45 protein-coding genes and 5 pseudogenes (1 of these 50 only partly in view) are annotated in these 57671 nt (G+C 58.8%); 14 read left to right on the forward strand and 36 right to left on the reverse strand.

The window, feature by feature from the left end; all coding sequences use genetic code 11:
• Positions 1–1172, reverse strand: partial view of a zinc metallochaperone GTPase ZigA gene (gene zigA, locus PSH57_RS28830; RefSeq protein WP_305386991.1) — the 5' portion only. The gene continues 37 nt to the left of window position 1, outside the view; the window shows 1172 of its 1209 coding nt (coding positions 1–1172); its start codon is at positions 1170–1172; the stop codon falls past the left edge of the window.
• Between the two features lie 163 nt (positions 1173–1335).
• On the opposite strand from zigA, the gene PSH57_RS28835 reads away from it, so the two are divergent.
• From PSH57_RS28835 to PSH57_RS28855, 5 genes are all read left to right on the forward strand, one after another.
• Positions 1336–1728 (forward strand): glutamine synthetase, encoded by a 393-nt coding sequence (locus PSH57_RS28835; RefSeq protein WP_305386993.1) that lies wholly within the window; start codon positions 1336–1338, stop codon positions 1726–1728.
• A 124-nt stretch (positions 1729–1852) separates the two neighbouring features.
• Complete coding sequence (gene folE2 / locus PSH57_RS28840; protein ID WP_305386995.1) at positions 1853–2749, forward strand: GTP cyclohydrolase FolE2; 897 nt, start codon at positions 1853–1855, stop codon at positions 2747–2749.
• The gene (locus PSH57_RS28845; protein ID WP_305386997.1) at positions 2746–3414 is read left to right on the forward strand and encodes a metal ABC transporter ATP-binding protein; all 669 of its coding nucleotides are present in this window, start codon (positions 2746–2748) and stop codon (positions 3412–3414) included. Before folE2 ends, PSH57_RS28845 begins: the two co-directional genes overlap by 4 nt.
• Positions 3414–4280: a metal ABC transporter permease gene (locus PSH57_RS28850; RefSeq protein ID WP_305416251.1), complete on the forward strand. Its 867-nt coding sequence runs from the start codon at positions 3414–3416 to the stop codon at positions 4278–4280. Before PSH57_RS28845 ends, PSH57_RS28850 begins: the two co-directional genes overlap by 1 nt.
• Before the next feature lie 11 nt (positions 4281–4291).
• The gene (locus PSH57_RS28855; protein WP_305386999.1) at positions 4292–5167 is read left to right on the forward strand and encodes a metal ABC transporter substrate-binding protein; all 876 of its coding nucleotides are present in this window, start codon (positions 4292–4294) and stop codon (positions 5165–5167) included.
• A 105-nt stretch (positions 5168–5272) separates the two neighbouring features.
• Here PSH57_RS28855 and PSH57_RS28860 read toward each other — a convergent pair whose 3' ends face one another.
• The gene (locus PSH57_RS28860; RefSeq protein WP_305387000.1) at positions 5273–5794 is read right to left on the reverse strand and encodes a DUF3617 domain-containing protein; all 522 of its coding nucleotides are present in this window, start codon (positions 5792–5794) and stop codon (positions 5273–5275) included.
• A gap of 141 nt (positions 5795–5935) precedes the next feature.
• Between PSH57_RS28860 and cls the strand changes: the two genes are divergently transcribed.
• Entirely contained in the window at positions 5936–7375 is a 1440-nt protein-coding gene (gene cls / locus PSH57_RS28865; RefSeq protein WP_305416253.1) for a cardiolipin synthase, read from the forward strand.
• Between the two features lie 15 nt (positions 7376–7390).
• Here the strand turns inward: cls and cfaB are convergent, their stop codons facing one another.
• Positions 7391–8578 carry a C17 cyclopropane fatty acid synthase CfaB gene (cfaB, locus tag PSH57_RS28870; RefSeq protein ID WP_305387004.1) on the reverse strand — a complete coding sequence of 396 codons (1188 nt, stop codon included), beginning with the start codon at positions 8576–8578 and terminating at the stop codon, positions 7391–7393.
• 318 nt (positions 8579–8896) lie between these two features.
• On the opposite strand from cfaB, the pseudogene lpdA reads away from it, so the two are divergent.
• Positions 8897–10299: pseudogene (lpdA, locus tag PSH57_RS28875) on the forward strand (dihydrolipoyl dehydrogenase).
• Positions 10300–10369: 70 nt separating this feature from the next.
• Here lpdA and PSH57_RS28880 read toward each other — a convergent pair.
• The 7 genes from PSH57_RS28880 to PSH57_RS28910 form a co-directional block, all read right to left on the reverse strand.
• A complete protein-coding gene (locus PSH57_RS28880; RefSeq protein WP_305416255.1) occupies positions 10370–12520 on the reverse strand; it encodes a hypothetical protein in 2151 nt (716 codons plus the stop codon).
• Positions 12507–13700: a DUF3142 domain-containing protein gene (locus PSH57_RS28885; RefSeq protein ID WP_305387007.1), complete on the reverse strand. Its 1194-nt coding sequence runs from the start codon at positions 13698–13700 to the stop codon at positions 12507–12509. Before PSH57_RS28885 ends, PSH57_RS28880 begins: the two co-directional genes overlap by 14 nt.
• 80 nt (positions 13701–13780) lie before the next feature.
• Complete coding sequence (locus tag PSH57_RS28890; RefSeq protein WP_305387008.1) at positions 13781–14596, reverse strand: class I SAM-dependent methyltransferase; 816 nt, start codon at positions 14594–14596, stop codon at positions 13781–13783.
• Complete coding sequence (locus PSH57_RS28895; RefSeq protein ID WP_305387009.1) at positions 14590–15744, reverse strand: acyltransferase family protein; 1155 nt, start codon at positions 15742–15744, stop codon at positions 14590–14592. The genes PSH57_RS28890 and PSH57_RS28895 overlap by 7 nt, the downstream gene beginning before the upstream one ends.
• Positions 15741–16616 (reverse strand): class I SAM-dependent methyltransferase, encoded by an 876-nt coding sequence (locus PSH57_RS28900; RefSeq protein ID WP_305387010.1) that lies wholly within the window; start codon positions 16614–16616, stop codon positions 15741–15743. The genes PSH57_RS28895 and PSH57_RS28900 overlap by 4 nt, the downstream gene beginning before the upstream one ends.
• Entirely contained in the window at positions 16613–17905 is a 1293-nt protein-coding gene (locus tag PSH57_RS28905) for a glycosyltransferase (protein ID WP_305387011.1), read from the reverse strand. Before PSH57_RS28905 ends, PSH57_RS28900 begins: the two co-directional genes overlap by 4 nt.
• Positions 17899–19491 carry a glycosyltransferase gene (locus PSH57_RS28910; RefSeq protein ID WP_305387012.1) on the reverse strand — a complete coding sequence of 531 codons (1593 nt, stop codon included), beginning with the start codon at positions 19489–19491 and terminating at the stop codon, positions 17899–17901. Before PSH57_RS28910 ends, PSH57_RS28905 begins: the two co-directional genes overlap by 7 nt.
• Before the next feature lie 425 nt (positions 19492–19916).
• Here PSH57_RS28910 and PSH57_RS28915 point away from each other — a divergent pair, with 425 nt between their 5' ends.
• The 6 genes and pseudogenes from PSH57_RS28915 (at position 19917) to PSH57_RS28940 (ending at position 26396) form a co-directional block, all read left to right on the forward strand.
• Positions 19917–20831: a GDP-mannose 4,6-dehydratase gene (locus PSH57_RS28915; protein WP_305387014.1), complete on the forward strand. Its 915-nt coding sequence runs from the start codon at positions 19917–19919 to the stop codon at positions 20829–20831.
• Positions 20828–21796, forward strand: a complete 969-nt coding sequence (gene gmd, locus PSH57_RS28920) for a GDP-mannose 4,6-dehydratase (protein WP_305387016.1) — start codon at positions 20828–20830, stop codon at positions 21794–21796. The genes PSH57_RS28915 and gmd overlap by 4 nt, the downstream gene beginning before the upstream one ends.
• A gap of 3 nt (positions 21797–21799) precedes the next feature.
• Positions 21800–23243 (forward strand): annotated as a pseudogene (locus tag PSH57_RS28925) (mannose-1-phosphate guanylyltransferase/mannose-6-phosphate isomerase).
• The gene (locus tag PSH57_RS28930; protein ID WP_305387019.1) at positions 23243–24040 is read left to right on the forward strand and encodes an ABC transporter permease; all 798 of its coding nucleotides are present in this window, start codon (positions 23243–23245) and stop codon (positions 24038–24040) included. Before PSH57_RS28925 ends, PSH57_RS28930 begins: the two are co-directional and overlap by 1 nt.
• A complete protein-coding gene (locus PSH57_RS28935) occupies positions 24040–25305 on the forward strand; it encodes an ABC transporter ATP-binding protein (RefSeq protein WP_305387020.1) in 1266 nt (421 codons plus the stop codon). Before PSH57_RS28930 ends, PSH57_RS28935 begins: the two co-directional genes overlap by 1 nt.
• A complete protein-coding gene (locus PSH57_RS28940) occupies positions 25302–26396 on the forward strand; it encodes a glycosyltransferase (RefSeq protein ID WP_305387021.1) in 1095 nt (364 codons plus the stop codon). Before PSH57_RS28935 ends, PSH57_RS28940 begins: the two co-directional genes overlap by 4 nt.
• A gap of 58 nt (positions 26397–26454) precedes the next feature.
• Here the strand turns inward: PSH57_RS28940 and PSH57_RS28945 are convergent, their stop codons facing one another.
• Both PSH57_RS28945 and PSH57_RS28950 read right to left on the reverse strand, forming a co-directional pair.
• Positions 26455–27081, reverse strand: a complete 627-nt coding sequence (locus tag PSH57_RS28945; protein WP_305387023.1) for a glutathione S-transferase family protein — start codon at positions 27079–27081, stop codon at positions 26455–26457.
• Positions 27082–27206: 125 nt separating this feature from the next.
• Positions 27207–28109, reverse strand: coding sequence for a LysR family transcriptional regulator (locus PSH57_RS28950; RefSeq protein WP_305387025.1), 903 nt, complete (start codon positions 28107–28109; stop codon positions 27207–27209).
• A 334-nt stretch (positions 28110–28443) separates the two neighbouring features.
• On the opposite strand from PSH57_RS28950, the pseudogene PSH57_RS28955 reads away from it, so the two are divergent.
• Positions 28444–30658: pseudogene (locus PSH57_RS28955) on the forward strand (LTA synthase family protein).
• Positions 30659–30726: 68 nt separating this feature from the next.
• Here PSH57_RS28955 and nudK read toward each other — a convergent pair.
• The 24 genes and pseudogenes from nudK to PSH57_RS29075 form a co-directional block, all read right to left on the reverse strand.
• Positions 30727–31320 (reverse strand): GDP-mannose pyrophosphatase NudK, encoded by a 594-nt coding sequence (nudK, locus tag PSH57_RS28960; RefSeq protein WP_305387028.1) that lies wholly within the window; start codon positions 31318–31320, stop codon positions 30727–30729.
• A gap of 95 nt (positions 31321–31415) precedes the next feature.
• Positions 31416–32845: pseudogene (locus PSH57_RS28965) on the reverse strand (FAD-binding oxidoreductase).
• A 122-nt stretch (positions 32846–32967) separates the two neighbouring features.
• On the reverse strand, positions 32968–34488 hold the full coding sequence (locus PSH57_RS28970; RefSeq protein WP_305387030.1) for a tripartite tricarboxylate transporter permease: 1521 nt from the start codon (positions 34486–34488) through the stop codon (positions 32968–32970).
• 9 nt (positions 34489–34497) lie between these two features.
• Entirely contained in the window at positions 34498–34980 is a 483-nt protein-coding gene (locus PSH57_RS28975; protein ID WP_305387031.1) for a tripartite tricarboxylate transporter TctB family protein, read from the reverse strand.
• 80 nt (positions 34981–35060) lie between these two features.
• Entirely contained in the window at positions 35061–36032 is a 972-nt protein-coding gene (locus PSH57_RS28980; protein WP_256229584.1) for a tripartite tricarboxylate transporter substrate binding protein, read from the reverse strand.
• 662 nt (positions 36033–36694) lie between these two features.
• Positions 36695–37777 (reverse strand): aminotransferase class V-fold PLP-dependent enzyme, encoded by a 1083-nt coding sequence (locus PSH57_RS28985; RefSeq protein ID WP_305387033.1) that lies wholly within the window; start codon positions 37775–37777, stop codon positions 36695–36697.
• 40 nt (positions 37778–37817) lie between these two features.
• Positions 37818–39020, reverse strand: coding sequence for an MFS transporter (locus PSH57_RS28990; protein WP_305387034.1), 1203 nt, complete (start codon positions 39018–39020; stop codon positions 37818–37820).
• Positions 39021–40271, reverse strand: a complete 1251-nt coding sequence (locus PSH57_RS28995; protein WP_305387035.1) for an ATP-grasp domain-containing protein — start codon at positions 40269–40271, stop codon at positions 39021–39023.
• 13 nt (positions 40272–40284) lie between these two features.
• A complete protein-coding gene (locus tag PSH57_RS29000; protein WP_092457880.1) occupies positions 40285–41256 on the reverse strand; it encodes a proline dehydrogenase family protein in 972 nt (323 codons plus the stop codon).
• Positions 41257–41260: 4 nt separating this feature from the next.
• On the reverse strand, positions 41261–42325 hold the full coding sequence (locus PSH57_RS29005) for a fatty acid desaturase family protein (RefSeq protein WP_305387037.1): 1065 nt from the start codon (positions 42323–42325) through the stop codon (positions 41261–41263).
• Positions 42326–42571: 246 nt separating this feature from the next.
• Entirely contained in the window at positions 42572–43252 is a 681-nt protein-coding gene (locus tag PSH57_RS29010) for a helix-turn-helix transcriptional regulator (protein WP_305387039.1), read from the reverse strand.
• 1376 nt (positions 43253–44628) lie between these two features.
• A pseudogene (locus tag PSH57_RS29015) lies at positions 44629–45628 on the reverse strand (IS256 family transposase).
• A gap of 583 nt (positions 45629–46211) precedes the next feature.
• Positions 46212–48044, reverse strand: coding sequence for a glutamine--fructose-6-phosphate transaminase (isomerizing) (gene glmS, locus PSH57_RS29020; RefSeq protein ID WP_305387040.1), 1833 nt, complete (start codon positions 48042–48044; stop codon positions 46212–46214).
• Between the two features lies 1 nt (position 48045).
• Complete coding sequence (locus PSH57_RS29025) at positions 48046–48822, reverse strand: DeoR/GlpR family DNA-binding transcription regulator (RefSeq protein ID WP_256229586.1); 777 nt, start codon at positions 48820–48822, stop codon at positions 48046–48048.
• A gap of 223 nt (positions 48823–49045) precedes the next feature.
• Positions 49046–50413 carry a bifunctional UDP-N-acetylglucosamine diphosphorylase/glucosamine-1-phosphate N-acetyltransferase GlmU gene (glmU, locus tag PSH57_RS29030; RefSeq protein ID WP_305387042.1) on the reverse strand — a complete coding sequence of 456 codons (1368 nt, stop codon included), beginning with the start codon at positions 50411–50413 and terminating at the stop codon, positions 49046–49048.
• A gap of 115 nt (positions 50414–50528) precedes the next feature.
• On the reverse strand, positions 50529–50954 hold the full coding sequence (locus PSH57_RS29035) for a F0F1 ATP synthase subunit epsilon (RefSeq protein ID WP_305387044.1): 426 nt from the start codon (positions 50952–50954) through the stop codon (positions 50529–50531).
• A gap of 45 nt (positions 50955–50999) precedes the next feature.
• Entirely contained in the window at positions 51000–52376 is a 1377-nt protein-coding gene (gene atpD / locus PSH57_RS29040) for a F0F1 ATP synthase subunit beta (RefSeq protein ID WP_256229589.1), read from the reverse strand.
• Positions 52377–52403: 27 nt separating this feature from the next.
• Complete coding sequence (gene atpG, locus PSH57_RS29045) at positions 52404–53264, reverse strand: F0F1 ATP synthase subunit gamma (protein ID WP_003207090.1); 861 nt, start codon at positions 53262–53264, stop codon at positions 52404–52406.
• 50 nt (positions 53265–53314) lie between these two features.
• Positions 53315–54859, reverse strand: a complete 1545-nt coding sequence (atpA, locus tag PSH57_RS29050; protein ID WP_256229590.1) for a F0F1 ATP synthase subunit alpha — start codon at positions 54857–54859, stop codon at positions 53315–53317.
• Between the two features lie 21 nt (positions 54860–54880).
• A complete protein-coding gene (locus tag PSH57_RS29055; RefSeq protein ID WP_256229591.1) occupies positions 54881–55417 on the reverse strand; it encodes a F0F1 ATP synthase subunit delta in 537 nt (178 codons plus the stop codon).
• A 12-nt stretch (positions 55418–55429) separates the two neighbouring features.
• Entirely contained in the window at positions 55430–55900 is a 471-nt protein-coding gene (locus PSH57_RS29060) for a F0F1 ATP synthase subunit B (RefSeq protein WP_047230097.1), read from the reverse strand.
• 58 nt (positions 55901–55958) lie between these two features.
• Positions 55959–56216 (reverse strand): F0F1 ATP synthase subunit C, encoded by a 258-nt coding sequence (atpE, locus tag PSH57_RS29065; protein ID WP_003097235.1) that lies wholly within the window; start codon positions 56214–56216, stop codon positions 55959–55961.
• 132 nt (positions 56217–56348) lie between these two features.
• Positions 56349–57218, reverse strand: a complete 870-nt coding sequence (atpB, locus tag PSH57_RS29070) for a F0F1 ATP synthase subunit A (protein ID WP_305387046.1) — start codon at positions 57216–57218, stop codon at positions 56349–56351.
• Between the two features lie 16 nt (positions 57219–57234).
• On the reverse strand, positions 57235–57642 hold the full coding sequence (locus tag PSH57_RS29075; protein ID WP_047230099.1) for a F0F1 ATP synthase subunit I: 408 nt from the start codon (positions 57640–57642) through the stop codon (positions 57235–57237).
• Between the last annotated feature and the right edge of the window lie 29 nt (positions 57643–57671).

Genomic DNA, 57671 nt, shown 5'->3' on the forward strand with positions numbered 1-57671 from the left:
TCCGGCAGCAAACGCCAACTGTCGACACCCAGGGCCATTTCCGCGTCGCTGAGCAGGCAAGCGTCCAGTTCGGCGGTCAGTTGCGTGAAGTCGATATTCTGGCCGATGAATACTAGCTCCTGCCGGCAGTCACCAGTGGCGGGAAGCCAGTTTTTCAGGATGGCTGCGGTACTTTCTTCATCTTGCGGCCACTGGCTTTTCGGCACAAACCGCCACCAGCGCCCGGCGAATCCATGCCGCATCAAGCCACCGGCCTGGGACCAACTGCCCGCTTCCTCATGTTTGCTGGCCAGCCAGAAGAAGCCCTTGGAGCGCAGCAGCTTGCCATTGGTCCACGGACGGTCGATAAAATTGAAAAAGCGCTGGGGATGGAATGGCCGGCGCGCCCGGTATGCTGCCGAAGCGATGCCATATTCTTCGGTTTCGGGCACGTGTTCACCGCGCAGCTCCTGCAGCCAGCCCGGTGCTTGAGCCGCGCGTTCAAAGTCGAAAAGCCCTGTGTCGAGGATCTTCTCCAACGGTACTTGGCCCATGACCATGGGAATAATATGCGCCTGGGCGTTGAGCCGTTCCAGAATCGCGATCAACTCCTCCCGTTCGTGACGGCCGATCAAGTCGATTTTGCTGATCAGAATCACATCGGCGAACTCGATCTGCTCAATCAGCAGATCCGTGATAGAACGCTCATCCTCCTCCCCCAGGGTTTCGCCTCGTGAAGCGAGGCTTTCGGCAGCCTGGAAATCCAGCAGGAAATTTACGCCATCGACCACCGTCACCATCGTGTCGAGCCGCGCCACATCAGCCAGACTGCGGCCTTGTTCATCACGAAAAGTGAAGGTTTCCGCCACCGGCAAGGGTTCGGAAATACCCGTGGACTCGATCAGCAGATAGTCGAAGCGGCCTTCCCTGGCGAGCTGGCCTACCTCTTCCAGCAGGTCTTCACGCAACGTGCAGCAAATGCAGCCGTTACTCATCTCTACCAGTTTCTCTTCAGCCCGGCTTAGGGTGACATCTCGCTGGACTTCGCTGCCATCGATGTTGATCTCGCTCATATCGTTGACGATCACAGCAACGCGCAGGTTGTCGCGATTACGCAGGACGTAATTGAGCAATGTGCTTTTACCGGCGCCGAGAAATCCGGACAGCACGGTTACAGGGAGACGATTGGGCACCGGGTATATCCTCATCTTCGGGCCGCGCTGACGCGGTTGAACGCATGTCGCGGCTCTTTTCTTCAGGCTTGGGTTCGGTTCAGGATCTATGCGTTTTTAATGTTATAGTATAACAACAGAGTTTAACCAGTCTCCGCTGCTCAACCGGTCCGAAATAAAAAACATGCTCAATTTTCTGAAATTCGTATTCGCAAGCCCGATGCTGCTGTTGGCGCTGGAAGCCTCAGCCCAAAGCCCTATGTTGGCGAACTGCACTCGCAGCGCGAATTTACTGGCTTGTGTTGATGGGCAAGGCAATGCCTACAGTGTCATGACGGCCGGAAACACCCTTTACCTGCGTGGATTTGAAGTGACTGGCCGCCGCTATTGGGTGCAAACCACTAGTCGTTACGGCCAGCTGACGTTCTTTACCGGGATAGCTTCTGACGGAGAGAGCTGGGTTGGGTACAGCCGGCGCGTGGGCTGGACGACAATCAATCGTTTCTCAAGCTCGGGTGGTAGCACTGGGAAATTTTTGTGCGGACGCATAAGCGGTTGCCAGGATGCACCACGCTGATGTTTCACGTGGAACGGTTCGAAAGCCATCCCCGAGCAAAATGAAACTGCGTTCATGTAATAGTGCTCGCGGCACATATCGTTATAGTATAACGTGCGCTTTGTGCCTATGACGGACCTTGAATATGAATGCGTTAACTCTGCCGGACGTTGCTGCGCAGGCTTCGCGCCAGGCCCTGCCCCTCGATTGGGTAGGCATGTGCGGCATCGCGGTACCCGTATTGATCGACGGTCAGCGTCTCAACGCGATCGCCGATGCCGGTGTCAGCCTTGACGACGGTGAAGCCCGTGGCATTCATATGTCACGCTTGTACTTGGCACTCGAGGTGCTCGAAAACACCGCGCTATCTCCCAGGCTGTTGCGCCGGATCCTGCAGCAATTCCTCGACAGTCACGCAGGCCTATCCCACGCTGCCTCGCTGGGCATTCGCACCGATCTGCTGCTCAAGCGTCCAGCGCTAGTCAGCCCATTGGCTGGCTGGAAGCGTTATCCAATCAATATCGAAGCCCAGCTAAAAAATGATGTGTTCCACGTGGAACTGAACATCCAGATTCCCTATTCGTCTACCTGCCCTTGCTCGGCCGCACTCGCTCGTCAATTAATCCAGCAGCAATTTGTAGACGACTTTGCCAATAAAGCGCTCGACCACGCCGGGATCCTGGCTTGGCTAGGCTCATCACAAGGCATCGTCGCCACGCCCCACAGTCAACGCAGCACGGCCACCGTGAATGTGAAGCTGAACGCCAGTGTCGACGAGTTGCCACTGCTGTCGTTCATCAACGAAGCCGAAGCAGCCCTCGGCACAGCCGTACAAACCGCCGTGAAACGGGCAGACGAACAAGCCTTCGCGCTCGCCAACGGTCAAAACCTGATGTTCTGTGAAGACGCCGCTAGGCGGTTAAGCATGGCTTTGAGGCGATCACCCGACATCGCCTCCCTCGATGTGCGAGTGGTTCACGCCGAAAGTCTGCATGCCCATGACGCCGTGGCGCAAAGCCGTTGGGTCAGGGAGGCACTGTGATTCGTTGCCAGGCCTTACGCTGGGGCGCCCCCGGCCACCCCCTCACGCCGCCGTTGAATATAGAACGGCCGGCGGGGAGCCTGACGGCCATCGTCGGTGCCAACGGTTCAGGTAAAAGCAGCCTGCTGAAAGTGCTGGCCGGTCTGCAAAAACCTTTATCCGGTACAGTCACGCTGGATGTCCCACGTCGCGGCAGCGTCTCGTTTCTGGCGCAACAGCAACATCTGGACCGGCAATTTCCAATCAGCTTGCAAGAACTAGTGGCGGCGGGATTCTGGGGTAGCAGGCACACGCCAGCGATGCGCCGCCATCGATTGAACGCCGTACTGCAAGACTGGGCTTTGGATGGCCTGGAGCACCGCTCGTTGATGGCGCTGTCGGGAGGCGAGCTGCAACGCGCCCTTCTCGCCCGCTTGAGTCTGACCGACGCACCGCTACTGTTGCTCGACGAACCCCACGCTGCCCTCGACGAGCAAGGTCAGGCGCTATTGTGGAAGCACCTTCATGGCTGGCACGCCGAAGGCCGCACCCTGGTGGTGGTTTGTCATGACCTCGCTGCGGTGCGCCAACATATTCCCCATACATTACTGGTCAGCCAGGCCGGCTGCACGCTGGGCCGCAGTGTCGATTTGATTACCCAACAACCCCTCACGCAGGTGGCCTGATGCTCACGGCCACCCACCTCTGGCTACCCTTTCAGGAATTTGTCTTCATGCGCCGGGCACTACTGGGCGGCCTGGTATTGGCGTGCAGCACGGCACCGCTTGGAGTGTTTTTGATTCTGCGACGGATGAGTCTGATCGGCGACGCCGTTGCTCACGGCATCTTGCCCGGAGCAGCCCTGGGTTTCTGGTTCGCCGGGCTGAGCTTGCCAGCCCTGACGCTGGGCGGCCTCGGTGCAGGCTTGAGCATGGCCGGGTTGGCCGCCTGGATTACCCGTCGCACCGGCCTGCGGGAAGACGCCAGCCTGGCGGCGATATATCCCATTTCCCTGGCCGCCGGCGTGCTGATTCTCGGTATGGCCGGCAAACGCCTGGACTTGCTTCACCTGTTGTTCGGCTCCGCACTGGCGGTAGATGGCCCGACGCTCACCGGCATGCTCTGGGTTTCGGGGATCAGCCTGGTCGCGATGGCACTGATTTACCGACCGCTGTTGCTAGACACCCTGGATCCTCTTTTCCTGCAAACCGTCAGCCGGCTAGGCCCTTTGGCCCATGGCGTGTTTCTGACCCTGGTCGTGTTGAACCTGGTCATCGGCTTCCAGGCGATCGGCGCGCTGATGGTGGTAGGCCTGATGATGTTGCCTGCTGCTGCTTCACGATTCTGGAGCCGCCGCTTGCCGGTTCTGATGGGAGTCGCGGCGCTGCTTGGATCTCTATCGGTGTGGCTCGGCCTGCTGTTGTCATTCCACTTCTCGCTACCCAGCGGGCCGGCCATCGTACTGGTGGCAGGCGCGTTTTATCTGCTGTCCGTGGTATTCGGTCCGATGCACGGTTTGCTGCGCCGCCCGCCTTTACTCACATCCCAATGAGGTGTTTCCCCATGCGCGTTCTGCTCGTGCTGTTCAGTCTGATGCTGTCCTTGTCCACATCTGCCGCCGAAAAGCTCCAGGTGGTGACCAGCTTCAGCATCCTTTCCGACATGACCCAAGAGGTCGGCGGCGAGCATATCCAGATCACCAACCTGGTCGGACCTGACGCTGATGCACACACCTACGAACCCTCGCCGGACGACGCCAAGGCGTTGCTCAGCGCCAAACTGATCATCAAGAATGGTCTGGGTTTTGAACCGTGGCTGGATCGCCTAGTCACCAGTACCGAAACCAGCGCACCAGTGATCAGCGCCAGCCGCGGCGTTATTCCTCGTTCGCTGGATGAAGAGGGTGAGACCGTCCCCGACCCGCATGCCTGGCATAACCTGGCAAACGCCGAGTTGTTCGTCAGGAACATCACCAAGGCGCTGGAAACCGCCGACCCGACCAACAAGGCCGACTACGAACGCAACAGTCAGGCGTATCTGAAAAAGATCTATGCACTGCTCGCCGAAGCCAAGGCGAAGCTCGCAGCGTTGCCACCAGGAAACCGCAAGATTGTGACGTCCCACGATGCTTTCGGTTATCTGGGCCAGGCCTATGGCATTGAGTTTATGGCGCCGCAGGGTCTGTCCACTGAACGGGAGCCCTCGGCCGCGGACGTCGCGGCGCTGATTACCCAGATACGCAAAGCGAAAGTAAAAGCCGTGTTCATGGAGAACATCAAGGACGCGCGCCTGCTCAAGCAGATAGCGGCTGAAAGCGGTGCGCACATCGGCGGCACGCTGTACTCCGATGCGCTCGCGGCCAGCGGACCGGCCAGTACCTTCATCGGTCTGTTTGAGTACAACCTGAATACTTTGTACGACGCGTTGAGCCGGCCATGATTTGCCAGCGCCGTTGAACAAACTTCTGTGGCAGCAAAGCTTGCTCGCAATGCGCACGAGCCCTGCTGCCACAGATCAACCCAACGATATACACCAGAAGGGGATTCAAGCCCGCGGCTTGACCGTTCCGCAATCCTGCCCCAACCACACGGCGCGAGTGTCCAGGCTGCCGTTCTGCTGAATACCGGTGGCGTTGAACGTGCCGTTTACCGTCGTAGTGAATTCCCGATCGCTCTGGAATGTCGCGACCCCATTGCCTTGGGCCTTCGGACAACTGAAACGAAACTTCCACTGATTACCGGTGCGATCGGTGATCTGCTGCTTGCACCCAGATTGCGGATCTTGCAGCGGAATATCATTGGTCTGGACCTGCTCCGGAGTCAGGCATACCCGAATACCCTTTCCGCCCATGGTGATGCCCTGCTTTTCCAGCATCGCCCGTTGTTCTGGGGTTATCTGGTTTTGCAGTTGGCCAAGAATCAATTGCAGGTCCGGCAGATTCTGGTTGTCGACCTTCATATTGCTTGTAGTCAGTTCCCATAAACCTGGTTGAAGCATCTGCGCCTGAGCCGCCACAGAAACCGACAAACCCACCGTCAGGGCCAAACCCAGCAGACAAACTTTCATCACAAGCACTCCAGAGGACAGGTGGCCGTTAGACGTCGCCTACAAGCTTCGGTTCAGGCTCGACAGGCGTGAATTAAATAGCGACATCCGCCGTGGAACATGGTCTGTTAAGCATTGAAACTTCAGGAGCAAGGCTGCCCCATGGATTACTTCGGCCCGCATGTTTTCGGTTACCTGATCGCACTGCTTCACACTTTGGGTTCCATCGCTGCCGTTCACGCGGTGCTGACGGTACGGACCGCTCAGGGTTCCATCGCCTGGGCCCTGTCGTTGGTATTTATCCCCTACCTGACGTTGATTCCCTACCTGGTTTTCGGCCGTAGTACGTTCGACGGCTATATCAAGGCGCGCCGGCAAGCCAACGAAGAAATGCGCAAAGCCGTCTCCGAGCTGAACTGGCGGCCATGGGTAGAAGAAGCCCTCACCGCCCGCGCCTCTCAGGCCTACGCCTCGCTACGGGCGATGCCCAAGCTGGGGCGCACGCCGTGCCTGGCGAACAACCAGGTACGATTGCTCATCAATGGCTTTGCCACATTCGAGGCGATTTTCGAGGCCATTGATAACGCCCGCCAAGCTGTGCTGATTCAGTTTTTCATCATCCACGACGACCGCCTCGGTCAACGTCTGAAAACGCTGCTCTTGAAGAAAGCCGCCGAAGGTGTCGCGGTGTATCTCCTGTACGACCGCATTGGCAGCCATTCCCTGCCCCACCGCTACGTCCAGGCGCTGCGCGATGGCGGCGTCCATGTCAAAGCGTTCGCCACCCGTAGCGGCTGGCTCAACCGATTCCAGGTCAACTTTCGCAACCACCGCAAAATCGTCGCGGTGGACGGCGTCTTGGGCTTTGTCGGCGGGCATAACGTGGGCGATGAATACATGGGTGAAAAGCCGCCCTTGGCGCCGTGGCGCGATACCCATGTGGAAGTACGCGGGCCCGTCGTGGCGAGCATGCAAGAGTCGTTTGCCGAAGACTGGTTCTGGGCGGACCGTTCATTGCCACCGCTTATCCTGCCGGACACGTACCCTGACGACGGTGTGCTTTGCCAGTTGCTGGCCAGCGGCCCGGCCGACGCCTACGAAACCTGCTCATTGTTTTTTGTCGAGGCGATCCATGCGGCCAGCGAGCGAGTCTGGATCACCACGCCATACTTCATCCCTGACGAAGCGGTATTCGCTGCGTTGCGTCTGGCGGTATTGCGTGAGGTGGACGTGCGCATCTTGCTGCCTTCACGACCGGACCATAAGGTCGTCTACGCGGCGTCGAGCCTGTACGCGTTCGAAGCAGTACGGGCCGGGGTACGGGTGTTTCGTTATGAGCCGGGTTTTCTGCATCAGAAAGTCGTGCTAATTGACCGTGAAACCAGCGCCATCGGCAGCGCCAACCTGGACAATCGTTCGTTCCGGCTCAATTTCGAGGTGATGTTACTGACCGTGGATATCTTGTTCGCCACTGAGGTCGAGCAGATGCTCGAGAACGACTTCGCCCAAGCGCTGGAAATCGACAAACAGGAAAGCCGGGAGACCCACCGCCTGCAGAAGATCGGCATGCGGATCGCCCGGCTTATTTCCCCGATACTCTAAGCGGCTGACATCTGGTCAAGGGGTGTAGATGTCATCGCGAGTCCAAGGCAACTCATGGCTGCCATCGGCATGTGTTTTCACTGCCAGGATCTGGTGCAAATTGATCCAGCCCTTGGCGAATGCGTAGGCGCATCCGGCCAGATAAAGGCGCCAGATCCGTAACGCTTGCTCCGGCACTTCTTTGGCGGCCGCCTCAAGGTTATCTTCCAGTCGCTCACTCCAATGATCGAGCGTGCGAGCGTAATGCATACGCAGGCTTTCCACGTCGACAATCTCCAACCCCGCTTCGCTGATCTGGGCAGAAATCATCGACAGATGCGGCAGCTCGCCATTGGGGAACACATATTTCTCAATGAATTCACCCGCGCCCCGTCCGACCGGGCGACCGTCAATGTGCTTGGCGGTGATGCCATGGTTCATCACCAAGCCACCCTCGCGAACCGCACCGAATAGTGTTTTGCAGTACTGCTGAAGGTTGGCGTGGCCGACGTGCTCGAACATGCCGACGCTGATCACCTTATCGAAGCGGCCGTCCTGGGGCAGGTCCCGGTAGTCGAGCAACTGCAACTCCACTTGATCCTCCAGCCCCTGCGCCTTGACCCGCTCCCGAGCGAGGGTCAGTTGCGCCTGGCTGAGAGTAATGCCGAAGACCCTGACGCCGAACTCCTGGGCCGCGTAGCGGGCCAAACCACCCCATCCACAACCCACATCCAGCAGATAATCACCAGGCTGCAGACGCAGCTTTCGACACAAGTGGCGGAACTTGGCTTGCTGGGCTTGCTCAAGGGTTTCGCTGCCGGTCTCGAAATAGGCACAGGAATAAGCCATGTCACTGTCGAGCCATAGCTGATAGAACGCGTTGGAGAGGTCGTAATGATAGGAAATTGCCTTGGCGTCGGTTTCCTTATCGTGAACTGAACGCACCGGTTGATTCGCGCCATCGTCCTCCACCAGTGCCTGACTCAGTTCATCGCAGACGCGAATGACTTCGTTGATCGAACCTTCGAGTTCCAGCTTGCCCTCTACAAACGCCGCCCCCAGCGCACTCAGGCTGGGGTGGGTGAATTGCGCGACCATTTGTGGGTCCTTGACCACGATCGTAACGCTGGGATCGGCACCCAACGTAAATTCATGGCCGTCCCAGAGCCGCAGCCGAAGCGGTAAATGCAGATTCTGTAAGGCCGGTGGAAGTTGCGCGAGCATGAGGTATCCCCCTTGTTTCAGACGTCTGAAATGAGGTTAGACCATCCTAGAAAAATAGCCGGCTATCGAATTTATAGCCTTTTTCTATCGCGGTACCCCACTCCTCCTTCTATGGGTCATTTTCAGCATTTAAATCTCTGGGGTGTGTTTGACCTGAATAAGGCCAGCCAACAAAAGACCGGCACCCTGAAAAAACCATTTGTTCCACGTGGAACCAAACTCAGCAACCAACCCATCTCAACCCTGGCCCTTGACCGAGGTATTCGAAAACGCACACATTACGCTCATAATTTTCTCAAGCCGAGCGGGAGTGGAGCAATGAGCAATTACGATGTAATCATCCTGGGCGGCGGCCCCGGTGGGTATAACGCAGCGATTCGCGCTGGGCAGTTAGGCTTGAAGGCCGCCTGTGTCGAGGGCCGAGCCACCTTGGGCGGCACCTGCCTGAACGTCGGTTGCATGCCCTCCAAAGCGTTGCTCCATGCTTCGGAGCTGTATGAAGCGGCCATGGGAACGCAATTCGCCAATCTGGGCATCGACGTCAGCCCCACCCTCAACCTTGCACAAATGATGAGGCAGAAAGATGAGAGCGTGGCGGGCCTGACCAAGGGTATCGAGTTTCTGTTTCGCAAGAACAAGGTCGAATGGATCAAGGGCTGGGGCCATATCGACGGGCCCGGCAAAGTGACGGTCACCGGTGAAGACGGTGGCAAGACCACACTGAGCGCCAAGGACATCGTCATCGCCACCGGTTCCGAGCCCACTCCCCTGCCGGGTGTGGAGATCGATAACCAGCGCATCCTCGACTCTCCACCGGTGCGTTGTCCCTAAGTGACGTGCCGCGTCACCTGGTGGTGATCGGCGCGGGCGTCATCGGCCTCGAATTGGGTTCGGTCTGGCGGCGCCTGGGCGCCCAGGTTACGGTGGTGGAATACCTCGATCGTGTCTGTCCTGGTGTGGATGGCGAGGCCGGCAAGACCTTGCAACGGGCCCTGGGCAAACAAGGCATCCAGTTCAAACTGAGTTCCAAAGTCACCGGCGCCACTTCCTCGGCCAGCGGTGTGCAATTGCAGGTTGAGCCTGCAGCGGGCGGCGAGACGCAGACCCTGGACGCGGATTATGTACTGGTCGCCATTGGCCGTCGGCCGTATACCCAAGGGCTGGGGCTTGAGAACGTCGGCCTCAGCACCGACAAACGCGGCCTGCTCGCCAATAAGGGCCACCGCACCGAAGCGCCCGGCGTGTGGGTGATCGGCGACGTGACATCCGGCCCGATGCTGGCCCACAAGGCAGAAGACGAGGCCATGGTCTGCATTGAACAGATCGTCGGCAAGGCCGGCGAGGTCAACTATGAGCTGATCCCAAACGTTATCTACACCCGTCCAGAACTGGCCAGCGTCGGCAAGACCGAGGAACAGCTCAAGGCTGAAGGCCGTGCCTACAAGGTCGGGAAGTTTCCGTTCACGGCCAACAGCCGGGCGAAGATCAACCACGAGACCGAAGGTTTCGCCAAAGTACTGGCTGATGAACGGACCGACGAAATCCTCGGCGTACACCTGGTGGGGCCAAGCGTCAGCGAGATGATCGGGGAATACTGCGTCGCCATGGAGTTCAGTGCCTCGGCCCAGGACATCGCCCTGACCTGCCATCCACACCCTACCCGCTCGGAAGCCTTGCGCCAGGCGGCGATGAATGTCGAAGGGATGGCGACGCAGATGTAATGCGTGAGTTTATCCACAACACGCTGGGAGCAAGGCTTGCTCCCAGCGTGCCTGGATGTACAAACAACGCTTAGCGAGCCGGAATCCGGGCCTTGCGCTGGCGATGGCTGATCAGTCCCAGCCCCAGCGCTACCACCAGCAGGCCACCGGCTATTTGCAGCCAAACCTTATAGGGCCGCAACACCGAACGAATCGGCTCCAGCGCCTGGGTAACGTAGCGTTTGTCCGCGTTGCCAAAGTCAGGATAAGGGCAGTGGTGGCCAAAATCCCAGGCCCAGTCCACGTAAGGGCCGTGTTGCACGTAACGTTGATACAACGCGCGTTGCTCCGCCAGGCTGGAGTTGTACCCCACCGCAGTACACAGCACCGCCGCAAACGCATGGCTGGTATGGGGCAGGTTATCGGCCGCCTGGCTCGCCAATGCCGTGGCGACAAAACGATAGTGATAACGCGCGTCCGGTTGCGCGGCACTGGCCTGCTGGCGTTGCCACTCGCCTTCAGTGATCAGCGGCCCAACCTTCAGTTCAGCGGGCTCAAGGCTATAGTTACCGCCAAAGGTGGCGTAGTCCGGCGCCATCTCATAACCGAGCAGTTCCATACCCTTGGTACGTGCGATCCAGGACGCATTGAAATACGCCTCGGCCCGCCGGGTGGGCCACCACCTGGACTCCGCCTCCTGGCGTAACTGCCCATAGGCTCGAGCCTGGTTCTGTAGTTCGACGTTGTCGAAGTAGTCCGGCGCCTCGTCGTAGCGTTCTTCTCGCAGCAAGCGGCGCCCCAGCAGATTGCGCAGGCTCGCGGCCACCGGCAGTTGCAGGTAATTGTCGCGATCCTGCTGGCTCAACGGCGGCACCGCCGGGACTTGAGCGTCGACGTATTGCTTGAGTTCGTCGACTGTCAGCACCCGCTCAGCGACCGTGGCGGCGTCATACCAATAAAGGCTCTGGCTGCGGTAGAGCTGATCGAAGGCTTGGAGGTAATCGCCCCGTTGCAAGGCCAGGATTGCACTTTCGCCTTCGACCCGACACTTGGGTTGCACCGACTCGTAGTCCCAATCCGGCGTGCGTCGCTCGCCCCACGACTCGTCCTTTGGAAACGCCTGGGCGGCTTTGGCGTAAGCCGCTGCCGCGGCGCCTTTGTCACCGTCGCGCACCGCCAGTTTGGCACGCAGCCACCAGGCCAGCCCGCTATCCCCGGCTTTTCCAAGGAAGGCCTTGGCGGCGGCATAATCGCCTTGTTGATAATTCACCGCCGCCAGGCGGTCGGCATTCTCGAGGCTGTCACGGGTGCTGGCTTGCAGCAATTTGACCAGCCGTTTCTCGCCGGGCGGTTGTTCACCGAATGACCATCCGATACGGCTTAGCAACGAAGCGGTGATCAGTTGCTGCACCGCCTTGCCTTTGAGCAAGCGCATCAAGTGCTCGTCCGGCTGCTCGCTCAGGTCTCCAACCAGTTGTTTCAACGAACTGTAGCCAACCTCGGAGCCCAGCAGGTTCTGGCTGGCGTAGAGTTCAATGGCATTGTTCCAATCGCCACGGGTATAGGCGACCCGGGCTTCTTCGCCGAGGCTGGCAACACCCAACTCCAACGGATCGCTGAAGCCACTGATGCTCATCTGACGGGCCTGACGGAACGCCTCTTGAGCCTGGCCCAGCAATACTGCCGGTTCACCGCTGCCCGCCTCGCTACTCATGGCGAACAATGCTCGTCCCAGAGAATACGCGGCCCAGGTGCTACGCAGTCGGCGCTCGTCAGCGGGCAATGCCAGCAGTTGCTGAAACGCTTCGACGGCCCGCTGATGCTCGCCGACGTTGAAGGCCGCAGCGCCGATCGCATACAACCGCAGTTCGGCAGGCAGATTCGCCGCTTCAGTGGTGACCTGCTGGACGTCGGTCAGCCCCCGCACACGCTCCACTACCGCTTGCTGCGGCGGGGTCAGGCCGAGCCGTTCGGCCTTGTTGCGTTGTTCGACGTAGGCAGGTAAATCACCGTAGCGATGATCCGGGTTGCCCGTCGCATCGGTGGCCGGCTTGAGCCCGGCAATGGCGTGGCCAAGGCGACTGATCTCGAAGCGAAAGCTGCCTTCGGGCAAATCCGCAAGCGATTGGCTGCGGTTATCCAACAGGCGCATCGGGAAATCCGGCCCGCAGGCCAGCACCTGGCCCACCGGCAGGCTGAGGCTCAGGCAGAGCAGGCGACTGGGCCACTTACGGGTGAACATTAGAACCTCCTTGATCAATTTTCGTACAGCGCGCCCAGCCAATGGCACGCTGGGCCCCAGCGGTCAGGCGGCCTTCCTGAATGCGGGTGAAGGTAAGCAGTCCGGAGGTTTGTTGCAACGTGTACCCTGCCAGCGCATCGGCACCTTCGCAGGCGCCAACGACCAGGGTCAGGCGCTGGGGCCAGGGGCTGTCGAGATTGCCCTGGTTAACCAACTCAATATCGTAAAGCCCGCCCTGTTCATGCACACGCAAGGCCAGGTGACTGTCCAGGCGGTCTCCCCGCGCAACGGCGCCGAGGGTGGTCAAGCTCCAGGCGCGTCGGTCATCCGCCAGCGGCAGGCGAAACCAGATCAACCCGGCCAGGTGTATCGGCGGCTCGGCCCGCAGTTCCGCGACCAGCCCGGCCACTTGCTGCGGATCGGCCAGCAGCTCACGACGCTCGCCGCCTTGATCGATCGGCACTTCGCTTTCCACCACCGGCACGCCGCTGTCCTGAGTCAACAGCGCCACGCCGTAGGCTGGCAGGGCCAGATAGAACGGTCGGGTGGTAACACCATTCCAGCGTTCGGCCCAGCGCAAAGCCTGTTTCGGGTCAAACAGCCCCTGCCGGGGATCACTTACCGCGTGGACCTGCAACACACTGCTGTCCACCGTCTGCAGCAGCCCAGGCAGCGCAGGGCTGTCGAGCCAGGCCGGTAGCGCCGTGATGCTCAGCCCCAGCGTAGCGGGCAGGGTTTGCCGTAATCGGGTCAAAAATGCGCCGTAGGCAGGCAACCGTGCATTGCCGGCGTCGTGGTCGATCTCTACCCCCACCGGGGCCAGGCCCTGGGCTTGCCAGTCGCTCAGCAGTTGCTGGATCTGCGCAATCACATCGTCCTGATCCAGAAGTTTGAGCTGACCGTCCAGGCGTATCACTGCGATCAGCGGTCGACCGTCAGTCTTGAGCAGTTGCGGATCGATCCGTGCGCGGCTCCAGCCGGCCTGCGGAAAAGCCTGTAAGGCAAGAATGCGCAGGCTGGAAAAATCCTTATGGCTTTGCCGCAGCGCCGGCGCGTGGGCCGGCGTCCACTGGCGCTGCCAGACATAGAGCTGTTGATCGAGAACCGAGGCCGGGGACTGTTCGCAGCCGCTTAAAAGCAATGCGGCAAAGGTCAGCGATAGCCGGAAAAGAAAAACCATGGAATTTCAGCCCCCAAAAAAGGCAGGCAGATTAACCCCTCCCGCGCCAGCCACAAATGAATTCATCCTCAGTACCCCTGTCATTCAGGCTTACGCGCAATAATCACCTGACTCTTGGCCACTACCGCATCCAGCGCCTGCTTGATCTGCGCGCCGCGGGGCGAATTGAGCACCGCTTGCCAAGTGTCTGCCCAATGGTTGAGCAACGGGTGGTCGGCGTTGCTGAAATCGACTTTCGCCTCCCAGAACAACAGCATCCACATCGACCAGTAGAAACCGTACTGGCTGTGGCTCAACACCTCCAGCCCGGCCTCGCTGACCATCGCCTTGAACTGCTCTTCACTGATGATGCGAATGTGATTGGGCTTCTGGAAATACTCCGGCGCGGCGATGTCTTTTTGCAGGTCTTCGGAGCTGGGGTGCGGCACGCTCAACAGGTACAGCGCGCCGGGCCGGCCGACCCGTACCAGCTCAGCGAGAAACTGTGCCGGGTCGTCGACATGCTCAATGACTTCCGTGGACACCACGCGGGTGACCGTCGCATCGGCAATGGGCAGCGGGTTGCAGTCGGTCACATGGCATTCGACGTCGCGCGCCGGAGTGTCGCTCAAGCGCTGGCGGGTGGCCTCGACCTTGGCCGCGTCGATGTCGGCGATGATGATCTTCGCCCCGCGCATGCCACAAAAATGCACGTTGCCACCGTCGCCACAGCCAACGTCCAGCAACGTGTCTTCAGGTGCAACCGGGAAACCGCTGAACAGCTCTCCGGTTTGCTGATTGAACCAGCCGCTGAGCATCGCATCGTGCAGCCCGAGCATATAGGGGTCGACCTTATCGGCCGCTGGCGGTGCGGGCGCGGGCGTGCCCGTGGTGAGTTTCTTCAAAAGGCTCAGCATGAAGGGGCTCCAGAGACGGGAAGGACGGGACGGGCGGCACGCAGGCGTTCAACCAGCTGAGTACCGCGATCGCGCATGGGCATTTCGACCATCCGGTAGTTGAGTTCGCTCAACAGCCCGATCAGCGTCAAGGCACAGGCAAGGGCCAGCCAGGGATCGCTCGCCACGTCCGGTGATCCCAACGGGGCGAAACGAAACCACAGTTCGCGCAGCAGGAAAAACACCGGGACGTGGATCAGATAGATCCCATAGGATCGGCTGCCAACCCAGGTCAGCGCGGTTTTCAACGGGCTGCGGGGCAGCAGGTAGTCCCGGTCATAGGAAGCGACCCACACCAGCACGGCACTCAATAGAGCGACTACGCCGATACGGTAGAACGACCAGGTAAAACGATCGGTCCATAGCCAGGCCATAACGCCGCCAAGCAAAAGAATCAGCAAGATGCCAAGGCCGGACCGACGAAAGAAACGAGGCTCAAACCCCCAATAGCTCGATTGCGCACTCCAGATAGACAGGAGCACACCCAAGGCCAACGCATCGGTTCTAATGGCGGAGAGCAGAAAGGAGCGCCACGTGAAAAACTGCACCGCTACCAACACCAACAGAATCCAGACGAGGCGCTTGCGTGCAGCCATTACCAGCAACGGTAGGAGCAGGTAAAACTGCTCCTCCAGTGAGAGCGTCCAGTAAACGAAACTGGCGCCGTACTCATAATTGAAAATCGCGTCGGCAAATCGAAAATTAGCAAATTGCAGAAACCCGGCCAGGGTCGCCTGAAGGTTAGCCTGCAAACTGCCGAATGCCCCGGAGTGGTTGAAAAACACCACGGCCGACAAGGTCAGCAGCAGCCACAACCAAGCCGACGGCAACAGACGAAACGCCCGGCGAATCCAGAAGTCGCGAGTGCAAGTCCAAGACTGCTGGCGGTTTTCACAACGACGCAGTTGCGCAATCAGCGTGCGACCAATCACGAAACCTGAGATAGCAAAAAATAGATCGACGCCCCATCCCAGTTGAAAAAACGCGGTGGTCGCTTCCAGACGCGGCCATCCGCCAGGAAACGGCATGCCTTGTACGTGATGGAACAACACACCCATCACCGCAACGGCGCGCAGCAACTCGATGTCCATGATTCGCTGGCTGCTCATCTTGAGCTCCGGGTGGCAGGATCAGGTTTGCGGGCAATGATGACCTGGCTCTTGGGCATGAATTGATCGAGGACCTGCTTGATCGCCGGGCCATCGGGTCGCGTCAGCAAGTCCTGCCAGACGCTCGCCCAGCGCTCCATCAGCGGCGGGTAAGGCGCCTGGATCCGGTCGCGCACCGCACCCTCAAGGTTGCGGCCGGCCGCCCGTTCGCTGGCCCAGAAAAAAATCATGCCCATGACCCAGAAAAAGCCGCTGGCCTGACGGTGTTCGATGACCAGTCCGGCGTCCTCCACCAATGCAGCGAAGCGTTCGGCACTGAAAATCTGCACATGGTTGGGAGACTGGAAGTAACCCGGCGGCGCGATGCCTTGCTGCAAATGCTCGCCCACCGGGGCCGGCACGCTGAGCAGGTACTGCGCCCCTGGCCGGCCCATGCGCACCAGTTCGGCCATGAACGGCTCCGGTTGGTCGACATGCTCGAGCACTTCCATGCACACGATTTTGTTGGCGCAACCATCGGCCAGAGGCAGCGGCAGGCTATTGCTGACCAGGCCCAGAAACGGTGCGCGGGTCTGGGCCTCGACCTGCCGAGCCAGGCTGCGCACCTTGTCGTATTCGCTGTCGGTAAAAATCACCGAAGCGCCTTGGCGCATTGCAAACAAGGTCGCCACGCCCTCCCCGCAACCAACGTCCAGCAAGGTGTCCTGGGCCGTGATAGCAAAGCCTTTGAGCAGCTCGCCGCTGTCGTTGAGAAACCAGCCGTCAAGCAGTGCATCGTAGAGGCCCACGTCACGGGGCGACACGGCGCCAGTCGATGGCGGCGCGGCGGGTTCGACGGGTGGCCTGAGCCACGCCAGCAACCGCCCGATCATGACTGCTGCGCGTTCCGGCGACGCTCGAAAACCTGTTCAAAAAACGCCCGCAGATGCTGCTCGGCGTTGGCCTGGCTGCAGAACGTTTCCAGGCTGCGCACCGCATGGGCCGACATGCAGCGATAACGCTCCGAGTCGTTTTTGGCCACGTCATAACTGGCGCGATAGGCCGAGCACAGCGAGTCCCAATCGGTGACATAGCGCAGGGTACGAAACGCTGCACGGGGGTCGTGGGGCCAGGCAGTCAGCTCCTCGGTGCAATCGACGACAAAGGCATTTTCGTGGTCGATGTAATCGGCCATCGCCGTATTCATGGGTGCAATTGCCGGCCGGCCACAGGACATGAACTCCATCAGCGGCAAGCACTGCCCCTCGCCGTAGGAGCAGTTGACCACGTAGCGAGTGGCCTCCACCAACCGCTCGTAATCCGCGTCCGCCAGGTAACCGTGGATCAGCACGATGCGGCAGCGGTATGACTGGTTCTTGTAGACATGGTGCAGCATGTCCTTGAGTGCGGCAGTGACGTCGTGGTGGGTCAGCTTGAGCACCAGCGTTGCGTCAGGAACGTCGCGGAACGTCGCGCAAAATGCGCTGATCATGTCCTTCCAGTTCTTGCGTCCGTCGTAAGGATTGAAGACCGACGTATACACCACCCCGTCCAGAAGCAGCTCGCAATCCTCGGCCGGAGCGTCAAAAACCAGCGCCGTCCCGCCCTGGTGCTCTGACGGGCCGTAGGGCCGCAGGTCGACGGTGCGGCTGTCGATCAACAGCCCGCGCAATTGCAGGCGCATGTGATCGACCGTGGGTCGCTGGGCCAGCATCGCGCCGCGAGCGGCAAATCGATCCCAGACCGGAGCGGCAATGGCGACGATAGGAAAATCGGCAGCCATGACTTCCCGCACAGCTTTGACAGTGAAGCTGGAATGGGTAATCGCCATACCGGTTGCGCCAAGGACCACCCGCCAATCGTGCCGTGGTTCACCCTGCCAGCTTTCGGTCGGGATGGTGCTGAACTCCCAGGCGAAGACCGGAACGGTCGGGCAGGCATAGTCGGCGGCGGTGCGATGGGGCGGTGAAAAGGACAGGAAGACACAATCCTCACCGCGCTCCAGGCAATCTGCATACAACCGATCGACTTCTTCTTCCGGCCGGGTCACTTCAATGACTTGCCCCAGCCGCTCCAGTACGGGACGAAACTCCTTGAGCACAAAGTAATAGCTGTATTCGGGTTTGCCGAGGTTCTCAAGAATGTTGCTCTGGTTGGTTTCCGAATAAACAATGATCAGCATGAGGCGGCACCCACCTGAGGCAGCAGCGGTGCGTTTTCGGTACAACCTTGCGGGGCCAGGAAATCCACCAGGCGCTGCTGCACCGGGGCGAAACCGCAATAGCGGCGCATGCGCTCGCTCGCCGCGACGGCCATGGCCTGATAGGCCTGGGGCTGATGCCGAGCCATGGCATAGCTCTGCTGGTAAGCAAGTTTCAAAGACCCCCAGTCGGGCCGATGGCGCAGGGTACGGTACAAAATGCGCGAATCTTCCGGCCAGATGGTGGGTTCATGGCTGGACTTGACGATAAAAGCCACCTCGGTATCGATGTAGTCGCCCATTGCCGTGTGGTCCGGCGCGATGGCCGGGCGCGCGCAAGACATGAACTCCATCAGCGGCAGGCACAAGCCTTCGCAGCGTGAAGCATTGACGTAAAAACTCGCCGCGCCGTACAAGCGAGCGAATTGTTCGTCCTCCAGATAGCCATGCATCACCACGACCCGACAGCTGAACGGCGATAGCTGGGACAGCAGCGTGAGCAACTCGACGTAGTAGGTCGACAGGTCGTTCTGGGTCATTTTCAGCACCAGCGTGGCGTCCTCGACGTCCCGCAGCGCCCAGCAAAATGCCGTGATCAAGTGATGCCAGTTCTTGCGACCGTCATCGGGGTTGAACACGCTGACATACACCACCCCGCTGACTTCGGTTTCCACCATCAGACGGGTGTCCGGTAGAGCCGCCTGGGGATGTTCCGATGGCGCCGGTTCTGGGATCGGTTCGACAACATCTGGCACCGCCGCCGGCCCTCTTACAACCCGGCTTACCGAAACGCGCACCGGCACTGGCACCAGGTCGCGAACCGCTTCGCGATACCAGCACAACAGATTGTGCTTGATCAGCCACAACAACCCTTGATCAGCCTTGCCGGTTACGGCGCGCAGCACTTCGCGCAGGTAATGTCGGGAGATGAAAACGCGGCGCCGCCACGTCAGGGCCGGTGGTTCGACGAGCGCTTGCACCGGTGCCTCTTCGATCAGTGGTGCAATCAAGCCATCTGCCGACAGCCCAAGGGGGCGGCTGTCGATAATGCAGCCCTTGATCTGTAAGACCGTGCCCGGGTTGACCGGCGTAATGGGAGATTGCTCACGAACCGCGGCGAAGCGTTCCCACAGTGGCGTGGGCAAGACCAGCACCGGGAAATCCTCGCCCAACGTACGACGGATCGCCTTGGCCGTGTGGCTGGACAGGGTAATCACCCGACCATGGCGCGCCAGCGTACGGCTCCAGTCATGCCGCAGGTCGTCATCCCAGTGCTCGGCCGGGATCGAGTCGAACTCCCAGGCCACCACGCAGACCATTGGGCATAGCAGATCGACGGGCGTCTTGTGGGGCGGTGAAAACGAGAGAAACAGGCAGTCCTGCCCCGCCTGCTGCAACGTTTGATAAAGCGGATCGACCTCGGCGACCGACGACACCACATGCACCCGCCCCAGGCTTTCCAACACGGGGCGATAAGCCTTGAGCACGAAGTAATAACTGTACTCAGGGCGGCCGAGGCTCTGGCTGATGGAGTGGTCGTTTACGTCCGAGTAAAGAATGAAATTCATGGCATCCCATCATGGAGCTGCCATCCCGGCGACTCCACCTCATGACGGTCGACTCACGAACCGCCCCGGCCAGGAGGCCGTTGCTCGTCGATTGTCTGCGTACCCGTCTCGTTCTTGTTTTTAGTGGCCCTTGCCCCGCGGTTCGACTTGAAATCGACATCGCAGGGATCGTGACAAGGGGCATTCTAACCACATCAGCCAAGGGTTCGTGAACAGGCGAATGAGAATAAACCGGCTATAAATATGAGAACTGACCGGTCACGGTTTGCTTGGTTGAAATTGCTTCGAAATTGGCACAGATTGGCAACCAAACAACTACAACAAAAATTTCATCTGGGCTTACTTTCGAATAGGTTTCTCCGAACTTACGGAAATATCCTACTCAGATCCGCACCAGACGAAGTTTGCATCAAGAGGGCTGGTGCTTGAAAAAACGTCTGTTCGTCACAGGCCTCGGCGGTTTCGTAGGACGCCACATCAAGTCTCGCCTGGATGCCCCCGATTGCACCTGGCAGGTGATGTCCGTCCCCAGCCGTTATGACCTGACAGACGGTAGATCCCTGGAAGGTCTCTGGCCCGAGATCCCCGATGCCGTGATCCACCTGGCAGGGCAGACATTCGTTCCCGAAGCCTTTCGCGATCCGGCGCGCACCCTGCAAATCAACCTGCTCGGCACTTTGAATCTTCTCCAGGCTCTCAAGGCACGAGGGTTCACCGGAACATTTCTGTATGTCAGCTCCGGTGACGTTTATGGCCAGGTCAATGAGAACCAGCTCCCCATTACCGAGCTACACCCCCCCGCCCCGCGCAACCCCTATGCCGTGAGCAAGCTGTCGGCCGAACTGCTGAGCCTGCAATGGGGCATGAGCGAAGGCTGGCCGGTGCTGGTGGCCCGGCCTTTCAACCACATCGGCACCGGTCAGAAGGACAGCTTCGTCATCGCCAGCGCTGCCCGGCAGATCAGCCGCATCAAACGGGGTCTGCAATCGGCTCAGTTGCAAGTGGGCGATATTGATGTCACCCGCGACTTTCTTGACGTGGACGATGTGATTTCGGCCTACCTGGCACTGCTGGATAGCGGCGTACCGGGGCAGACCTACAACATCTGCTCGGGTCACGAGCAGAGTATTCGCAGCCTGATCGAACAATTGGGCGATATCGCCCAGGTCGATGTGCAACTGATCCAGGACCCTGCGCGTCTTCGCCGCGCAGAACAGCGTCGCGTCTGCGGTAGCCCTGCCAAGCTACGCCAGGCCACCGGATGGACACCTGAAACAACAACACAACAATCCTTGCGGGCGATCCTGTCCGACTGGGAGATACGGGTACAACAAGAATGAAAAGTGCATTGATCACAGGGATCACCGGCCAGGACGGCGCGTATCTGGCCAAGTTACTGCTCGACAAGGGTTATAAAGTCCACGGCCTGGTGGCCCGGCGAAGCAGCGATTCGCGCTGGCGACTGCGAGAGACAGGGATCGAGAACGACATCGTCTACCTGGACGGTGATATGGCCGACGCCTGCTCGGTACAGCGGGCAGTGATCAAGTCAGCCCCGGACGAGGTGTACAACCTGGCCGCGCAGAGTTTCGTCGCCGCGTCCTGGGACCAGCCGGTGACCACCGCAATCGTCGATGGCCTCGGCGTGACTCACCTGCTCGAAGGCATTCGCCAGTTCAGCCCTGAAACCCGTTTCTACCAGGCGTCCACCAGCGAAATGTTCGGCCTTATCCAGGCCGAGCAGCAGGATGAGCACACGCCGTTTTACCCACGCAGCCCCTATGGCGTGGCGAAACTGTACGGCCACTGGATCACCGTCAACTACCGCGAAAGCTTCGGGCTGCATGCCAGCAGTGGGATCCTGTTCAATCACGAATCACCCCTGCGCGGTATCGAGTTCGTGACGCGCAAGGTCACCGATGCCGCTGCGCGCATCAAGCAAGGCAAGCAGCAGGAACTGCGCCTGGGCAATATCGACGCCAAGCGTGACTGGGGATTTGCCGGCGATTACGTCGAAGCCATGTGGCTGATGTTGCAACAGGACAAGCCCGACGACTATGTGGTTGCCACAGGCGTGACCACCACCGTGCGTGAGATGTGCAGGATCGCCTTCGAACATGTGGGCCTGGACTACCGTGATTTCGTGAAGATCGATCCGGCGTTTTTCCGCCCGGCGGAGGTGGACGTGTTGCTCGGCAACCCGGCAAAGGCGCAACGCGTACTGGGCTGGAAGCCCAGGACTGACCTCGACACCCTGATCCGCATGATGGTGGATGCGGACATGAAACGCATCGCCAAGGAGTAGGTCATGCTCATTCCCGTGATTCTCTCCGGCGGTGCCGGGACGAGGTTGTGGCCGGTGTCCCGCGAGGGCCATCCAAAACCCTTCATGACCCTGCCCGACGGCCAGTCGCTGCTGGGCAAGACCTATCAGCGCGCCGCAGGGCTGTTCGACGGTCGGGGCGACATCGTCACCGTGACCAATCGCGAATACTACTTCCAAAGCCGCGACCACTATCAAAGCGCCCACGTAGAACGCCACCGCGCTCACTTCGTGCTCGAGCCTGCAGGTCGCAACACCGCGCCGGCCATTGCCGCAGCCACCCTCGCGGTGCAAGCCCTGCACGGTGACGACACGATCATGGTGGTAATGCCCGCCGACCACCTGATCCGGGATGAGACCGCCTTCAAGGCTTCAGTGGAGCATGCAACACAACTGGCCAAAAACGGTCACCTGGTGACATTCGGCGTGCTGCCCACGACACCGGAAATCGGCTTTGGCTATATCGAACGAGGCAAGCCCCTGGATACCAAAGGCGCTGCCAGGGTCGTACGCTTCGTCGAGAAACCCGACTTGCAAACCGCAACACACTATCTGGAAAGCGGCCGCTTCCTGTGGAATTCGGGCATGTTCTGCTTCTCGGTCAAAACCCTGCTGGCCGAACTTCAAATCCACGCACCGCAGTTGCTGGAACAGGCTCGCGCCTGCGTGACAGTGAGCACCGCAGTAGAAACCTCAGGTTGCGTGCAACAGGAACTGTCCGCGGTGCATTTTGCCGAAATGCCGGATATCTCTATCGACTATGCCTTGATGGAGCGCTCCAACAACGTCGTGGTGATCCCCGCCACATTCGACTGGAGCGACATCGGCTCCTGGAGTGCCGTCGCCGACCTGGTACCCGCCGATGCACAGAACAACCGCGTCAGCGGTGAGGCGTTGCTCATCGACAGCCAGAACAACTATGTCCAGAGTGAGGGACGGTTGGTGGCCGCGCGTGGGTGTGGAAAATCTGATCATCATCGACACCGCCGACGCGGTGCTGGTGGCCCACGCCGACCGTGCCCAGGATGTTCGCCGCGTGGCTCGACAGCTCAAGGACAAGGAGCACGAAACCTATCGCCTGCACCGCACGGTCAGCCGCCCCTGGGGCAGCTACACCGTGCTGGAAGAAGGCCCGCGCTTTAAAATCAAGCGCATCGTGGTCAAACCCGGCGCGTCGCTGTCGCTGCAAATGCACCATCATCGCAACGAACACTGGGTGGTGGTCGAAGGCATGGCCAAGGTGACCAACAACGGCTCGGGCTCGCACCTGGTTGCCAAGAACGAGTCAACGTTCATCCCCGCCGGCCACAAGCATCGCCTGGAAAATCCCGGCGTCATCGACCTGGTGATCATCGAAGTCCAGAGCGGTGAATACCTGGGAGAAGATGACATCGTGCGCTTCGAGGATCACTACGGCAGGGCCGTCTGATGTTGCTGACCTTGCACCGTGCGCTGTGGAGCTACCGCGGTTTTGTCCTCGGCAGCGTCAAGCGCGAGTTCCAGGCGCGCTATCGCAACTCGTTGTTCGGCGCGTTGTGGACCGTGCTCAATCCACTGTCGATGATCCTTGTCTACACCGTGATTTTTTCCCACATCATGCGCGCCCGCCTTCCGGGGGTGGACGATGGCATGGCCTACAGCGTCTACCTTTGCGCCGGGCTGCTGACGTGGGGGTTCTTCGCCGAGATCACGACCCGCAGTCAGGGCATGTTTCTGGAAAACGCCAATCTGCTGAAGAAGATCAGCTTTCCCAGGATCTGCCTGCCGGTGATTGTGCTGTTCAACGCCGGGATCAACTTCGCGATCATCCTCGGTCTATTTCTCGGTTTCCTGTTGATCACCGGCCGCTGGCCAGGGATGACGTTGCTGGCGCTGGTGCCGTTGCTGGCCCTGCAAGTGATGTTCGCCGCCGGGTTGGGCATGTTGTTGGGGATTCTCAACGTATTCTTTCGCGATGTCGGGCAACTGTTCGGTATTTGCCTGCAATTCTGGTTCTGGCTAACGCCCATTGTTTACCCGATGACCATCCTTCCGCCGTCGATCCAGCAACTGCTGGCCCTCAACCCCATGACAGCGCTGATGCAGAGTTACCAGAACCTGTTTCTCTACAACCAGTGGCCGGTCTGGAGTTCGCTGACACCGCTTTTGGTCATCGGCCTACTGATGTGCGTCGCCGGTTTGCGAATGTTTCGACGGCGCGGCGGTGAAATGGTGGATGAACTCTGATGGGGCATTTACGCGTCAGTGGCCTGGGCAAGGCCTACAAGCAGTATCCGAACCGCTGGAGCCGGTTGTTCGAGTGGCTGATTCCCTTTTCCCGCCCACGTCATCAATTGCACTGGATCCTGCAGGGCGTCGATTTCGAGATCCAGCCCGGGGAAGCTGTCGGCATCGTCGGGGTCAACGGCGCAGGCAAAAGCACGTTGCTCAAGATGATCACCGGCACCACCCAACCCACCTGTGGCCACATTCAACTGCGCGGCCGCGTCGCTGCGTTGCTGGAGCTGGGCATGGGGTTCCACCCGGATTTCACGGGCCGCCAGAACGCCTTCATGGCCGGGCAGTTGCTGGGCATGCAAGTGGAGGAAATCGAATCATTGATGCCTGAGATCGAAGGCTTTGCCGAAATCGGCGAGGCCATCGACCAGCCGGTACGCACCTATTCCAGTGGCATGCAAATGCGCCTGGCCTTCAGCGTCGCCACGGCCCGCCGCCCGGATATCCTGATCGTCGATGAAGCCCTGTCAGTGGGCGATGCGTATTTCCAGCACAAAAGCTTTGAGCGCATCCGCAGTTTTCGCAAGGCCGGTACGACGCTGCTGATCGTGTCCCACGACCGCTCGGCGATTCAGTCGATCTGCGACACCGCCATCCTGCTGGAGCACGGGCGCATGGCCATGCGCGGCAAGCCGGAAGAGGTGATGGATTATTACAACGCGATGCTGGCCCAACGCGAGGGCCAGATCGTCCGCCAGGAGATGCTCGCCAACGGCCAGGTACGCACCATCTCCGGCACCGGCGAGGCCGGCATTGTGGATGTACAGCTGTTGAACAGTCAGGGCCAGTCGGTGGAAGTGGCCGAAATCGGCCAACCGATGGTGTTGCAGGTGCGGGTCGAAATCCGCCAGGACATCGAGCGGCTGGTGCTGGGTTTCCTGATCAAGGACCGCCTCGGCCAGCCCATGTACGGCATCAACACCCATCGCCAGGATAAAGCCGTGACCGACCTCAAGGCCGGCGAGCACGTCACCTTTCGTTTCAGCTTTGACATGCGCCTGGGCAAGGGCAATTACTCCGTCGCGCTGAGCCTGTCCCGGCTGGATTCGCACCTGGACCGCAATTTCGAATGGCGCGACTACGGGCTGGTGTTCCACGTCATCAACAATCGTCAGGAAGATTTCGTCGGCTGTTCGTGGCTTCAGGCCCATACCAGCATCCAGCGCTCGGCAATACCCACGACCGAAGAACTGACGCAAAAGGAACTGCCATGACTCGCCTGCTGATGGAGTGCACCTACGTGTATGAACATCCCAGAGCCAATTCCGGGATTCAGCGCGTGGTGCGCAATGTTATCCGCGAACTGCCGGCCAGAGACGCAGCGCATGAATGCATCCCCGTCGTCATGCTGCAAGGCAAGTTGTATGAAGTGAAGAGCCTCGCCCCGCTGCCCTCCCGGGGATTGGATCTGGTCAGCCTGCGGGTACGGCTGGAGCAGTTCGCCAATCTGTTCTGGCTCAGGCATCGGACGCTTGAACGGCGACGCCCCTTCAGCCAATCGCGATGGGCACGCCGCGTGTTGTACGTTGGCTGCCGGCTGTTTGCCCTGGGCTTTCTGAGCATTCCGATCCGGGTGCTCGATCGCTTGCTCAAACGCCAGCATGTCCCAGCGCGTTGCGTGCCCCTTCAACACCAGGCCGGCGATCAACTGGTGCTGCTGGACTCTTCCTGGCACGCCGATTTCTTTCCTCTGGCCGAACAGCTCAAGCAAGATGGCGTCGGGATCGTATCGGTGATCTACGACCTGATTCCCCTGACCCATCCGCAGTTCTGCGACGCCGGGCTGGTGAAGGTGTTCAATCATTGGTTCGACTGGATTGCCCGCACCGCTGACGGTTACATCGCGATCTCCAGCACCATCCGTGACCAAGTCCGCCTGGAAATGGAGCGGCGCGTTGGCAAACAGCAGGTGAGTGAGCGCTGGTTCGACTATTTCCACTTGGGCAGCGAACTGGATTTGGTGGACGCCACCAGCGCCATCGACAGCAAACTGCGCTCTGAAGCTTTTGGCATCTCCCTGCTCGAAGGCGCGATGTACGGTAAACCGATGATCTCCAGCGAGATCGGCACCGGCACCAGCTACATCAATATCCACAATGAAACAGGCCTGGTGGTGCCGCCCAGCAACCCCGAAGCTTTCCGCGAAGCGATGCGTACCCTGTGGGACAACCCGGTACAGGCCAGGGAAATGGGCATCCGGGCCGAAGAGCGTTACCGGCAGTTGTTCACCTCTGAGGAGATGGGCCGCAAATGGCTGCAACTGTACGAGGAGATGCTGGAGCAAAAGGCGCTTTCCTACGCGTAACGCCAGCCCATGAGGGCGAGCGATAAATCCCCTCGCCCCAAGGTGGCTCAGTGCATTTTCAAGCGGGTTGCTGCAACCCGGCAGCCGTACGCGGCATGCCGACAAACCCAGGCAAGGCCTCGATCCGCCCCAACCATGCACGTACGTGGGGGTAGTCCTCCAGTGACACATTGCCCTCCGGGGCATGGGCGATGTAGCTGTAGCCGGCAACATCGGCAATCGTCGCAGTGTCACCTGCCAGATACGTGCTGCTGCTCAAGTGTTGGTCAATGACTTTGAGCAGGCTGTGGGAACGGGCGATCACCTCCTCTGCGTTGTAAGGTGCGCCGAACACCGTAATCAATCGCGCCGAGGCCGGCCCCGCATGGAGCGGCCCAGCCGCCACCGACAACCAGCGCTGCACCCGGGCGGCGCCGACCGGGTCCGTTGGCAGCCATTGGCCCTTGCCATATGTCTGCGCCAGGTACACCAGGATGGCGTTGGAATCAGCCAGCACCATACCGTCATCGTCAATGACCGGCACTTGTCCAAAGGCGTTAATGGCCAGGAAATCTGCCTGTTTGTGTTCGCCTTTGGCCAGGTCGACAAAAACCACCTCGACGGGTAACCCGAGCAAGGAAAGCATCAATTGAACGCGATGCGCGTGGCCGGAAAGCGGGAAGTGATAAAGCTTGATGGGATTCATGGTCGACTCCGCTGCAAGTGACGCCATCAGCACAACGGCGTCGATGGGGTCATCTTCCGCTTCGACTGAAGACTAGAGAATCACCCGAATATGCAATCCATTGTTTCAAACAGCGAAACAATGTCTCAGCCTTTCAAGGCCGGATGTTCACGCAACGCACGGACGGTAAAGTCAACAAAACTGCGTACTCGCGCCGGCGCTTTGCGCCCGCCCTGATACACCACATGGATCGGCAGGGGTGGCAGTTCGAAGTCAGCCAGAACGATCTCCAGTTCCCCGTTGGCAACGTTACCCGCCACCTGGTAAGACAAGACCCGAGTCAACCCCAACCCCTGACAGGCCGCCGTGATTGCGGCCTGGTTGGCCGTGACCACCAGTCTCGGCGCGGGCCGCACAGAGAGCGGTTGCCCTGCGTCGATGAACGTCCAGTTTCTGATCTGACCGGTGGCCGATGAGGCGACCACCGGCATGTGCTCCAGATCCTGCGGGTGTGCGGGTCGGCCATGGCGAGCGAAGAGATCAGGAGAACCGCAAACCACCCGTCGCACTTCACCAACACGCACGGCGTGCTGGTTGCTGTCAGGCAACTCGCCAATGCGTACCGCAATGTCTATGCCCTCCTCGACCATGCTGACGATACGGTCCAGCAATAAGGCGTTGATGCCCACCTCGGGGAATTGCTGCAGGTAATCGACCAGCACCGGCGTGACAAATAACTGGCCGAACAACACCGGGGCGGTAATCGTCAATTGCCCGCGGGGCTGGGTGTGACTGCCGACCGCTGAATCCTCGGCTTCCTGCAAGTCAGCCAGAATTCGGCGGCAGTCCTCGAGAAAGCGCTGGCCAGCTTCGCTCAGGTATACGTTGCGGGTGGTGCGCACCAGCAAGGGCGTACCGATACGTTGCTCCAACGCCGCCACGGCGCGCGTGACGCTGGCCGCCGACAGGCCCAGGCGTCGCGCCGCCGCCGAGAAACCAGAGTCCTGGGCAACGGCGACAAAAACCTGCATTTCCTGAAACCTGTCCATTTATGCCCCGATGAGAAATCCTGATACAAGTTGGCTACGCACCTCAAATCAGCGCCGCACCGCCATTGTAGGGGGCCGCGCCAGCAAACCACAGCGCAACGCGATCGGGCATCGGCACATCGGTCCGGTCAATTGCGACTATGCTTGGTACCATCGAGCATACTTTCATGACAACTTAATGACTCGATCTATGACGTAGGTCTTGTGGGAGCGGGCTTGCTCGCGAAAGCGGTGTGTCAGCCAGCGGTGATGCTGACCGACACACCGCTTTCGCGAGCAAGCCCGCTCCCACAGGTTGCGTGCCGGACTGGCGTCCATCGGAAGGCCCCTTTTTGTGAATGTTTTTTACCGCAGCTTCACTCATCCCCTCGCGCCCCTCATCGCCCTGGCCGGATGTGTATTGCTCATCCCCATGGGCCTGCGCCTCTCGCTGGGATGGTCAGATCCGCTGGGCTATCTGTCTGACCTGGGCATGGGCGGGTTACTGATCGTGCTGCTTTACCGTCGTCCCTGGTGGGTGGCATTACCCATTTTGCTGGTCTGGAGCATGCTGACGCTGGCCAGCATCGAACTGGTCAGCGCAGTCGGGCGCATGCCCACCCCATCGGACCTGCATTACCTGACCGACCCGCAATTCGTCGAAAACTCCACCAGTGGCGGCTTCGCCCATCCCTGGCTGGCAGGGGTGCAACTGGCCACGCTGATGGTCTGGCTGGGTGTCCAATGGCCCCGCCGGCTGTATCTGGCGCCGCGCTTGCCACGCCACGCCTGGGCGCTGCCGGTAGTGCTTTTGCTGAGCCACAGTGTGGTGCAATCCTGGCGGCCCAGTGAGGCAGACCAATGGAACCTGTTCAACCTTCCACACCAACTCGTCACGGCGGCCGTTGCCGCCGGGCAGGATCGCACCCAGCAATGGCTTGAAGATGATGCAGTGGTTCAAACCCCGCCGATGGAGGGTCTTACCCGGCTCGATCTTGAAGGTCAAAAAATCCTGCCTGCCCCGGGCCGGGCACGCAACGTCCTGATCATCACCCTGGAAGGCGTTCCCGGCGCCTACGTGGGCGTCAACCGCCAGGCCCTGAAAAGCAGCTATCAGGAAGACCTGATGCCGCACCTCAGTGCCTGGGCCAAGCGCGGTATGAATACACCCGATTACGTCCTGCACAATCATCAGACCATTCGCGGCCTGTATTCGATGCTGTGTGGCGACTACCGACAAATTCGACGACGGCACGCCCAAAGGCGTCGAGATGTTGAACCTGACCCGGCGCAACCAGGCCTGCCTGCCGGCCCAGTTGCGCCGGAACGGGTTCTCTACGCATTTCCTGCAAGGTGCTGGCCTGCGGTTCATGGCCAAGGACCGGATCATGCCGCACATCGGCTTCGACACCACCCTGGGCATGGACTGGTTCACCAAGCCGGCCTATCTGGAGTTCCCCTGGGGCAAGGATGACAAGACATTCTTCGAAGGCGCGCTGGATTACGTCGGGCAACTGCAACAGGCAAAGAAGCCCTGGATGCTTACGCTGCTGACGGTGGGCACGCACCAGCCCTACTCAGCGCCGGATGACTACCTGCAACGTTACGACACCACCAAGCAGGCGGCCGTAGGTTACCTGGATGACGCGCTGGACGGCTTCATGTCGGGGCTGGAACGCCAAGGCGTGCTGGAAGACACCCTGGTGATCATCACCTCGGACGAATCCCATGGCGTCGACGATGTGCGCCTGGCGTCATCCTGGGGTTTCAACCTGACATTGGCGCCGGAGCCATTGCCCCAGGTCAAGTCGGGAGTCTACGGTCATGTGGACCTGAGCGCCTCGGTCCTCGATTACTTCGGTTTCAAAGTCCCCAAGTCATTGTCCGGTCGCTCGTTGTTCAGGAACTACGCAACGGGTCGGGAAATCATGTCGTTCACCAACGGCAAGCTGCGCTACCACGACGGCAAGAGCACTTTCACCGAGTGCGATTTCCTGCAGCGTTGCCGCTACTACACCAGTGAAGGTTTCATCACGGAACGCGCCACTTACGGCGGACAATACAGCGGTCAGCGTGCCAGGTTGATCAGCGCGCGGGCCACGGCCCTGGACCGCACCCTGCTCCGTACACCGCTCAATCAGCATTATCAGTTTGGCAGCGCCGATAAAATCCCGCTTCCGGCCCAGATCACCAACGACTGGACCGACAACCTGATCGGCGCCCAGTACCTGGAGATGCCCAAGGGCTCACAGACCCGAGTCAGCCTGACCATCCGCGCCCTAGGACCGGACAATGCAGCCTACATTTCCCTCAAGGCCAAAGAGTTCGAGCAGGACGTCGCGATGGACCTGCCGACAGAAGTGGCGGTGACGCCCGAACAGCCGCTGGTGATGAACATTCGTTTCGATAACCCGCACCCCCGCAAGGCCTTCTCTTTCCATCTGCTGGGGCACGGGGTGGGCGCCATCGAAATCAGCGACTTCAGCGTCGTGACCGAACTGCCGGAGCAGACGGAGCCGTCGGATTACCTGAACGTCGTCCAGGAAGACAGTGATGCCCAGTCCAGTTGAATGAAATCGCGCAGCCCATGAACGCTGCGGCTTACATCATCCTGGGCTGAATTAATCAATGAAGCGGACTAATCCAGCAACCGATGCAGCTTGGCATACTGCAACAGCATGATGGTCTTGCCGTCGCAGATATCGCCGGTTTCGATCATGCCCAGCGCCTTGTCGAGGGACGTCTCCAACACTTCGATTTCCTCGCCTTCGGCTTCCAGCCCGCCGCCCTCATGCTGTTTATCTTCGTCGAAGTATTCGCCGACGAAAAAATGCACGCGCTCTGTCACCGACCCCGGGCTCATGAATGCTTCGAACACCTTGCGTACATCCTGGACGATATAGCCGGTTTCCTCTTGGGTTTCCTTGCGGATGCAGGTGTGCGGGTCGTCGTTATCCAGCAGACCGGCACAGGTTTCGATCAACAGACCTTCGTGACCATTGACGAAGGCCGGGAAGCGGAACTGCCGGGTCAGCACCACGGTTTGCTTGGCCTTGCTGTACAGCAGGATGGTCGCGCCGTTGCCCCGATCGTAGGTCTCGCGGGCCAGCTCGCGCCACTGGCCATCGCGGCCGAGGTAGTCGTAGGTGGTTTTGCGCAGCACGTACCAGTTGTCCGAGAGCACTTCGACTTTCTTGATGCGCACGCGATCTTTGGTGTTTGCCTGTGTCATTCAGCCGTTCCATATTCAGTGTCTGAAAGCGGCAGAGCGGCCGTAAAGGCCGACGGCCTGCCATGATTGAGGCAGGCTAGCAGAGGCAGGATCGATCACTCCAGCCCGGTGGCAAACACCTTGCCGGGGTTCATCAACCCGGTCGGATCCAGCGTGCGCTTGATGGCACGCATCAACTCGATCTCCAGCGGATCCTTGAAATGGGCCGCCGCATCCGGCTTGGCTTGCCCCAGGCCATGTTCGGCACTGATGCTGCCATTGAAAGCGCTCGTCATCTGGTAGATGACCTGCATGATCGCTGGTTCCTGAGCCTTGAATGGAGCATCGGCATGGCCCAGCGGTTTGCTGATGTTGTAGTGCAGGTTGCCATCACCCATGTGACCGTAAGAAACAATGCGTACGCCGGGAAACGCCTGTTGCAAGGCGCTATCGGTACGCTCAATGAACGCCGGGATCTGGCTGACGGGCACGCTGATGTCGTGCTTGAGGCTCGGACCTTCATGATTCTGCGCCTCGGAAATACCTTCGCGCAGAGCCCACAATGCCGCAGCCTGAGTCTGATTGCTGGCGATCACGGCATCGATCACCCAACCGGCCTCAAAGGCATGGCCCAGGCCGCTTTCAAGCAACGGGTCCAAAGGCGCGTCGGGCACCGTGTCGCGCAATTCGATCAAGGCGTACCACGGGTGTGGCCCTTGCAAGGGGTCACTGCAACCGGCCACATGGTCCAGGACGAACTCCAGGCTCTGTCGTGACATCATCTCAAAGCCCGTCAGACGGTCGGCGCACAGGCTGCGAACATGCCCGATCAGGTCCACAGCCGCCTGCGGCGTGGGCAGTGCGACCCAAGCAGTTGCCGTGCTATGGGTGGCCGGAAACAACTTGAGCACCGCCGCGGTGATAATCCCAAGCGTGCCCTCTGAGCCAATGAACAGATGCTTGAGGTCGTAACCGGTGTTGTCTTTGCGCAAGCCTCGCAAGCCGTGCCAGACACGTCCGTCCGGCAATACCACCTCAAGCCCCAGAGGGTCAGCTCGCGCATGTTGCCGTAACGCAGCACGGCCGTGCCGCCGGCATTGGTGGCCAGATTGCCGCCCACCGTGCAACTGCCTTCGGCCCCCAGTGACAGCGGGAACAAGCGACCGGCCTGGCTGGCGGCTTCTTGCAACTGCTGCAGGATCACCCCGGCCTCTACCGTTATGGTTTCATTGGCCAGGTCGATTTCGCGGATACGCTTCATCCGGGTCAAGGACAGTACTACCTGGCGACCAGACGAATCCGGGATCGAGCCGCCACACAATCCGGTATTACCGCCCTGCGGCACCAAGGCAACCCCGGCGTCATGGCAAAGCCGCACCACCGCCGCCACTTCTTCGGTTGTGGCTGGGCGCACCACCAATGCGGCTCGGCCTTGATAAGCGTTACGCCAGTCCGTCAGGTAGCTGTGCATAAGTTCAGGATCACGCACCAGCCCCGCCGCACCGACCGCTTGCTCGATGCTTTGGATCAACGTGTCCCAGACCATAGGATCCAGATCGGCCGGAGGGAGGGGATTGGGGGTTTGCATGGCTATCTCCGGGCGTTTGAATACGGCTGCTGCAGCGCACATCGTGCGTTGCAGCAGTGGAAGCGACCGAGTGAGGTGAACTAGCTGCGCATCAGCTCAATGGCGGCACTTTTCTTGTGACGGATCACTGTCACCAAGTGCCAGGAGACAGACGCCGCTGCCAGGGCCAGGAAGACCGCCGAGATCGGCGTGGTCAGGAAGCCGCTGAAGTTGCCATCCGAGAGCATCAGACCGCGACGCAGGTTGGTTTCAGCCATGGGCCCGAGGATGAAGCCAATGATGAACGGCGCAATTGGCAAGCCGCCCTTGACGAAGCCATAGCCCAGCAGGCCGAACAGCAGCACCGCCCAGACGTCGAAGATTCGGCTGTTCAGACCGAACGCACCGACTACGCAGAGCACCAGGATAATCGGCAACAGGATGTGCTTAGGCACAGCAAGCAACTTGATGAAGATGCGCAGTCCGTAGAACTCCAGCACCAACATCAGCAACGAGGCCAGGATCAGCGCGGCAAAGATGGTGTAGACCAGCGATCCCTGACTGATGAACAACAGGGGGCCAGGCTGGATGCCGTGAATCATGAAGCCGCCGAGCATCACTGCGGTGGTGGTGTCGCCCGGAATACCCAGGGTCAGCAGCGGAATCATCGCACCACCAATACCGGCGTTGTTCGCGGTTTCACTGGCAACCACGCCTTCGATGGAGCCTTTACCGAATTCTTCCGGGTGCTTTGAACGCTTTTTTGCCGCGATGTAGGAAACAATGTTCGAGGTGCCAGCGCCAATACCCGGCAGGATCCCGATGCCCAGGCCAATGAACGACGAGCGGGTCGCGTTCGGCAGTTGGCTGATGAACTCCTTGATTGAAAAACCAAAGCCCTTGACGCCCTTCATGCTGATGTTCTGTGGCTTGGCACGGTGACTTGAGCGGGCGCTCTCGGCGAACTTCAGCACTTCGGCGACCGCAAACATGCCGATCATGACGGTGAGCATGGCAAAGCCACCATTAAGGCTCGGCAGGTCAAAGGTGAAGCGACGGATGGCCTCGACCGGGGCGATTCCGACCGTTGAAAAAGCAAAGCCCAGGGCTCCGGCAAACAGGCCTTTGACCAGCGAGCCAGTGGACAGGGTGGCGATCAGCGTCAGCGAGAAAATGGCAATGGAAAAATATTCGTGGGGACCAAAGCTCAAAGCCACGTCAGCCAGGATCGGAGCAATGAACATCAAGGCGCCAATACTGAAAATCGTGCCGAGGAACGAGAACACCACGCCAATGCCCAGGGCTTTGACACCCTGGCCCTTTTTCATCATCGGCGAACCATCGAACGTAGTAGCGATGGACGCCGGCGTACCCGGTATGTTGAGCAATATCGCTGAAATCAACCCTCCCGAGGTGGCGCCGACAAACAGGGCAACCAGCAATGACAGGCCTGTTGCCGGGCCCATCGAGTAGGTCAGCGGCAAGCACAGGGCGATGGCCATGGTAGCCGAGAGGCCGGGCACCGCACCGAAGACGATCCCCACAGCAACGCCGAGGGTGATCAGGACAAATACATAGGGCGTGAATACGGCACCAAAGCCTTGTTGCAGGAGCTCAATCATCACCGTCCCCTAGAAATCCAATAGACCGGCGGGCAGCAGCAAATCGAAGCCCTCACGGAAGATCACAAAAATCAAACCCGCTGAAACGACCGCGATCACGGCATAAAGCCCGTGCTTGACCTTCTGATCCGCGGGGGTCAACACGATGAATTGGGCGTAGAGGTAAAGCGTGGTCATGATCACGAAACCGACAATTTGCAACAGCGCGGTGAAGAGCGTCACCAGGGCAATGGATTTGATAACGGTCGGGTAATCGATCGACTCAGCGGCTTCGGCAGGCTCGACAGGTTCGGCACGTTGCTGGGGCAGTTTTCTCCAGGCCAGCAATTGCAACACACCCAACAGGCACAGCGCGCCGGAGAGAATCCAGGGTACGAAAGCGGCGTCGACGAAACTGCGGCGCGGCAGGTTTGCGGTCAACAGCAGGTACGCCACGCCAGCACCGAGCATCGCCAGGCCGGCGAACAATTCATTTCTTTTGTAGGTATCCATACAGGATCCTCTTTCACTTGAAGGGCCGAGCAAATGGGCGCTTACCAATACGGTAAGCGCCCCATCCTGTTTCCCAGGATTTACTTGGCTTTACGCATCTCGTCCTTGAACTGCATGAAGTCGTCACGGGTCTTGGTCAGCGTAGCAATGGCTTCTTCGGTGCCCTGGAAGCTGACAGGCTGCTTGAAGGATTTCTTCAGCTCTTCAGCGTATTCAGGTTCTTCGGTGATTTTCTTCATGGTGTCGGCCATTTTCTTGACGATGGCCGGGTCTGTGCCTTTCGGGAAAGCCACGATGTAAGGCTTGTCCAGGATCAGATTCACACCTTGCTCCTTGAACGTCTTGACGTCACCCAGCAGCGCGTTGCGCTCTGCGTTAGGCTGCCCCAGAGCGGTCATCTTGCCACTGGCAATGTAGTCCTGGACCGAGCCATAGCTGATAGCACCCAGGTCGATGCGCTTGCCCAGCAAAGCCACCACTTTTTCCGAAACGGTGCCGCTGTCGACCATTTTCAGTTTGACGCCAGCCAGCTTCTCGAACATCAACCCTTGCAGGTGCGAGAAGTTACCCATCTCGGTGCCGTAGGTGATGGTGCCTGGCTTGGCCTTGGCCTGTGAAATCAACTGATCGAGGGTGTCGATACCCGAGCTTTTGGCAGAGACGAACACCGCGCCTTTATCGACGCCGGCGATGCAGGAGACATCAAACGCGTCGAAGCGATCTTCCGACAACCCTGCCACTTCGTTAACGATCATCTGACCGGTGTGGGTGAACAGAATGGTGTTGCCATCTGGCGCCGCGCTCTTGACCGCGTCGGCGGCAATGGTGCCGCCCCCGCCAGCCATGTTGGTGACGACCATGGACTTGCCAGTGAGCTTGGTGAAGTACTTGGCCATCATCCGCGCATTGAAGTCGGTATCGCCGCCGGCGTTGGCAATGACCACCACCTGCACCGGGCGTGTCGGCCAGTCGCTCGCATCAGCGGCAACGGCCGCTCCGGCGGTGAGGCTCAAGAAGGAAGCGACGAGAGAGGCGCATAGTGTTTTTCTCATTATTGTTCTCCAGAGATGCTGCCGTAGAAGGTGTTGGTTGGGAGTTGGGTGTGGGTGTGGGTGTCGCGAGGATGAATCGGGCGTATTGCCAACCCGCGCGCAGCGCCAATGCCAGACTGGAGCGCAGCAGGAGGCGAACGATGTAAGGAATTTGGTTGAGTCGAACAAGTAGGGCTGTCTGAAAAGCCATGGAACGCTTGGCTGGGATGCATAAGCGAGAAGAGATGCGCCCTTCTACGTTTATGCAGAATGGGCAGAGAGCGATGCTGATGAGCCGTCGGAGCGAATGGCATAGCAGGGCCTGCGTTGCTTTATTATTTTATGTCATACGTTGTCGTACGACTTGGCCGATTATCGTCATCTAAAATAATTTTTGTCAACGCGGATATTTGCTGAACCAGCGAGAGAGAGGCGACATCGCCTCATGTTTACGCTCATGAGATCAGAGGCAGTGTGAAGATCAGACGAGCGGCAATCACCGGGGCGGTCCGGAGCGGGCCATGGGTTCAGCCAGCGGTAATATCAAGACGCAGGGGGCCAACCACTCTTGTCCCGCGAGAATAAAGATTGTCACACCCCCCCTACGGATTCCGCGGCTTCCAGAAAAATGCAGCAAAGCGCCTTTGACGGCTAAACCATCGCCGCCCAGTGAGTGGCCGCAGCTAAAGACTCCGCAGGGTCACCAGAGCCTGTTCAATCTGGGCGAGGGTGATGTGCCGGCTCACTGAGACACGCACGAAGTGTGTGGCATTCAGGTCCTTGAGCAGCAAAGGAGTATGGGCGGCGGTGCCCGCCCATAGGTTTAGCCCCATCTCGCGGGCCTGGCGGACAAATGCCTGGGCCGGCATGTTGTGCGGCACGAAAGAGGCAATCGCGCTCTGTTTGAACTGGTCACACATAAGCGTTAACTGCGGCAGACGCCGCAGCTCCTGCACCAACAGCGCATAGGGCTCCGCGCTCACCTGTCCGCCGCCCACCTGCACGTACTCCTGCAACGCTGTGTGCAACCCTACCAGCGCCGAAAAGCTCTTTTCAGCGATCTCCAGCACCCGCGCGCCGGACATGTCCACCCGGTTGACCTGGCCATCCGTGCTGGCGGCGTGCAAATCGGCAAAATTCAGCTGCAACTGCCCAAGCAGCCGGGGCGACACGTAGGCAATCCCACTGCCACGGGGCCCGCAGAGAAACTTGCGGCCCGCGCCCGTCAGTAGATCACAGCGTATGTCGCGCACATCAAGCGGCAACTGCCCCAACGACTGGCACGCATCCACCACATACAGCGCGTTCGAGCCTTTGAGCAGCGCCCCCAGCGCTTCCACTGGATTGATCACCCCGCAGCACGAGGGCAGATGCGAAACGCTGACGAGAAACACATCCTCGTCCAAATGCCGTTGCACCCATTCCAAGTCCAGCGGGCTGGTGGCCGTGGTCGGGATCACTTCGACGCGGATCTCACGCGATAGCTTGAGGTAGTTGAAGAAGATCAGGTTCGCCGCGTATTCCGAGGTCGACACCCAAACCCGCTTACCTCGGGGGAATTGCAGTTTGCTGAGAATGCTGGTCCAGGCTTGCGTGGCACTGCTGAAAAAGCCAATCTGCGAAGGCTGTGCATTCAACAGCCGGGCCGCCACCCGATACAGGTCGACGTTGAGCAATTCTTCGTAGGCCAGTTCGGTCTCATAGCTGCCCATTTGCGCCTCAATGGCGGTAAAACGCTGGATCGCATTCAGAGTAGCCGACGACATAAGTCCCGCACCAGCAGTGTTCAGATGCACCACATTCATTTCACGCTTCCTTGTTCCACAAGACAGTCGACCCTTTCATTACCCCCACCGCCACCGCGAACAACAGCAATACCGTGCCCGCCAGCAGCCACGGCGAAGGCAAGGATGGCTGTGACACCAGCATGAACGCCAGCGACGGCGTGAGCATCACGCCGATATTGACCCCCGCCGAGTAATAGCCGAGGTTGCGGTCCACGGTATGACGGCTGGAGATACTGCTGACGTAGTGGGTGATGCCTGGAAACACGATCATCTCCCCCAGGCTCCAGAACACGGTGGCCACCAGCAACAATGCGCCGATATGGTTGAAGCCCATCAGGAAGAACCCCACACCGGCCACCAGGAAACCGGCCACCAGCGACCGGCTGCTCGACAGGTGCGACATACGCTGGTTGATCGGCACTTCGAACACGATCACCAACAGTGCATTGACGAAAAAAATGATACCGACGTAGTACGCCGGCAATTCGGTGTAGTTGATGATGTAGGCCGACAGGAAAGTCGGCGGTAGCGCATAGGCAATGTGCACCGGCAATGCTGCCAGTAAAATCACCAGCAAGCGCGAGCGCTCGTGCAGTGCACTCTCCGGCAACCCATTGCCCTTGCTGACGACGGCAGCCCCTTGGGCTACCGGCACCGCACGTCCGAACCACAGGCAGGCAACGAAGGCCACCAGGGACAACGCCGCGTTGATGTAGAACACCGCGTCGGCGTTACTCAGGAAAATCAAGCTGCCCAGCAGTGGCCCGATCGCCATGCCGATGTTGATCGCCAAGCGATTGCAAGAGAACGCCACTTTGCGCGACTCACTACTGCTATGGCTGACTGTTTCGGAGAACGTCGCGGGGGTGAATGCCTCATAACAGGCGCCCCACAGAAACGACAGCACAAACAGCACCGCAGGGTTATCCACCGACGGAATGATCAGCAGCAGCAGCGCGTTGAGCAGCAACGAACCGAGGATCACCCGATTGGCGGAGCACCGCTTGATCACCCCGCCGATGATCAAGTCCACAAACAACGCCCCCGCGCCATAGACGCCCACCAACAAGCCTGCGGTGCCCGCCGATATGGCGTGCTGATGAATCAGGTACGCCGCATAGAAAGGGAACGCCATGGTGCCCATGCGGAACACCAGGGTGATCAGGAACAGTAGCTGCAAGCGAGCATTGAGCCCGCGTAACGTGCGATAAGTGTCCATCATTCAGCGGATCACATAGACGTTGTCTTTGTATTGACGGATCTGCTCGTAATCCTGGTCGATATCGCGCTGGCTCTCCGATACCAGGAACACCCGCAGCGGACTGCTGAGCAGGTCCACGGTCCTTTTCATCAGCTTGCCAGCCTTGTATTTGACGCTCAGCTTATGCACCGAGGGCAGCCCCTCAATCAGCTGGATGGCCGCTTCATTGAATCCGGTAACCTCACCTTGCAGCGTGGTGTCGGTGTTGATGACACAGGCTTCCTTGAGCTTGTGGTAGCGCTTGCCGGCGTAGTTTGCCTTGAACGCCTCACTGTCGCAGTACGCCAAGTAGGTAAGCTGTGCCTGGTTGCCGCCCAGGCTGATGTCATGGAATTTGGGTTCCATGTTGCCGTTCAAACGAGCACCGACTTCCACCAGAGCGGGGCCGGCTTCGGTGAGGATCACTTCCGAATGGGCCGGGCCGTTATTGATACCCAGCGCCTTGAGTACCTGCACGATGTAGTCCACCAGCACATTGGCTTCGGCACTGTCCGGGGCAATCAGCACGTCGCGGTCATAGATGTTCTTGCCGCCGCTTATTTCGCGCTTCACGTAGCGCCAGATTCCACAGACGTAGGTCTGCCCATCACGGCTGACGGTATCGACGATGTACTCCGGGCCTTTGAGGTAGGACTGGCAAAGAATCTCGGTATTGGCCAAGCCGAAGATATCCAGGTTAGACACCACTTCCTCACAAGCACGCTTGACGTCCTCGACGTTATGGCAGATCGAAACCCCGTCGGTCGAGGCCGAGCTCAGCGGCTTGATCACGCAGGGAAACACTTGGCCGGCCTCTACCCAGGCCAGCAGCTCGGCTGGGTCAGACGATTTGATCTGACGTGCCGTCAACAGGCCCGCGGCGGCGACTTTTTTGATCATTTCAAACTTGTCGCGGCGGGCGCGTGAGCCAGCGCTGCCGTTGGAGGTGGACAATTGCAACTGTTCACTCAAGTAGTCGGCAAATGGCACGCCAGGCTCCTGGCCGGCAATGACGGCGACTACGTTGAATTCACGCAGGCGTCGTACGATCTCTTCGGCATTGTCGTTGAATGCCAAATTGAGCTCGAACTCCGACAGGTTCGGCCCGAGCATGCTCGGCATCAACTCGGGGGTGCTTTGTACATGGATCAGGCTGAAACCGGCATCCCGGAAATATTGCGGCAGGAAATTACCGCTCGAATAGACATCCACCAACGCGACATACTGCTTCATAAGAATGTCCTTTTCAGTAATGAGTGGCGGTTTCAGAAGCCCGTGGCGAAGCCACGTCATCCAGCGCCAGGAAAATGTTCTGCGGAAACTCAGCCACACGGTGCAGCAGATGCAAGTACCAGTTGGTGCCATACACCGCCGATACCCGGGCCCTGACCTGGCCTTGGTCTTTTACCGCCTTGATCAGTTCAGGGCGCACGCCGTGGAGCATCTCCAGCTCGCCGCGGTCGGCGATGTGGCTGGTGAGGATTTCTTCAATCAGCAACGGGTCCTGGGTCGCGAAAGCAAACTGCCCACGACCGCCATTGATCCGGTCCAGCAGCCCCAGGTAACGCTCGTTGAGGGCCTCGCCGCGGGGCAAAGCAATCGCGGCAGGCTCAGCATAGACGCCTTTGACCAGGCGCACTTTGCAGCCGGTTTCCAGGACCGCCCCCAGGTCATCCGAGGTTCGGTTCAACTGCGCCTGCAGGGTGATCCCCACGTTGGGGAAGCGCCCGATCAGTTGCAGGAAGATATCGAGGATCGAGTCCGTCCATTGGGAGCGCTCCATACTGATGATCACACCGACATTCTTGTCGGCCGCATAGGTCAGGATCTTCGAGCAGTTCTCGATCGCCAGTTCCCGAGAAATGATGGTGCCGACGTTAGACAGGTCGAACCCCAGTTGAGGTGGTTCGCCGAGCTTGGGATGCTGCACGATCAAGTCGATCAGCTTCAGGTATTCGTCGGTTGCAGTGGTCACTTCGGCCAACGTAGTCGCTTCCTCGCCGACGAACTCGACGCCCGTGCGATAGCCTTTTCCCAACAGGGCAGCCAGCTTGTCGAGCATCTCCAGGCGGTCTTCGGAAATGATGTAGCGAAGGGCTGCAGGCCGCAGGAAATCACGCAGCGTCTCGCTGGCCAGGAACAAGTCACGATAGGTCTTGTTCGCCGCCAGTTTCTTCAGGGCCAGGGTAGCCAGCAAGCTGTTATCAGTAATGTTCATGGCGTTAAACCCCGTAAGCCAGGTTGAGCATGCGACGTGCGAAACTCGAATCGTCGCCTTGATTGGCAATCTTGTAGGCGCGGAACTTGGCCGCGTAACTGAGGAGGGTCTCTTTGTGGCGGCTATGGCGGTCGCGAGTAAAAATACCGGCCCACATGTTGTCCCAGCGCGCGTACTCAGGGTGGGACATCAGCAGCTTATGTGCCTTGCGCATATTCCAATGGGGAATCGACGGGTGCAGGTGGTGCACAAGGTGATAGTTATCGTCATGGCGACCAAAAAAGAAGTTCTCCAGCACGTTGCCTTTACGGTTACGCGTCAGCAAGAGCTTGTCGGTCTCTGCGGCAGGCAGCGGATAATGCTCGGCGAGTTCGATGATCCAGCCTACGGCGACGGCGGTGGTGAATAGCGGTACCAGCCAGAACAGCACCAGTTCAGCGACCACGCCAAACCAGACGGCCACCGCCAGAATCACCGCCCAGTAGGCCCACATCACTCTGCGTTCATTGCGGATGCGGGGGTCCTGGCCCTGGACCCGGTCCTTGACCACATACTTGATGTACTGAAGGGTCCTGTAGCCGGACAGCGCCATCACCACGTTTTTCAAGAAAAACTCATGCTCGCTCTGTTGCAAGTCGTATAGGCCGCATTTGAGATGAAAATTGTAGTCAGGGTCTTTTTCCGGATGCCCCAAGTGCACATGGTGGTTCTTGATGTGCGATGTGCTGTAGGACTGATACAGATGGAAAACCAGGTAGCCCGAGAGAAATGTACCGGCGAACCAGTTGATCGCGCGGTTTTTCGCCAAGACCTTGTGGGTTGACTCGTGTAGCACATTCGTCAGGGCACGTTGGGTGGTACCGATCAGAAATAGCGAAAGCGGATAGAACCAGTAGCTGACACCCAGGGACAGGTAGATGGCAAAGACGATGATTGCATAGTCCTTACCCAGCGCTATGGCCCAGTGATAGTTATCCTTCTTGCACAGATGCTTGAGCATTCCGAAGGTTTCACGGGAAATACCCACAGCGTATTCGCCAGCAGGCTCTTTGTTTTTATCGACCAGCATAATCACTCCATAATTAAGCGGCACGCTGCAACACCAGGCTCATTGCTGGGCTAAGTTTTTCAGGGGTTGCGGCTATTGTTTGTTTGCCTGAGCTAGACCCATCGGCTGCAAAAAAACTAAAGCACCGCTTGATCGCGAACAAGCTGCCCTTTTAGACAGGTAGGGCCAAATCACGCGCGCACTCACACGCCAGCCGGTGAAAATTCACCGGTTGGCGTCGCACTGGCAGATGGGAATGCCTGCTGATCAGGCCTGTTCGCGGATGTAGCCCAGTTGCAAGGCTTTGCAAATTGCGGACTTTCCGTTGGTGACATCCAACTTGCTGAAGATATTCTTCATATGGAACTTGACGGTGCGCGGGCTCATTGAAACCAAGAGCGCTATTTCATTATAGGTCTTGCCCAGGCTGGTCCAGGACAATACCTCCGTTTCCCGAGGCGTGAGTACAGTTTCCTGTAAAACTGGGGGGCGCACGGCTACGTCGCTTTCCAAGGCCTCGTCGTAGACCGAGACCAGCAGCATCTGCAGCTCACTTTTGTTAGCCAGCACTCTCTCGCGAAACTGCTGGTGTTCGCCGAAGCTGCACAGGTTGAGGATGGAATAAAAACCCCGATTGCCATGCACGATAAAACTGGCTCCCTCGCCGACGGGTGCACAGGGCCCCGGCACCGGGACCGCTTGTGCTGCGGGCGCTAGAATGTTTTCATCGCTCCAGAAAAACGGTTTTATGCGGCGCTTGGACAAAGACAGCAATTGACCGCGTTGGTAGAAGTCATCCGCAGAGTCACCGCGGTCCAACGCATCGGGATAATTGGTGATGATTTCCGCTTCATCCAGCGTCGGCCCGCACTGATAGACCTCGAAATGCCCAAGGCCACGCTTGCTCAGCTCAGCATCGAGCAATTGGTGCACGTCGACGGGCTGCACGGGCGCGTTGTTATCGGTTGGACTATCGCTTCGCATGAATATCATCCCTGATAAGTGACAACGGCGGAGACTAGCGATCTGGAGGAGGCGCTTTAATCCTGAAGCACCTCATCAGAGTCGAACCACCCTGTAGGAAATTTCCCAAATCAAAGACAAGAATAGAACATGCCCTACCAGCCTTGTCCAGTGCTCCGACAAGGAGCCGAGAGTGGGCAGGCGAGGCCCGTTCTAGTCAGGCGCTCTGCGCTTCGAACACCTCGCGAAACGAGAACGCTCGACGTATAGAGGTGTTTGATGACCAACAACCTCGTTCCGTTTCCACTGAATTCAAACGCGAGGCCGCCAGCCGCTTTCCTGTTCCGTTATGATCGAGCGAGTCGCCCTTGATCCCACGGAATAAAGTCTGTCGGATCGAGCCCAGCAATTACAAGGGCTAACCGGTGGGCTGATCAGAAATAAAGTCTGTCGCAACCCCATTTTTATGGGGTGTTAGCGTTCGACCTACTAAATAAAGTCTGTCTAAAACATGCAGACAATTGATTTTAAAAAGTTTTATTCATAAAAAACAAAAATGCGCCGAGCGCAAGCACATTGGAGCTATGACGGTTGAGAACCTATAACCTCGTCGACGTGTCCGATGGAGAGGCCACTCTTTTGGAAGCAACGCACCTTTTATAGTGCATCGCCATCCCGGTCCAGAGTTAATATCCGAATATATCCTACCGACTATAAATTATAGTCAGCAGGATATATTCCACCGGTAGCATTGAGCCACTCCGTCATCGTGCACTCATGTAATCGACTCGGGTAGTAACGCCCATCCCCCACCAGCATCACCACCGCCCACTGGCAGCCCACACGCAGGATCACCGGCGAAGTAGCCTATGGCCTGCGGACATGCGCACCCTCCTAACCACCCCACAGGCAGCGACCCACACCGCCCTGAATTCGACGGCAACCTGCACCTCTACCTCGACTATGGTAGATACCGGAAAAGCATTGACAACGTGTGATGCCAAGACGCACGTTTTCCGAGCGCGGCATCAGAATGTATTTCCATCCAGGCATCGCTTGGTTGGTTTTTTCTCGGGGCCATAAACTATGCCTTATGCTGGCAAGTGTCGACCTGTACCGATGATGGTTAACGATTTCGCTCCCCGGGGTCATAGCGACATACAAATCCTTCGCATCAAGCGAGTCGGCATGGAGAATTATGGCGTGGTCATACTCAAGGATCGTGTCCAGGAAGTGGTGTAACTCATCATGGTTCTAGCCATTGAGCTTGCCGTTTAGTTGATCACGGCCGACAGCTTGGCCTGTGGATTATCGCTGACCGCCTCGAAGGCTTCCAACTGCATGTAACGTCGTTGCAGTCATCACTCGTCATTCTGCTCCAGCAGCATTGCCCCCACCAGCCGCGTTATGGCCGGATCGTTTGGAAAAATCCCCACGACATCGGTGCGGCGTTTGATCTCGGCGTTGAGCCTTGGGAAACGCCATGTGCGCCAGCACTTCATCCTCGCAGCCGTCCATGAGGGCCGCGATCTTGGGGTATTTCTCGCGCAGTTGATCAGCGACCAAACGCCATTGTTGATGGCACTCGGCACGGCTGTCCTGAGCGAAGACCGTGCGCAGCAGAGCCGCCACCATGGTGCGCTGACCTTTGCCAACATGGGCCATGGCGTTGCGCATGAAGTGGACGCGGCAGCGCTGCCAGGTCGCATGGAAGACCTTGGAAACAGCTGCCTTCAGGCCTTCGTGGGCATCGGAGATGACCAGCTTCACGCCGCGCAACCCGCGCCTCATGAGACTGCGCAGAAAGTCCGTCCAGAACGGTTCAGCTTCGGAAGGGCCAACGCGCATGCCCAAGACTTCACGACCACCATTTGTGTTCACGGCCACGGCGATTATTACGGCAACCGAGACGATGCGCCCGGCCTCCCGCACCTTGACGTAGGTGGCATCGATCCAGAGATAGGGCCAGTCACCTTCAAGCGGACGATCAAGGAAAGCGTGAACGCGCTCATCGATCTCACCTGCCAGCCGTGATACCTGACTCTTGGAAATCCCAGTCATGCCCATAGCCTTGACCAGCTCGTCCACCGAGCGCGTTGAAACGCCCTGGATGTAGGCCTCCTGAATGACCGCCGCCATTGCCTTCTCTGCGGTGCGTCGAGGCTCAAGGAAGCCGGGAAAATAGCTGCCCTGGCGCAGCTTGGGGATCTTCAAATCAACGTCACCGGCACGGGTTTGCCAGAGGCGATCACGGTAGCCGTTGCGGCTGTTTGTCCGGTCTGGGCTTTTGACATCGAAGCCGGCGCCGCACAGGCCTTCGACATCGAACTCCATCATGCGCTGGGCAACGAACTGGATCATTTGCTTGAGCAGATCAGCGTCTGCCCCTTTCTCAACCAACTCGGTCAATGCGATAGTGGGCTTGGTCATCGTGGGTTCTCTGGTGAGTGTTTGGTCTTCGCAAACTCGACGTTAGCCAAGAACCACGATGACCATCCTCTTTCGCCCACAGGGCACCTTCGGTTGGTTCAGTTACACCACTTCCTGGGACACGATCTAAAAACCTCCTTTAACGGATAGTTAGTATGCCTATGAAGCATCTTGTTCAAGCCATAGCAGCCAATCCATCCCTGCATTTCGGCGATTAACGAAATATCCGCTCGTAATGCGCAGTTTTTGGGAAACTTCCGAAAAACTTTTTCGGAAGAATATTTTCCTTTAATAAAAAGAGTTTTTTCCACAAAGGAACGCACAGTTTCCTCAGGCTAAATAGCTAAGATCATTTTTTCGATAAAACCTAGAGCTGCGTCGAGAGCAATGAGGCACGCAGGAAAACGTCGCTGGCTGCTCAACCCAGGGGGGGCAGGAAGGCGCCAGCGACAGACTTTATTTATTTCCGACAGACTTTATTTCGTAGCTTCAGCCCTGTCCCGGTTGCCGAGCTTTACTCCACTGTCACAGACTTCGCCAAGTTACGCGGTTGGTCGACGTCAGTACCCTTGAGTACGGCGACATAGTACGACAACAACTGCAGCGGAATCGTGTAGAGAATTGGCGACAGAATGTCGTGAATGTGCGGCATGTGCACCACGTGAGTACCTTCACCATTGGTCATGCCGGCCTTCTCGTCGGCAAAGACAATCAACTGGCCGCCACGGGCGCGTACTTCCTGCAGGTTGGACTTGAGCTTTTCCAGCAGCTCATTGTTCGGCGCCACAGTGACCACTGGCATATCGTTGTCCACCAGGGCCAGCGGGCCGTGCTTGAGTTCACCGGCCGGATAAGCTTCAGCGTGGATATAGGAAATTTCCTTGAGCTTCAAGGCGCCTTCCATTGCCACCGGGAATTGCGCGCCACGTCCCAGAAACAGCGTATGGTTCTTTTCAGCGAACAGCTCAGCGATTTTTTCCACGGTGCTGTCCATCGCCAGGGCTTCGCCCAGACGGGTCGGCAGGCGCCGCAGCTCTTCTACCAATGTGGCCTCGACCCCTTCGCCCAGAGTCCCGCGCACCTGGCCCAGGGACAGGGTCAGCAACAGCAGGCCCACCAGTTGCGTGGTGAACGCCTTGGTCGACGCCACACCGATTTCACGGCCGGCCTGGGTCAGCAGGGTCAGGTCGGATTCGCGCACCAACGAGCTGATACCCACGTTGCAGATCGCCAGGCTGGCGAGGAAACCGAGCTCCTTGGCGTTGCGCAGGGCGGCCAGGGTGTCGGCGGTTTCACCGGACTGGGAAATGCTGACGAACAGGGTGTCGGGTTGCACCACCACTTTGCGGTAACGGAATTCACTGGCGACTTCGACCTGGCACGGGATACCGGCCAACTCTTCCAGCCAGTAACGAGCCACCATACCGGCGTGGTAGCTGGTGCCACAGGCAACGATTTGCACGTTGCGAACCTTGGCGAACAGCTCGGCGGCCTGTGGCCCGAACGCCTGGACCAGCACCTGGCTCTGGCTCATGCGGCCTTCCAGCGTGCGTTGCACCACAGCCGGTTGTTCGTGGATTTCCTTGAGCATGAAGTGGCGGAATTCGCCCTTGTCAGCCGCCTCGGCACCGTCGCGGTATTGAACGGTCTCTCGCTCCACGGCGTTGCCGTCGATGTCCCAGATCTGCACGCTGTCGCGGCGAATTTCGGCGATATCGCCTTCTTCCAGGTACATGAAGCGGTCGGTAACCTGACGCAGCGCCAACTGATCGGAAGCCAGGAAGTTCTCCCCCAGGCCCAGACCGATCACCAACGGGCTACCACTGCGGGCCGCAACCAGCCGATCCGGCTGCTCGGCGCTGATCACCGCCAAGCCATAGGCACCGTGCAGTTCCTTGACGGTGGCCTTGAGCGCCGCGGTCAGGTCCATCAGCTCCTTGAGCTTGTGATTGAGCAGGTGGGCAATGACTTCGGTGTCAGTGTCGGAGGTGAATACATAACCGAGTGCCTTGAGTTGTTCCCGCAGCGCCTCGTGATTTTCGATAATGCCGTTGTGCACGACCGCCAGGTTGTCGGAGAAATGCGGGTGGGCGTTACGCTCGCATGGCGCGCCGTGAGTGGCCCAGCGGGTGTGGGCGATGCCCAGGCGACCCACCAGCGGCTCGGCGTCCAGCGCTTGCTCCAGCTCACTGACCTTACCTGGGCGTCGCATGCGCTCAAGCTTCTCGTCGTTGGTAAACACCGCCACACCGGCGCTGTCATAACCACGGTATTCGAGGCGCTTGAGGCCTTCGAGCAAGATTGCAGTGATGTTGCGTTCAGCAACGGCGCCGACAATTCCACACATGCTATTTCTCCTGGCTGACAGACGCGCAGATCACATTGATCCCACGGGCCTGAATCTGATCGCGGGCCTCCACGGGCAGGCGATCATCGGTAATAAGGGTATGGACACTGCTCCACGGCAGTTCCAGGTTGGGAATCTTGCGGCCGATCTTGTCGGCCTCCACCATCACGATCACTTCGCGGGCAACCTCAGCCATCACACGGCTCAGGCCCAGCAGTTCGTTAAAGGTGGTGGTGCCTCGGACCAGATCGATGCCGTCGGCACCGATAAACAACTGGTCGAAATCATAGGAACGCAGGACCTGCTCAGCGACCTGGCCCTGGAACGACTCGGAATGAGGATCCCAGGTGCCGCCGGTCATCAACAGCACCGGCTCATGCTCCAGCTCGCTCAGGGCGCTGGCGACGTGCAGGGAATTGGTCATCACCACCAACCCCGGCTGCAGTCCGAGCTGAGGAATCATCGCCGCGGTGGTGCTGCCGCTGTCGATGATAATCCGCGCATGTTCGCGGACCCGCTTCACAGCGGCCTGGGCAATGGCTTGTTTGTATTTGGAAACGGCTTGCCCGTTATCAGCAACCAACTCCTGCGGCATGGGGACTGCGCCACCGTAGCGACGCAGCAGCAAGCCATTGGTTTCCAGCGCGGCGAGATCCTTGCGAATCGTAACTTCCGAGGTTTCGAAGCGCTTGGCCAACTTATCCACACTGACTTCGCCCTGCTCTTGAAGCAAGGCAAGGATGTTGTGGCGGCGCTGTGGTGTGTTGCGCTTGGACATATGGATAAGTTTCGATTCGAAAGATAACGTAAGCAATCAAAACCTATTGGAAGCATGTCGTCAAGACAAGAGCAGAAAAATTCAGAAACTGGGTGAACATGGACGCCATCGCGAGCAGGCTCGCTCCCACATTGATTGCAGCGTCCACGGAGCACGTGTTTGCCGAGAATTCAGTGTGGGAGCGAGCCTGCTCGCGATGGCGGCGGCCGGAGTTGTGGATAACTCAGCTTTTCTTGATTTTGACCGGCCGCTTCCAGCCATCGATATTGCGCTGCCGCGCACGAGCCACCGCCAGTTGGGACTTATCCACATCCTGATTGATGGTTGAACCTGCCGCGGTGTTTGATCCATCACCGATAGTCACCGGCGCAACCAGCGAATTATTGGAGCCGATGAACACATCCTCACCAATGGTCGTCCGGTACTTATTGGCGCCGTCGTAATTACAGGTGATGGTACCGGCGCCAATGTTGGTACGGGCGCCGATTTCAGCGTCACCCAGGTAGGTCAGGTGACCGGCCTTGGCGCCTTCGCCCATGTGGGCATTCTTGAGCTCGACGAAGTTACCCACATGGGCGCGGGCTTCCAGCACGGTGCCCGGACGCAGGCGAGCAAATGGGCCCGCATCGCTGCCTTCGCCCATCACGGCGCCTTCGAGGTGACTGTTGGCCTTGATCACCACGCCTTTGCGCAGGGTGCTGTCCTTGATCACACAGTTCGGGCCGATGACCACGTCGTCCTCGATGATGACCTTGCCTTCGAGGATAACGTTGATGTCGATGACCACATCGCGGCCGACGCTGATTTCACCGCGCACATCGAAACGAGCCGGGTCGCGTAAAGTCACGCCCTGGGCCATCAGGCGGCGGGCGGCGCGCAATTGATAATGGCGCTCCAGTTCGGCCAGTTGCCGGCGATCGTTTGCGCCCTGCACTTCCATGGCGTCCAGCGGCTGCTCGGTGGCGACCACCAGCCCGTCGTTGACCGCCATGGCAATCACATCAGTCAGGTAGTACTCACCCTGGGCATTGTTGTTCGACAAGCGACTCATCCAGTCGCCCAGGCGTTCAGCTGGCACGGCAAGAATGCCGGTGTTGCCTTCGGTAATCGCGCGCTGGGCTTCGTTGGCGTCCTTCTGTTCGACGATGGCGGTCACTTGGCCATCGGCGTTGCGCACGATACGGCCATAACCGGTGGGGTCGTCCAGCTCGACGGTCAGCAGGCCCAACTGCTGTGGAACAACATGCTTGAGCAGGCGCTGCAAGGTGTCGACTTCGATCAGCGGCACATCCCCGTAAAGAATCAGCACCGTATCGGCGGTAATGAAGGGTACCGCCTGGGCCACCGCATGGCCGGTGCCCAGTTGTTTATCCTGCAGGACAAAATTAAGGTCATCCGCCGCCAGGCGCTCACGCACAGCATCCGCCCCGTGGCCGATCACCACGTGAATGCGCTGTGGATCAAGTTGTCGGGCGCTGTGGATAACATGACCGAGCATGGAATTGCCGGCTACCGGGTGCAAGACCTTAGGCAACGCCGAACGCATGCGGGTGCCTTGACCGGCCGCGAGGATAACGATTTCGAGAGACATGACTGGCTACCAATCCTGGGTGGTCAGCGGCTGCGACCAGATGATGAGTGTCGGGAAAAGAAAAAAGGGTAGCCGAGGCTACCCTTTTTAATCAATCGCACAAAAAGCAGACGGCTTAGCCGCCGAACTTCTTGCGGATCTGCTGGACGGTGCGCAGCTGGGCTGCGGCCTCGGCCAGACGTGCAGCAGCAGAGCCGTAATCGAACTCGGCACCGCGCTCATGCAAGGCCTTCTCAGCAGCCTTGACGGCTTCCTGAGCGGAGGCTTCGTCCAGGTCGGCAGCACGTTGCACGGTGTCGGCAAGGACCTTGACCATGTTCGGCTGAACCTCGAGGAAACCACCGGAGATGTAATACACCTCGGCTTCCCCGCCCTGCTTGATCAAGCGGATCGGACCTGGTTTCAGATTAGTGATCAGCGGTGCGTGACCCAGAGCGATACCAAGATCACCCAGCTCACCATGCGCAACCACCATCTCGACCAGACCAGAGAAAATTTCCCCTTCCGCACTGACGATATCGCAATGGACTGTCATAGCCATCTGATTGCCTCAACCTAAATTAGCGCCCGTTGCCGGGCGCCGGGATTACAGTTTCTTGGCTTTCTCGATCGCTTCTTCGATGCCGCCGACCATGTAGAACGCTTGTTCTGGCAGGTGGTCGTAGTCACCGTTGAGGATGCCTTTGAAGCCAGCAATGGTGTCTTTCAGGGAAACGTATTTACCCGAGGCACCGGTGAAGACTTCAGCCACGAAGAACGGCTGCGACAAGAAGCGCTGGATCTTACGAGCGCGGGATACCAACTGCTTGTCGGTTTCCGACAGCTCGTCCATACCCAGGATCGCAATGATGTCCTTCAGCTCTTTGTAGCGCTGCAGCACGTACTGAACGCCGCGAGCGGTGTCGTAGTGCTCCTGGCCGATCACGTTCGGGTCCAGCTGACGCGAAGTCGAGTCCAGTGGGTCTACCGCTGGGTAGATACCCAGGGAAGCGATGTCACGGGACAGAACGACGGTGGCGTCCAAGTGGGCGAAGGTGGTCGCTGGCGACGGGTCGGTCAAGTCATCCGCAGGTACGTATACCGCTTGGATCGAGGTGATCGAACCTTCCTTGGTCGAAGTGATGCGCTCTTGCAGCACGCCCATCTCTTCAGCCAGGGTCGGCTGGTAACCTACTGCCGAAGGCATACGGCCCAGCAGTGCGGATACTTCAGTACCGGCCAGGGTGTAACGGTAGATGTTGTCAACGAACAACAGTACGTCGTTACCTTCGTCACGGAACTTCTCGGCCATGGTCAGGCCGGTCAGGGCTACGCGCAGACGGTTACCCGGCGGCTCGTTCATCTGACCGTAAACCAGTGCCACTTTGTCCAGAACGTTGGAATCCTTCATCTCGTGGTAGAAGTCGTTACCCTCACGAGTACGCTCACCCACACCGGCGAACACGGAATAACCGCTGTGCTCGATGGCGATGTTACGGATCAGTTCCATCATGTTTACGGTCTTGCCCACACCGGCACCACCGAACAGACCGACTTTACCGCCCTTGGCGAACGGGCAAACCAGGTCGATAACCTTGATGCCGGTTTCCAGCAGGTCGTTGCCGCCTGCCTGTTCAGCGAAGGATGGCGCAGGACGGTGAATGCCCCAGCGCTCTTCGGTGTCGATCGGGCCAGCTTCGTCGATCGGGTTGCCCAGTACGTCCATGATCCGGCCCAGGGTCGCTTTACCGACCGGTACGGAGATGGCAGCGCCAGAGTCGAGAACATCCAGACCGCGCTTCAAGCCTTCGGTGGAGCCCATCGCAATGGTACGTACCACGCCGTCGCCCAGCTGCTGCTGAACTTCCAGAGTGGTTTCCGCGCCTTGTACTTTCAGCGCGTTGTAGATGCTCGGTACGCTGTCGCGTGGAAATTCCACGTCGATAACGGCGCCGATGATTTGAACGATACGTCCGCTACTCATAGCTGGATCCTCTGAATATTTGAACCGTTAAACCGCGGCAGCGCCGCCGACGATTTCCGAGATCTCTTGGGTGATCGCAGCCTGACGCGCCTTGTTGTAGATCAGTTGCAAATCACTGATCAGATCACCGGCGTTGTCGGTAGCGTTCTTCATCGCGATCATCCGCGCCGCTTGTTCAGCTGCGTTGTTCTCGACCACCGCCTGGTAAACCTGCGACTCCACGTAGCGGACCATCAAGCCGTCAAGCAGCTCTTTGGCATCCGGTTCGTAGAGGTAGTCCCAGTGGTGCTTGAGTTCCTGTTCCGGGGTCGCCACCAGTGGAATCAACTGCTCCACGGTAGGCTGTTGCGTCATGGTGTTGATGAACTTGTTGGATACCACGGACAGGCGGTCAATACGGCCTTCCAGGTAAGCATCCAGCATCACCTTGACGCTGCCGATCAGATCATTGATCGACGGCTCTTCACCCAGGTGGCTGATAGCAGCGACGACGTTACCGCCGAAGTTGCGGAAAAAAGCCGCACCCTTGCTACCAATCACGCACAGATCGATCTCGACGCCTTGTTCACGGTTTACAGCCATGTCCTTGACCAGGGCCTTGAACAGGTTGGTGTTCAAGCCACCGCACAGACCACGGTCACTGCTCACCACAACGTAACCGACGCGCTTGATGGCGCGGTCGATCATGAACGGGTGGCGATATTCCGGGTTGGCGTTGGCCAGATGACCAATTACCTGGCGGATGCGCTCCGCGTAGGGACGGCTAGCAGCCATGCGCATTTGTGCCTTGCGCATTTTGCTGACCGCCACTTTTTCCATGGCGCTGGTAATCTTTTGCGTGCTTTTGATGCTCGCAATCTTACTGCGAATCTCTTTTGCGCCTGCCATGTAACACCTATCAGGTTAGCAAGCGGGAGCCTTGCGACTCCCGCTGCGGCTTACCAGGTTTGGGTGGCCTTGAACTTCTCGATACCGGCTTTCATGCCAGCGTCGATTTCGTCATTGAAGTCACCCTTCACGTTGATCTTCGCCATCAAATCGGCGTGATCGCGGTTGAAGTAAGCAATCAGCGCTTGTTCAAAGCTGCCGACCTTGGCGATTTCGACGTCAGTCAGGAACCCACGTTCAGCGGCATACAGCGACAACGCCATGTCAGCGATCGACATCGGAGCGTATTGCTTCTGCTTCATCAGCTCGGTAACGCGCTGACCATGCTCAAGTTGCTTACGGGTCGCTTCGTCCAGGTCAGACGCGAATTGGGCGAATGCCGCCAGTTCACGGTACTGAGCCAGAGCGGTACGGATACCACCGGAGAGCTTCTTGATGATCTTGGTCTGAGCGGCACCACCCACACGGGATACCGAAACACCGGCGTTCACAGCAGGACGGATCCCGGAGTTGAACATGGCCGATTCCAGGAAGATCTGACCGTCGGTGATGGAAATCACGTTGGTCGGAACGAACGCGGAAACGTCGCCAGCCTGGGTTTCGATGATCGGCAGTGCGGTCAGGGAACCGGTTTTGCCGGTCACTGCGCCATTGGTGAACTTCTCTACGTACTCTTCCGAAACGCGGGACGCGCGCTCCAGCAGACGGGAGTGGAGATAGAACACGTCGCCTGGGTAAGCTTCACGGCCTGGTGGACGGCGCAGCAGCAGGGAGATCTGGCGGTAAGCCACTGCCTGCTTGGACAGATCGTCATAAACGATCAGCGCGTCTTCACCGCGGTCGCGGAAGTATTCGCCCATGGTGCAACCGGAGTACGGTGCCAGGAACTGCAGCGCAGGAGATTCCGAAGCACTGGCAGCCACGATGATCGTGTTGGCCAGGGCGCCGTTTTCTTCCAGCTTGCGAACTACGTTGGCGATGGTCGATTGCTTCTGACCGATTGCCACATAGACGCAGAAAATGCCGCTGTTCTTCTGGTTGATGATCGCGTCGATCGCCAGAGCGGTTTTACCGATCTGACGGTCACCGATGATCAGCTCACGCTGGCCACGGCCGACAGGGATCATGGCATCGACGGCCTTGTAGCCAGTCTGTACAGGCTGGTCTACCGACTTACGCCAGATCACGCCTGGAGCAACTTTCTCGACCGCATCGGTCTCGGTGTTGTTCAGCGGACCTTTACCGTCAACAGGGTTACCCAGTGCGTCGACTACGCGACCCAGCAGTTCCTTACCCACCGGAACTTCGAGGATGCGGCCAGTGCACTTGGCGCTCATGCCTTCGGCTAGCGACTGGTAAGCACCCAATACAACGGCACCTACGGAGTCTTGCTCCAGGTTGAGAGCCATACCGAAGACGCCGCCCGGAAACTCGATCATTTCGCCGTACATGACGTCGGCCAGACCGTGAATCCGCACGATACCGTCAGACACACTGACGACAGTGCCTTCGTTACGGGCTTGGGAGGTCACATCGAGCTTGTCGATGCGGCCCTTGATAATTTCACTTATTTCGGAAGGATTGAGTTGCTGCATTGCTCTGCTGCCCCTTCAAACTCAAGATTTCAATGCTTCGGCAAGTTTCGCGATTTTGCCGCGAATCGAGCCATCGATAACCAGGTCACCGGCGCGGATAACGACACCACCAATCAAGGCAGGGTCTTCCGTAACGTCCAGACGCACTTCCCGGTTGAGTCGTGCACTGAGAACCTTGGCGAGTTTGTCTTGCTGATCTTGGTTCAATGCAAAAGCACTGGTCACTTCCACGTCTACCGACTTCTCTTGCTCGGCCTTGTACAGGTCGAACAATGCGGCGATCTCCGGCAGAAGCGGGAGACGGTCGTTTTCGGCAACGACGTGAATGAAATTCTGTGCCTTGGCATCGAACTTGTCGCCGCACACGTCAATAAACGTGGCGGCCTTTTCTGCGCTCGTCAGTCGCGGGGCCTTGAGCACGCGCTGCATGGTGTCGTCTTGCGACACCGCTGCAGCCAGGCCGAGCATGGCTGACCAATTGGCCAGTTGCTGGTGGGCCTGAGCGTGCTCGAAGGCCGCCTTAGCGTAAGGTCGGGCCAACGTGGTCAGTTCTGCCATGATCGCCCTCGCTTAAATTTCAGCAGCCAGTTTGTTTACCAGCTCTGCGTGCGCGTTTTGATCGATTGTGGCACCCAGGATCTTCGAAGCACCGCCAACAGCCAGGGCACCCACTTGGGCACGCAGGGCGTCTTTGACGCTGTTGAGTTCCTGTTCGATCTCGGCTTGAGCCTGAGCCTTCACACGGTCAGCTTCGACGCGAGCCTGTTCACGGGCTTCGTCGACAATCTGGGTACCGCGTTTCTTGGCTTGCTCGATGATTTCAGCTGCCTGAGCTTTCGCTTCGCGCAGTTGCTGACCCACTTTCTCATGGGCCAACTCCAGGTCGCGAGCTGCTCGGCTGGCAGCGTCCAGACCATCTGCGATCTTCTTTTGACGTTCGTGCAATGCCGCAATGACCGGAGGCCATACGAACTTCATGCAGAACAGTACAAAAATCAGGAACGCAACGGACTGGCCAATCAGGGTCGCATTAATGTTCACGCCAACACCTCGCAGTTACGTTGTCCATCACACCAATCTACTCGAAACATCCGAGTAATCAGCCAGCGATTTGACCAACGAACGGGTTCGCAAAGGTGAAGAACAGAGCGATACCAACACCGATCATGGTCACGGCGTCGAGCAGACCAGCCACGATGAACATTTTAACTTGCAGCATTGGAACCATTTCTGGCTGACGCGCGGCGCCTTCCAGGAACTTGCCGCCCAGCAGGCCGAAACCAATTGCGGTACCCAGTGCGCCCAGGCCGATCAACAGTGCAACAGCGATAGCGGTTAGACCAACTACAGTTTCCATCTTTCCTCCCGACTTTTACGTCGTATGGTTTAGGTTTTTTAGATTAAAGCGGTAAAACAAATCGTTTCATCAAGCCCGTTCGGGCCCCTTCCCGTGTGACCGGGAAGGACATCAGACTAGTCGAGACTGGCCTTAATGGTTTTCTTCGTGCGCCATCGACAGGTAGACGATGGTCAGCATCATGAAGATGAACGCCTGCAGAGTGATGATCAGGATGTGGAACACAGCCCACGCCCACTGCAGAACTACACCCAGGCCGCTGAGCCAGAGCAGACCGCTGCCGAACATCACGGCGATCAGGATGAACACCAGCTCGCCGGCATACATGTTGCCGAACAGACGCAGGGCCAGGGAGATCGGTTTGGCGATCAGGGTCACGAATTCCAGAAGGAAGTTCACCGGGATCAGCAGGGCCTGAACGAAAATGTTCTTGCTGCCGAACGGGTGCAGGGTCAGTTCGCCGATGAAGCCGCCGATGCCCTTGACCTTGATGCTGTAGAAAATGATCAGCGCGAACACCGACAGGGCCATGCCCAGGGTGGCGTTCGGGTCGGTGGTCGATACCGCACGGAACGGAATGTGCGAATCACCGGAGATCAGGATGGCCAACTGAGGAATCCAGTCGACCGGGATCAGGTCGACAGCGTTCATCAGGAACACCCAGACGAAGATGGTCAGTGCCAGCGGTGCGATCACCGGGCTACGGCCATGGAAGCTGTCTTTCACGCTGCCATCGACGAATTCGACCAATACTTCAACGAAGTTCTGCAGTGCACCAGGTTGACCGGAAGTCGCTTTCTTTGCCGCCATGCGGAAAAGAAGCACGAAGATCAGGCCCAATGCGACCGACCAGCCGAGGGTATCGACGTGGAAAGCCCAGAAGCCCATTTCTTTGGCTTCTGCTGCGGTGTGAGCAAAGCCCCAGCCGCCATTGGGTAGCTGCCCGAAGGTCAGGTTTTGCAAGTGGTGCTGGATATAGCCCGAAGCGGTTGTCTCTGCCATGGTTGCCTCAAACGCCCTAAGGTCTCGAAAGTCTTGTTCTCATTAGCAGGGGAGCGAACCAGCTAACCAGTTGGGTCAGCACGAAGACGCTGAATACAGCCAGCGGCGCCAGTGGCTTCACACCTGCGAACGTCAATGCAAACAGCACTGCCGTCAAAATCAGTTTCCCCGCCTCACCGGCATAAAAAGACCGGACGATGGCTTGGGCTGCTCGGGCGCCGGAAAACCGAAATGCCCTGTGAGCGAAATAAATATTGGGAAGCAAGGCTATCAGGCCTCCGCAAAGCCCTGAGTATCCGGCGACGACTCCCTTCCATTGCCAGAGCGCCAAAGCGGCGATCAGTACAACGACGAATTGGGTCATCAACACCGGGAAAACAGCCAGACGATGGAACGGCAAGCGGTTTGGCGTGCGTGTTTCCATCGCTTTTGCTCTCCAATGGTCGGCCGCCA

The sequence above is a fragment of the Pseudomonas hefeiensis genome, from assembly GCF_030687835.1.
Lineage (GTDB): Bacteria > Pseudomonadota > Gammaproteobacteria > Pseudomonadales > Pseudomonadaceae > Aquipseudomonas > Aquipseudomonas hefeiensis.

Excerpts from the sequence above, each read along its gene's own strand:
- PSH57_RS28975 (WP_305387031.1), bottom strand. The coding sequence starts at position 34,980 with ATGGATACCTACAAAAGAAATGAATTGTTCGCCGGCCTGGCGATGCTC.
- PSH57_RS28985 (WP_305387033.1), bottom strand. The coding sequence starts at position 37,777 with ATGTCGTCGGCTACTCTGAATGCGATCCAGCGTTTTACCGCCATTGAG.
- PSH57_RS28890 (WP_305387008.1), bottom strand. The coding sequence starts at position 14,596 with ATGCTGAGCCTTTTGAAGAAACTCACCACGGGCACGCCCGCGCCCGCA.
- PSH57_RS29005 (WP_305387037.1), bottom strand. The coding sequence starts at position 42,325 with ATGCTGGTCGATAAAAACAAAGAGCCTGCTGGCGAATACGCTGTGGGT.
- cfaB (WP_305387004.1), bottom strand. The coding sequence starts at position 8,578 with ATGCTCGCGCAACTTCCACCGGCCTTACAGAATCTGCATTTACCGCTT.
- folE2 (WP_305386995.1), top strand. The coding sequence starts at position 1,853 with ATGAATGCGTTAACTCTGCCGGACGTTGCTGCGCAGGCTTCGCGCCAG.
- atpA (WP_256229590.1), bottom strand. The coding sequence starts at position 54,859 with ATGCAGCAACTCAATCCTTCCGAAATAAGTGAAATTATCAAGGGCCGC.
- PSH57_RS28835 (WP_305386993.1), top strand. The coding sequence starts at position 1,336 with ATGCTCAATTTTCTGAAATTCGTATTCGCAAGCCCGATGCTGCTGTTG.
- PSH57_RS28970 (WP_305387030.1), bottom strand. The coding sequence starts at position 34,488 with ATGATTGAGCTCCTGCAACAAGGCTTTGGTGCCGTATTCACGCCCTAT.
- PSH57_RS28945 (WP_305387023.1), bottom strand. The coding sequence starts at position 27,081 with ATGAATCCCATCAAGCTTTATCACTTCCCGCTTTCCGGCCACGCGCAT.
- PSH57_RS28895 (WP_305387009.1), bottom strand. The coding sequence starts at position 15,744 with ATGAGCAGCCAGCGAATCATGGACATCGAGTTGCTGCGCGCCGTTGCG.
- PSH57_RS28900 (WP_305387010.1), bottom strand. The coding sequence starts at position 16,616 with ATGATCGGGCGGTTGCTGGCGTGGCTCAGGCCACCCGTCGAACCCGCC.
- nudK (WP_305387028.1), bottom strand. The coding sequence starts at position 31,320 with ATGACACAGGCAAACACCAAAGATCGCGTGCGCATCAAGAAAGTCGAA.
- PSH57_RS28940 (WP_305387021.1), top strand. The coding sequence starts at position 25,302 with ATGACTCGCCTGCTGATGGAGTGCACCTACGTGTATGAACATCCCAGA.
- PSH57_RS29035 (WP_305387044.1), bottom strand. The coding sequence starts at position 50,954 with ATGGCTATGACAGTCCATTGCGATATCGTCAGTGCGGAAGGGGAAATT.
- PSH57_RS28885 (WP_305387007.1), bottom strand. The coding sequence starts at position 13,700 with ATGGTTTTTCTTTTCCGGCTATCGCTGACCTTTGCCGCATTGCTTTTA.
- PSH57_RS28935 (WP_305387020.1), top strand. The coding sequence starts at position 24,040 with ATGGGGCATTTACGCGTCAGTGGCCTGGGCAAGGCCTACAAGCAGTAT.
- PSH57_RS28980 (WP_256229584.1), bottom strand. The coding sequence starts at position 36,032 with ATGAGAAAAACACTATGCGCCTCTCTCGTCGCTTCCTTCTTGAGCCTC.
- PSH57_RS28850 (WP_305416251.1), top strand. The coding sequence starts at position 3,414 with ATGCTCACGGCCACCCACCTCTGGCTACCCTTTCAGGAATTTGTCTTC.
- atpD (WP_256229589.1), bottom strand. The coding sequence starts at position 52,376 with ATGAGTAGCGGACGTATCGTTCAAATCATCGGCGCCGTTATCGACGTG.
- PSH57_RS28995 (WP_305387035.1), bottom strand. The coding sequence starts at position 40,271 with ATGAAGCAGTATGTCGCGTTGGTGGATGTCTATTCGAGCGGTAATTTC.
- glmS (WP_305387040.1), bottom strand. The coding sequence starts at position 48,044 with ATGTGTGGAATTGTCGGCGCCGTTGCTGAACGCAACATCACTGCAATC.
- PSH57_RS28910 (WP_305387012.1), bottom strand. The coding sequence starts at position 19,491 with ATGAATTTCATTCTTTACTCGGACGTAAACGACCACTCCATCAGCCAG.
- PSH57_RS28880 (WP_305416255.1), bottom strand. The coding sequence starts at position 12,520 with ATGTTCACCCGTAAGTGGCCCAGTCGCCTGCTCTGCCTGAGCCTCAGC.
- atpE (WP_003097235.1), bottom strand. The coding sequence starts at position 56,216 with ATGGAAACTGTAGTTGGTCTAACCGCTATCGCTGTTGCACTGTTGATC.
- PSH57_RS28905 (WP_305387011.1), bottom strand. The coding sequence starts at position 17,905 with ATGCTGATCATTGTTTATTCGGAAACCAACCAGAGCAACATTCTTGAG.
- PSH57_RS29055 (WP_256229591.1), bottom strand. The coding sequence starts at position 55,417 with ATGGCAGAACTGACCACGTTGGCCCGACCTTACGCTAAGGCGGCCTTC.
- PSH57_RS28950 (WP_305387025.1), bottom strand. The coding sequence starts at position 28,109 with ATGGACAGGTTTCAGGAAATGCAGGTTTTTGTCGCCGTTGCCCAGGAC.
- glmU (WP_305387042.1), bottom strand. The coding sequence starts at position 50,413 with ATGTCTCTCGAAATCGTTATCCTCGCGGCCGGTCAAGGCACCCGCATG.
- atpG (WP_003207090.1), bottom strand. The coding sequence starts at position 53,264 with ATGGCAGGCGCAAAAGAGATTCGCAGTAAGATTGCGAGCATCAAAAGC.
- PSH57_RS29025 (WP_256229586.1), bottom strand. The coding sequence starts at position 48,822 with ATGTCCAAGCGCAACACACCACAGCGCCGCCACAACATCCTTGCCTTG.
- atpB (WP_305387046.1), bottom strand. The coding sequence starts at position 57,218 with ATGGCAGAGACAACCGCTTCGGGCTATATCCAGCACCACTTGCAAAAC.
- PSH57_RS29000 (WP_092457880.1), bottom strand. The coding sequence starts at position 41,256 with ATGAACATTACTGATAACAGCTTGCTGGCTACCCTGGCCCTGAAGAAA.
- PSH57_RS29075 (WP_047230099.1), bottom strand. The coding sequence starts at position 57,642 with ATGGAAACACGCACGCCAAACCGCTTGCCGTTCCATCGTCTGGCTGTT.
- PSH57_RS28990 (WP_305387034.1), bottom strand. The coding sequence starts at position 39,020 with ATGATGGACACTTATCGCACGTTACGCGGGCTCAATGCTCGCTTGCAG.
- PSH57_RS28855 (WP_305386999.1), top strand. The coding sequence starts at position 4,292 with ATGCGCGTTCTGCTCGTGCTGTTCAGTCTGATGCTGTCCTTGTCCACA.
- PSH57_RS28860 (WP_305387000.1), bottom strand. The coding sequence starts at position 5,794 with ATGAAAGTTTGTCTGCTGGGTTTGGCCCTGACGGTGGGTTTGTCGGTT.
- cls (WP_305416253.1), top strand. The coding sequence starts at position 5,936 with ATGGATTACTTCGGCCCGCATGTTTTCGGTTACCTGATCGCACTGCTT.
- gmd (WP_305387016.1), top strand. The coding sequence starts at position 20,828 with ATGAAAAGTGCATTGATCACAGGGATCACCGGCCAGGACGGCGCGTAT.
- PSH57_RS28930 (WP_305387019.1), top strand. The coding sequence starts at position 23,243 with ATGTTGCTGACCTTGCACCGTGCGCTGTGGAGCTACCGCGGTTTTGTC.